Annotated in this window: 57 protein-coding genes, 1 tRNA gene, 2 pseudogenes and 1 other annotated feature (1 of these 61 running past the window's edge); of the genes and pseudogenes, 53 read left to right on the forward strand and 7 right to left on the reverse strand. The window is 39.7% G+C overall.

The genetic code is table 11. The features are described from left to right. Nucleotides 1-147 precede the first annotated feature (147 nt). Nucleotides 148-699: a hypothetical protein gene (locus tag BK139_RS05035; RefSeq protein ID WP_139325596.1), complete on the forward strand. Its 552-nt coding sequence runs from the start codon at nucleotides 148-150 to the stop codon at nucleotides 697-699. Between the two features lie 134 nt (nucleotides 700-833). Here the strand turns inward: BK139_RS05035 and BK139_RS05040 are convergent, their stop codons facing one another. Continuing rightward, nucleotides 834-1016: a hypothetical protein gene (locus tag BK139_RS05040; protein ID WP_048009494.1), complete on the reverse strand. Its 183-nt coding sequence runs from the start codon at nucleotides 1014-1016 to the stop codon at nucleotides 834-836. A gap of 398 nt (nucleotides 1017-1414) precedes the next feature. Between BK139_RS05040 and BK139_RS05045 the strand changes: the two genes are divergently transcribed. From BK139_RS05045 to BK139_RS05055, 3 genes are all read left to right on the forward strand, one after another. After that, nucleotides 1415-2617 (forward strand): IS110 family RNA-guided transposase, encoded by a 1203-nt coding sequence (locus BK139_RS05045; RefSeq protein WP_076257457.1) that lies wholly within the window; start codon nucleotides 1415-1417, stop codon nucleotides 2615-2617. Nucleotides 2618-3087: 470 nt separating this feature from the next. Beyond that, nucleotides 3088-4002, forward strand: coding sequence for a DUF3231 family protein (locus tag BK139_RS05050; RefSeq protein ID WP_286147948.1), 915 nt, complete (start codon nucleotides 3088-3090; stop codon nucleotides 4000-4002). 43 nt (nucleotides 4003-4045) lie between these two features. Beyond that, nucleotides 4046-4504, forward strand: a complete 459-nt coding sequence (locus BK139_RS05055; RefSeq protein ID WP_076257290.1) for a hypothetical protein — start codon at nucleotides 4046-4048, stop codon at nucleotides 4502-4504. Between the two features lie 100 nt (nucleotides 4505-4604). On the opposite strand, the gene BK139_RS05060 is transcribed toward BK139_RS05055, so the two are convergent. Beyond that, entirely contained in the window at nucleotides 4605-5444 is an 840-nt protein-coding gene (locus BK139_RS05060) for a tyrosine-type recombinase/integrase (RefSeq protein WP_076257291.1), read from the reverse strand. A gap of 189 nt (nucleotides 5445-5633) precedes the next feature. On the opposite strand from BK139_RS05060, the gene BK139_RS05065 reads away from it, so the two are divergent. The 12 genes from BK139_RS05065 to BK139_RS05125 all read left to right on the forward strand — a co-directional run bounded on the left by BK139_RS05065 (nucleotide 5634) and on the right by BK139_RS05125 (nucleotide 14719). Beyond that, on the forward strand, nucleotides 5634-6038 hold the full coding sequence (locus tag BK139_RS05065; RefSeq protein ID WP_076257458.1) for a hypothetical protein: 405 nt from the start codon (nucleotides 5634-5636) through the stop codon (nucleotides 6036-6038). 98 nt (nucleotides 6039-6136) lie between these two features. Further along, complete coding sequence (locus BK139_RS05070) at nucleotides 6137-6619, forward strand: hypothetical protein (RefSeq protein ID WP_076257292.1); 483 nt, start codon at nucleotides 6137-6139, stop codon at nucleotides 6617-6619. 194 nt (nucleotides 6620-6813) lie between these two features. After that, nucleotides 6814-7191 carry a DUF3221 domain-containing protein gene (locus BK139_RS05075; RefSeq protein ID WP_076257293.1) on the forward strand — a complete coding sequence of 126 codons (378 nt, stop codon included), beginning with the start codon at nucleotides 6814-6816 and terminating at the stop codon, nucleotides 7189-7191. A 270-nt stretch (nucleotides 7192-7461) separates the two neighbouring features. After that, entirely contained in the window at nucleotides 7462-8301 is an 840-nt protein-coding gene (locus tag BK139_RS05080; RefSeq protein WP_076257294.1) for a tyrosine-type recombinase/integrase, read from the forward strand. A gap of 126 nt (nucleotides 8302-8427) precedes the next feature. Continuing rightward, the gene (locus BK139_RS05085; RefSeq protein WP_286147952.1) at nucleotides 8428-8793 is read left to right on the forward strand and encodes a glyoxalase superfamily protein; all 366 of its coding nucleotides are present in this window, start codon (nucleotides 8428-8430) and stop codon (nucleotides 8791-8793) included. 329 nt (nucleotides 8794-9122) lie between these two features. Then, on the forward strand, nucleotides 9123-9812 hold the full coding sequence (locus tag BK139_RS05090; RefSeq protein ID WP_076257295.1) for a hypothetical protein: 690 nt from the start codon (nucleotides 9123-9125) through the stop codon (nucleotides 9810-9812). Nucleotides 9813-9982: 170 nt separating this feature from the next. Continuing rightward, the gene (locus tag BK139_RS05095) at nucleotides 9983-10303 is read left to right on the forward strand and encodes a hypothetical protein (protein WP_076257296.1); all 321 of its coding nucleotides are present in this window, start codon (nucleotides 9983-9985) and stop codon (nucleotides 10301-10303) included. Nucleotides 10304-10326: 23 nt separating this feature from the next. Continuing rightward, on the forward strand, nucleotides 10327-11406 hold the full coding sequence (locus BK139_RS05100; RefSeq protein WP_076257297.1) for a tyrosine-type recombinase/integrase: 1080 nt from the start codon (nucleotides 10327-10329) through the stop codon (nucleotides 11404-11406). A gap of 11 nt (nucleotides 11407-11417) precedes the next feature. Continuing rightward, nucleotides 11418-11624: a hypothetical protein gene (locus BK139_RS05105; RefSeq protein WP_076257298.1), complete on the forward strand. Its 207-nt coding sequence runs from the start codon at nucleotides 11418-11420 to the stop codon at nucleotides 11622-11624. A gap of 63 nt (nucleotides 11625-11687) precedes the next feature. Continuing rightward, entirely contained in the window at nucleotides 11688-12548 is an 861-nt protein-coding gene (locus BK139_RS05110) for a tyrosine-type recombinase/integrase (protein ID WP_076257299.1), read from the forward strand. A gap of 14 nt (nucleotides 12549-12562) precedes the next feature. After that, on the forward strand, nucleotides 12563-13519 hold the full coding sequence (locus BK139_RS05115; protein WP_076257300.1) for a tyrosine-type recombinase/integrase: 957 nt from the start codon (nucleotides 12563-12565) through the stop codon (nucleotides 13517-13519). 849 nt (nucleotides 13520-14368) lie between these two features. Next, the gene (locus tag BK139_RS05125) at nucleotides 14369-14719 is read left to right on the forward strand and encodes a hypothetical protein (protein WP_076257302.1); all 351 of its coding nucleotides are present in this window, start codon (nucleotides 14369-14371) and stop codon (nucleotides 14717-14719) included. Between the two features lie 176 nt (nucleotides 14720-14895). Here the strand turns inward: BK139_RS05125 and BK139_RS05130 are convergent, their stop codons facing one another. The 3 genes and pseudogenes from BK139_RS05130 to BK139_RS24295 form a co-directional block, all read right to left on the reverse strand. After that, nucleotides 14896-15222 (reverse strand): hypothetical protein, encoded by a 327-nt coding sequence (locus tag BK139_RS05130; protein ID WP_139325597.1) that lies wholly within the window; start codon nucleotides 15220-15222, stop codon nucleotides 14896-14898. Between the two features lie 197 nt (nucleotides 15223-15419). Then, nucleotides 15420-15656 carry a hypothetical protein gene (locus tag BK139_RS05135; protein WP_076257304.1) on the reverse strand — a complete coding sequence of 79 codons (237 nt, stop codon included), beginning with the start codon at nucleotides 15654-15656 and terminating at the stop codon, nucleotides 15420-15422. A 245-nt stretch (nucleotides 15657-15901) separates the two neighbouring features. Then, nucleotides 15902-16022, reverse strand: a pseudogene (locus BK139_RS24295) (YHYH domain-containing protein); the annotation flags it as partial. 246 nt (nucleotides 16023-16268) lie between these two features. Here BK139_RS24295 and BK139_RS05140 point away from each other — a divergent pair. From BK139_RS05140 to BK139_RS05280, 29 genes and pseudogenes are all read left to right on the forward strand, one after another. Beyond that, nucleotides 16269-17216 carry a hypothetical protein gene (locus BK139_RS05140; protein WP_076257305.1) on the forward strand — a complete coding sequence of 316 codons (948 nt, stop codon included), beginning with the start codon at nucleotides 16269-16271 and terminating at the stop codon, nucleotides 17214-17216. Nucleotides 17217-17274: 58 nt separating this feature from the next. Beyond that, on the forward strand, nucleotides 17275-17505 hold the full coding sequence (locus BK139_RS05145; RefSeq protein WP_076257306.1) for a hypothetical protein: 231 nt from the start codon (nucleotides 17275-17277) through the stop codon (nucleotides 17503-17505). A gap of 57 nt (nucleotides 17506-17562) precedes the next feature. Then, the gene (locus BK139_RS05150; RefSeq protein ID WP_076257307.1) at nucleotides 17563-17757 is read left to right on the forward strand and encodes a hypothetical protein; all 195 of its coding nucleotides are present in this window, start codon (nucleotides 17563-17565) and stop codon (nucleotides 17755-17757) included. A 301-nt stretch (nucleotides 17758-18058) separates the two neighbouring features. Next, nucleotides 18059-19633 carry a recombinase family protein gene (locus BK139_RS05155; protein ID WP_076257308.1) on the forward strand — a complete coding sequence of 525 codons (1575 nt, stop codon included), beginning with the start codon at nucleotides 18059-18061 and terminating at the stop codon, nucleotides 19631-19633. A 5-nt stretch (nucleotides 19634-19638) separates the two neighbouring features. Continuing rightward, nucleotides 19639-19737: pseudogene (locus tag BK139_RS05160) on the forward strand (hypothetical protein); the annotation flags it as partial. A 160-nt stretch (nucleotides 19738-19897) separates the two neighbouring features. Continuing rightward, nucleotides 19898-20356: a MarR family winged helix-turn-helix transcriptional regulator gene (locus BK139_RS05165; protein WP_076257309.1), complete on the forward strand. Its 459-nt coding sequence runs from the start codon at nucleotides 19898-19900 to the stop codon at nucleotides 20354-20356. A 10-nt stretch (nucleotides 20357-20366) separates the two neighbouring features. Further along, a complete protein-coding gene (racE, locus tag BK139_RS05170) occupies nucleotides 20367-21161 on the forward strand; it encodes a glutamate racemase (RefSeq protein WP_076257310.1) in 795 nt (264 codons plus the stop codon). Between the two features lie 94 nt (nucleotides 21162-21255). Further along, nucleotides 21256-23442, forward strand: a complete 2187-nt coding sequence (gene recQ / locus BK139_RS05175; protein WP_286147959.1) for a DNA helicase RecQ — start codon at nucleotides 21256-21258, stop codon at nucleotides 23440-23442. A gap of 161 nt (nucleotides 23443-23603) precedes the next feature. Further along, a complete protein-coding gene (locus BK139_RS05180) occupies nucleotides 23604-24671 on the forward strand; it encodes a GerMN domain-containing protein (protein ID WP_076257311.1) in 1068 nt (355 codons plus the stop codon). Between the two features lie 147 nt (nucleotides 24672-24818). Next, nucleotides 24819-25589, forward strand: coding sequence for a ribonuclease PH (gene rph / locus BK139_RS05185; RefSeq protein ID WP_076257312.1), 771 nt, complete (start codon nucleotides 24819-24821; stop codon nucleotides 25587-25589). 2 nt (nucleotides 25590-25591) lie between these two features. Continuing rightward, complete coding sequence (locus BK139_RS05190) at nucleotides 25592-26203, forward strand: XTP/dITP diphosphatase (RefSeq protein WP_076257313.1); 612 nt, start codon at nucleotides 25592-25594, stop codon at nucleotides 26201-26203. Continuing rightward, nucleotides 26200-26718: a metallophosphoesterase family protein gene (locus tag BK139_RS05195; RefSeq protein ID WP_076257314.1), complete on the forward strand. Its 519-nt coding sequence runs from the start codon at nucleotides 26200-26202 to the stop codon at nucleotides 26716-26718. The genes BK139_RS05190 and BK139_RS05195 overlap by 4 nt, the downstream gene beginning before the upstream one ends. Nucleotides 26719-26862: 144 nt before the next feature. After that, a tRNA-Arg gene (locus BK139_RS05200) sits at nucleotides 26863-26939 on the forward strand. Between the two features lie 436 nt (nucleotides 26940-27375). After that, nucleotides 27376-27631: a binding site (T-box leader), on the forward strand. A gap of 78 nt (nucleotides 27632-27709) precedes the next feature. Further along, nucleotides 27710-29431, forward strand: coding sequence for an acetolactate synthase large subunit (ilvB, locus tag BK139_RS05205; protein ID WP_076257315.1), 1722 nt, complete (start codon nucleotides 27710-27712; stop codon nucleotides 29429-29431). After that, entirely contained in the window at nucleotides 29428-29946 is a 519-nt protein-coding gene (ilvN, locus tag BK139_RS05210; RefSeq protein ID WP_035330237.1) for an acetolactate synthase small subunit, read from the forward strand. The genes ilvB and ilvN overlap by 4 nt, the downstream gene beginning before the upstream one ends. Nucleotides 29947-29995: 49 nt before the next feature. Continuing rightward, the gene (ilvC, locus tag BK139_RS05215) at nucleotides 29996-31018 is read left to right on the forward strand and encodes a ketol-acid reductoisomerase (protein WP_076257316.1); all 1023 of its coding nucleotides are present in this window, start codon (nucleotides 29996-29998) and stop codon (nucleotides 31016-31018) included. Then, nucleotides 31005-32543 carry a 2-isopropylmalate synthase gene (locus BK139_RS05220; RefSeq protein WP_076257317.1) on the forward strand — a complete coding sequence of 513 codons (1539 nt, stop codon included), beginning with the start codon at nucleotides 31005-31007 and terminating at the stop codon, nucleotides 32541-32543. The genes ilvC and BK139_RS05220 overlap by 14 nt, the downstream gene beginning before the upstream one ends. Before the next feature lie 128 nt (nucleotides 32544-32671). Continuing rightward, nucleotides 32672-33784, forward strand: coding sequence for a 3-isopropylmalate dehydrogenase (gene leuB / locus BK139_RS05225; RefSeq protein WP_076257318.1), 1113 nt, complete (start codon nucleotides 32672-32674; stop codon nucleotides 33782-33784). A 97-nt stretch (nucleotides 33785-33881) separates the two neighbouring features. Then, a complete protein-coding gene (gene leuC, locus BK139_RS05230; protein ID WP_076257319.1) occupies nucleotides 33882-35297 on the forward strand; it encodes a 3-isopropylmalate dehydratase large subunit in 1416 nt (471 codons plus the stop codon). 16 nt (nucleotides 35298-35313) lie between these two features. Continuing rightward, on the forward strand, nucleotides 35314-35907 hold the full coding sequence (gene leuD, locus BK139_RS05235; RefSeq protein ID WP_076257320.1) for a 3-isopropylmalate dehydratase small subunit: 594 nt from the start codon (nucleotides 35314-35316) through the stop codon (nucleotides 35905-35907). A gap of 100 nt (nucleotides 35908-36007) precedes the next feature. Beyond that, nucleotides 36008-37036, forward strand: a complete 1029-nt coding sequence (locus BK139_RS05240; protein WP_076257321.1) for a tetratricopeptide repeat protein — start codon at nucleotides 36008-36010, stop codon at nucleotides 37034-37036. A gap of 162 nt (nucleotides 37037-37198) precedes the next feature. Then, on the forward strand, nucleotides 37199-38485 hold the full coding sequence (gene tig, locus BK139_RS05245) for a trigger factor (protein ID WP_076257322.1): 1287 nt from the start codon (nucleotides 37199-37201) through the stop codon (nucleotides 38483-38485). A gap of 519 nt (nucleotides 38486-39004) precedes the next feature. Continuing rightward, complete coding sequence (gene clpX, locus BK139_RS05250) at nucleotides 39005-40270, forward strand: ATP-dependent protease ATP-binding subunit ClpX (RefSeq protein ID WP_076257323.1); 1266 nt, start codon at nucleotides 39005-39007, stop codon at nucleotides 40268-40270. Nucleotides 40271-40427: 157 nt separating this feature from the next. Continuing rightward, a complete protein-coding gene (lonB, locus tag BK139_RS05255; protein WP_076257324.1) occupies nucleotides 40428-42095 on the forward strand; it encodes an ATP-dependent protease LonB in 1668 nt (555 codons plus the stop codon). Nucleotides 42096-42363: 268 nt separating this feature from the next. Continuing rightward, on the forward strand, nucleotides 42364-44691 hold the full coding sequence (gene lon, locus BK139_RS05260; protein ID WP_076257325.1) for an endopeptidase La: 2328 nt from the start codon (nucleotides 42364-42366) through the stop codon (nucleotides 44689-44691). Beyond that, the gene (gene yihA, locus BK139_RS05265; RefSeq protein ID WP_076257326.1) at nucleotides 44688-45269 is read left to right on the forward strand and encodes a ribosome biogenesis GTP-binding protein YihA/YsxC; all 582 of its coding nucleotides are present in this window, start codon (nucleotides 44688-44690) and stop codon (nucleotides 45267-45269) included. Before lon ends, yihA begins: the two co-directional genes overlap by 4 nt. A gap of 327 nt (nucleotides 45270-45596) precedes the next feature. After that, the gene (locus BK139_RS05270; protein ID WP_076257327.1) at nucleotides 45597-46379 is read left to right on the forward strand and encodes a transporter substrate-binding domain-containing protein; all 783 of its coding nucleotides are present in this window, start codon (nucleotides 45597-45599) and stop codon (nucleotides 46377-46379) included. Between the two features lie 81 nt (nucleotides 46380-46460). Next, nucleotides 46461-47108, forward strand: a complete 648-nt coding sequence (locus BK139_RS05275) for an amino acid ABC transporter permease (RefSeq protein WP_076257328.1) — start codon at nucleotides 46461-46463, stop codon at nucleotides 47106-47108. 13 nt (nucleotides 47109-47121) lie between these two features. Continuing rightward, nucleotides 47122-47859, forward strand: a complete 738-nt coding sequence (locus BK139_RS05280) for an amino acid ABC transporter ATP-binding protein (protein ID WP_076257329.1) — start codon at nucleotides 47122-47124, stop codon at nucleotides 47857-47859. Between the two features lie 47 nt (nucleotides 47860-47906). On the opposite strand, the gene BK139_RS05285 is transcribed toward BK139_RS05280, so the two are convergent. After that, nucleotides 47907-48392, reverse strand: a complete 486-nt coding sequence (locus tag BK139_RS05285) for a LiaI-LiaF-like domain-containing protein (protein WP_076257330.1) — start codon at nucleotides 48390-48392, stop codon at nucleotides 47907-47909. A gap of 227 nt (nucleotides 48393-48619) precedes the next feature. Between BK139_RS05285 and hemA the strand changes: the two genes are divergently transcribed. The 8 genes from hemA (at nucleotide 48620) to ysxE (ending at nucleotide 57576) form a co-directional block, all read left to right on the forward strand. Then, a complete protein-coding gene (hemA, locus tag BK139_RS05290; RefSeq protein WP_076257331.1) occupies nucleotides 48620-49969 on the forward strand; it encodes a glutamyl-tRNA reductase in 1350 nt (449 codons plus the stop codon). A 14-nt stretch (nucleotides 49970-49983) separates the two neighbouring features. Beyond that, complete coding sequence (locus BK139_RS05295) at nucleotides 49984-50817, forward strand: cytochrome c biogenesis protein (RefSeq protein WP_076257332.1); 834 nt, start codon at nucleotides 49984-49986, stop codon at nucleotides 50815-50817. A gap of 169 nt (nucleotides 50818-50986) precedes the next feature. Next, on the forward strand, nucleotides 50987-51922 hold the full coding sequence (hemC, locus tag BK139_RS05300) for a hydroxymethylbilane synthase (protein WP_076257333.1): 936 nt from the start codon (nucleotides 50987-50989) through the stop codon (nucleotides 51920-51922). Next, nucleotides 51919-52698, forward strand: coding sequence for a uroporphyrinogen-III synthase (locus BK139_RS05305; protein ID WP_076257334.1), 780 nt, complete (start codon nucleotides 51919-51921; stop codon nucleotides 52696-52698). The genes hemC and BK139_RS05305 overlap by 4 nt, the downstream gene beginning before the upstream one ends. Further along, complete coding sequence (gene hemB / locus BK139_RS05310; protein ID WP_076257335.1) at nucleotides 52698-53678, forward strand: porphobilinogen synthase; 981 nt, start codon at nucleotides 52698-52700, stop codon at nucleotides 53676-53678. The genes BK139_RS05305 and hemB overlap by 1 nt, the downstream gene beginning before the upstream one ends. Before the next feature lie 54 nt (nucleotides 53679-53732). After that, a complete protein-coding gene (gene hemL, locus BK139_RS05315) occupies nucleotides 53733-55019 on the forward strand; it encodes a glutamate-1-semialdehyde 2,1-aminomutase (protein WP_076257336.1) in 1287 nt (428 codons plus the stop codon). Between the two features lie 145 nt (nucleotides 55020-55164). After that, nucleotides 55165-56424, forward strand: a complete 1260-nt coding sequence (gene spoVID, locus BK139_RS05320; protein ID WP_076257337.1) for a stage VI sporulation protein D — start codon at nucleotides 55165-55167, stop codon at nucleotides 56422-56424. Between the two features lie 93 nt (nucleotides 56425-56517). Further along, nucleotides 56518-57576, forward strand: a complete 1059-nt coding sequence (gene ysxE, locus BK139_RS05325; protein ID WP_076257338.1) for a spore coat protein YsxE — start codon at nucleotides 56518-56520, stop codon at nucleotides 57574-57576. 14 nt (nucleotides 57577-57590) lie between these two features. On the opposite strand, the gene BK139_RS05330 is transcribed toward ysxE, so the two are convergent. Continuing rightward, nucleotides 57591-57671, reverse strand: the 3' portion of a protein-coding gene (locus BK139_RS05330; protein ID WP_019380294.1) for a hypothetical protein. It continues 111 nt past the right edge of the window; 81 of the gene's 192 nt are visible here — the last part of the coding sequence; its start codon lies beyond the right edge, outside the window; its stop codon occupies nucleotides 57591-57593.

Here is a 57671-nt window from a genome sequence, read left to right on the forward strand (position 1 = left end):
CTAAAGTTTTAGGCTGATAGAGCAAAAGTGTAAAATCTAATCAAGCGAAAACTGTCAACTTTATTCTAGCGTTTACACATATTACCTAATTATCATATCTATGATAATATTACTAAGGAAATTATTACATATTCGGGGGAGATAGGATTGAAAAAGTTTTTTAAGTTTGGATGTTTAGGATTTATTGGTTTAATCGTTTTAATCATCGTTATTGCTATGTTCAGTGGAGATGGTGACGAACCTGTTTCTACAGGTACTGATTCTGGTTCAACAGAGAAAGCTAAATCTGATGATAAGCCAATAGATGATGGAAGTAAGAAAGTAGACGCAAGTGATCAATCTACTGATGCAGCAGGTCTAATAGTTGCACTTGGTGAGGTTAAAATTTCTAGTGATAAGATTCAAGTAGGGATTAACGTAGAAAATACTACTGAAAATAAATTATCTTTCTATCCTGATCAAGGTTCTGCAGTTATTGGTGACATACAACTTGATGCAAATATGTTCTTAACTGATGGGGATGTTTCTGGAGAAATTCAAGGTGGAGTTAAAAAAGAAGCTGTTTTAGAGTTCTTAACTCCTGATGGAAAAGAAATTGATGTAAATAGTATAAAAGAGGTTAAACTTATGTTAGGCGATGTATTCAATGATACAACATTTGAGTCTAAACCTGTTAATTTTACTATTCCTATTAAGTAAGGTTTTTTATTAAATTTAAAGCCCCTCTCGAATGAGAAGGGCTTTTGATTTCTTATTAAACTAAAGGGCAGTTTAGCTCAAATTGCTGTTTTATGTATAATAAAAGACGGTGAAAAAACACCGCCTATAATAAGCTATTTATTTTGTGTTATTTCTTTGTAATAAAGGTAATCGACTTTATGTTTGGTAGCCATTAACTGCGAAGCTAAAACAGCAGTATAAAGAGTGGTTAGTACAATTGCTCCAACACCAAGACCTGAAAGGTTTAGTTTATTAGAAGTGCTCATTCCATTATTACTTGTGGTTGCTCCTTCCATTTCATAACCCCCTAATTTGTTATAGGGATATTATCTGTAACCGCATTTAAATTTATACCAACGAATAAAGGACGGACGTATAGAAAGGAAACAGGCAGGTGTCTAATAAGGTCTTAAGTTTGTGAATAAATACACTTAAACTAACGGGTGCTTCGTATTATAGAGTTAACCAGTTTTTACTGGTTGGCTCTTTTTTTTATAGGACCTATTATTTCAGTAGCCAGGGTAGAACGTACGGGTGCGTGGGAATAGATCCCGAGGATTAAACTGTTCACCCCCTACTTGTAGAAAGATGTTTGAGGCTGGTTGGGACAATGTGATCTCGTATAACAAGCGAAGCTATGAAACTACAGGAAGGTATAGGGGTTACTGGTGAGTACAACGAGGGAGAGATGAAATTGAATCCAGTAGTTGGCCTGGATGTGGCCAAGGGAGAAAGTGAGGCCCAAGCCTTCTTAGATAAGGATAGGCCATATGGAAAAAGCTTCAGTGTAAAGCATATCAAGGAGGATTTGGATTCATTTGCTTCCTTTTTAAAAGGAATAGAGAGGAAAACTGGGGTTAGACCAGCGGTGATTCTTGAATCTACAGGACATTACCACACACCAATTATTCAATGTCTAGAGGAAAATCAATATCTATATATCTTGGTAAATCCGATTATTTCTCATCAAGCCAAGAAAACAAGCCTTAGAAAAGTAAAGACGGATGCCGTTGATGCATATCATCTTTGTGTTCTTTATTACAAGGAAGATTTTGAGCCTTATAAAAAAAGAGGATTAAGACTTCTAAATCTAAGAACGTTATCAAGGCAATACGAAACCGTTACGAACCTTTACGTTCAGGCAAAACTTCAATTTCATACTATTCTTGATCAGGTATTTCCGGAATACAGGGGAGTGTTTGGAGATTTGTTTTCAAAAGTCTCTCTTCAGGTATTGAAGGATTTTCCCACATCTCAAGATGTTTTGAGTGCAGGTGAAGGAAAGATAATGGAGCGAATTGAGGAAATGCGTGTAAAACGTTCTGCGAATTGGGCCAGGGAGAGAGTAGCTAAATTAATGGCTTCAGCCAAGCGAAATCCGTTCCAACAATGTATATATCAAAGCCACTTGTACAGTTTAGATATGTATATCTCTATGCTTCTTCAGTACCAGGAGCACCTATCCAACTTGGAGAGGCAGATAGATGTCCTGGCAGAAGAGATTGAAGAATATAAGATAATCCAATCAATTCCCGGCATAGGAGGAAAAATCGCTGCAACGATTATTTCCGAAATCGGGGAAGTTGACCGGTTTAACCACCCTAAAAAACTTGTAGCTTATGCAGGAATAGATCCTAGTGTCCATTCATCAGGAAAGTTCACAGCTACGATAAATCACATTACTAAACGAGGTTCAAGCCGTTTACGGCACGCTTTGTATATGGCCGTATTATGCGGTATAAGAAGCTCCAGGAATAAAAAGCTAAAAGAGTACTATGATAGGAAACGAAATGAAGGAAAGCCTTCAAAAGTAGCAATGATAGCGTGTGTAAATAAGCTTCTACACTGGATTTATGCAATTCTAAAAAGGAATGAGCCCTTCCTAGATATGGCTTAAACAACAAGAAAAAGCAACTAATGAAAAACCTTCCAAACAGTATTTGGAGGGTTATTTGGCGTGCCTTTAAAAGTATAACACGAGAGAATAAATATTTTTATAAGAAATTCTTGACTCCTATTAGCTGGTTTACTTTAACATCCAGCTGCCAATGGCGGCTTTTTTCTTACTAACGGGGCAGGATAGTGAGAGAAGAAATGTATAGTGTATAGTTTTTTTCAATATGATATAAAATCAGAGAAAGAAGCAGTGAGTTAGTTCATCAATAATATTACGAATTTGAGGCTTAAAAAAACGCACTTAATAAATAAGCCCTTTCCATAGATACTTTTTCTATTTTAGGGGATACTATCCTCAATTGATTATATAGGGGGGTTTTTGGATATGGAAAATAATCATGTACCTATTAAATTAACTACTGCTGAAATCGCAACTCTGTGGAGATCATATATTCAAAACACAGCTGTAAGATGTTTTTACAAATATTTTGTTCAATACCTGAGATAAAGCCAATTATTAAAGAAGCTGAGGTTTTGGTTGAAACAATTATTGGGAAAATCGAAACAATTTTTGAAAAAGAAAACTTCCCAATACCAAAGGGATTTTCGGATAAAGATATTGACTTATCAGCCCCTGCCCTTTATACAGACTTATTTGCATTAAGTTTTCTATATCGTGGAGGACAAGTAATTATTCCTCAGTACGCTAATACTCTTTCTAGAGTGACTCGAATCGATATTTATAATTTTTTTAAGGAGTGTCTAAACAGTGAGACGGAATTACATAAGAAAGCATTAAACCTTATGCTTTCAAAAGGATTAAATGATCGACCTCCAAAGATGGAGTATCCAAAAAATGTTGAGTTTATTAAAGATCAACCCTCATTAATAAATACCTGGTTAGGTGAGAAAAGACCTCTAAATACTTTAGAAATAACAGAACTTTTTATGGAAATCGAAAGAAATGCAATTGGTCTAATCCTTTTGATGGGATTAATACAGGTAACAAAAGACAAGGAAATAAAGAACTATTTATTAAAGGGAAAAAAACTGGCTGAAAAGCAAGTGGATATATTTGATAAGTTATTAAAAGAAAATGATCATTTTATCGGATTCCCAATGACTATGGAGGTAAAAAATTCAACAATTTCTCCATTTTCTGAAAGATTAATACTGTTTATTATAGCTACTTCAAACCAAATAGCTATTTCTGCACTTGCAGATGCATTGTCTGTCTCAATGAGAAGAGATTTAGCGTCCCATTATTTCCTTGTTATAGGAGAGGTAATGAAGTACGGTGACGAAGGGCTTAAACTTTTGATTGAACGAGGCTGGATGGAGCAACCGCCACAACCCATTGATAGAAACAAATTTTATAAAAAATAACATTTCTATGAAAAGATCCAAATCATAAGGGGGTTGGGATCATGTGAAAAATGCAATTGAGAAATTATTGTGGAGCATTGCCCTTCCTGGGTTTGGTCAGTTTCTAAACGGAAAAGTAATTAAAGGGATTGTTTTGATAATATTAGAGTTACTTATAAATGTTCAAGCGAATTTCAACGTTGTGATTATTGCAAGTTTTCAAGGAGATATTCAAAATGCGATTGGACAGGCAGATTATCAGTGGTTAATGTTTTATCCATGTTTATATTTTTATGCAATGTGGGATGCCTATAAGGATGCTGGAGGAGCGAAAGAAAGGTACTCTTTTCTTCCCTTTGTGTTTTCTGCCTACTTTGTTACAGTGGGATGTATTTATTCCTCAAATTTTTTATTATTTGGGGTTTTACTCGGACCTATTTGGCTCCCAATGTTGTGTGTAATTCCTGGATTAGTTGTAGGAATCATAATAAAGAAAGGTCTAAACAAGAAATGTGTATTTTAAAATTCACAATAATTGGAACCTTTTAAATAAACTTGTTAAGCTAATGGGTGGCAAGAGTAAAAAGGCAGCGGAATTGTCCGATGCCTTTTGCCATTTATCACTAAAAATATTTTCTATAAAATTCACTTCTAAGGCTGCCACTTAACTGAGCATAAATCCTAGTGGTTTCGCTTTTTTCGTGCCCTAGTAAACTTTGAATAACATCGATAGGAGCTCCGTTGTTCAATAGGTGGGTGGCATAGCTGTGGCGTAGTTGGTGTGGATGTATTTCTTTGTTGATCCCTGCACGGCTTGATATTCGCTTTATGATGTACCTCATCTGACCAATGCTCATCCGGTGCGGATGTCGTTCCGTAACAAAAATAGCTGGGTCATTATCTTGGCGAAGATCTAAATATCGCTTAAGCCAGATTTCACACCGTATATTAAAGTAAACCTCCCTTTCCTTATCACCCTTTCCAAGTACAATTGCAGAGCGATTTGACCAATTAATACTATTTTTATTAAGAGAAACAATTTCTCCTATTCTACAACCTGTTGAAAACATAAATTCAAATAATGCTTTTTCCATTGGAGAAAAACACGCTTCCCTCAAATGTTCAATTTCTCTCTCCGTTAAAAATTTCGGAATCCGTTTTCCTTGTTTAGGTTCTTTAATTTTTGCAGCTGGATTTTTTTGAATATGCCCTTCCTCGTGTGACCAACGAAATAGTGATTTAATAAATCGAATCCGATGAGCTAAACTTGATGGTTTTAAGTGTACACTGGATTTTGCTAGGTATCCTTTCAACTGATCGGTTGTTACTGATCCAATACTTACATCATTAAAGTGATGGATGAGTAACTTAGATTGGAGTCTATATGCTTTTAATGTCTGTGGAGAGAATCCTTCAATCCTCTTATCCGATTCATAAAGTTCCCAGGCTTTTGTTAATTGCAAAATCAATTCCTCCTTAAGGATTGTGTTAGAGGAATTATTGCCTTGAATATAGAAATAAACACGTTGATATTGAAGTAACGGGGCAGGTTAGCTTAAGAGGAATATAAACAAACTCTCTTTTGTTGGGTGGAATCCTAATTGATATTTAGAAAGTTTTTTAAAAAAGATAAACAAGAAGAAATTGATAAAATGTACCTTAGTGTTCCAGAAAGTGAGATGAACGAGAAGTTAAAAAGAAAAATAGCTGAATTAGAAAGCCTAGGGGAACAATTGGGGAAAGTGCTTCAAAGAAAATATGCAAGTGTATTTGAAAGCCAAGGAAAACAAAACCTAGGAATTTGGGTGTGCAGGGACATTGATGGAGATGAAAATGAAATTTCAACTACTGAACAGTGTTTCGAAAAGGAGTATAGGTCACAAATAGTTATTGATTTTGATGGACCTAAATTTGAAGGTGATGATTTTTATGCTTATTACATTGAGTTGTGGTATTACTTCGGTGGGTATATTAGAGGTTCAGGAACATTATATGATTTATCCAATAATGACTTAGAAACGGAAATTGAGGAAGGTTTAAAAATACTCTTAAAATAACTAATACAATCAGCTTACGACTAACGGGCAGGTTAGTTGAAGGAAGGATATTTAAAGCTGACTGAGAATATATTCATAAAAAGAGTGGAGTGGTGTTTATGTATAGAAAAAGTTTTGTTGCAATTATTTCGATTATTGTTATCTTAACTACTGTTGGGTGTACAAATAAGAATAAGGAAACCATAAATACAAATGTGGAAAATAAAAATTCAGCACAAAAATGGAATCAAAGTCCTTTATTCAAATCTGGTAATTACACTATGATTGGTGAAAAAGGGCGTTTAGGTTTCATTTATGATGATAGTGAGGTTGTTAGATTTTATCCAAATAAAACTCAAAAGTATATGTGGCATTTTTGGGGAGAAGACCATGAGTTTAATGGAAAACTTAAAGTAATTGCTATACACGAGAATGATGAAGAGCAAATAACTGTGGTAGAAGGCGGACTAGGTGGTGATAATAACGGAGCAGACCGACACGCCCCATCAAATATGTCATTACCAAAGAGTGGGATGTGGAAATTAGATGCTTATATTGGAGATAAACTATTTGGAAGTGTGTATGTTAAGGTCCATAAGTAAATAAACTATTAGCTTAAAACAGTGTCGTTGTTCTCTTAACAAAGTAAGAGTTTATCTTCAACTAATGGGTGCACTGCTTAAAGAACGGCTGCCTTTACAAATGTCCTTTTTATTCTACAAAAGGGGCAGGTTTGTCTAAGAAGGATGATACACAACTCATAATTTTCTCGTCAGTTTAAATGGAGTGGATTTTTATGTTAAGTAAAAGAACAGTCTCATTAGTGGTAGTTAGCCTTTTAGTAATCATTGTGGGTTGCTTGAACAATGATAACAATAATATTAAAAAGAACGATGATGAAAAGGTAGCCAACAGTGAAGAAATTACTGGTCCTGGTGTTGAGGGATACGTTAAAAAACAAACATCTAACAGGGGCTTTTTACTTGAAGTGACACAGGAACACCAAATATTTAGTACAGATACATTAATACACGTAGGAGTAGATGAGGAAACAATGTTAGACGAATTAGAGGTAGGTCAGAATGTAACAGTTTGGTATGGTGGAACTATTCTTGAATCATATCCACCAAAAATCAAAGGGTTAAAGATTGAAATCAAAGATAGCAAGAATTAAAGTAGAAAGCCCTTGCAAGCAAACGGGTGTTAAACCAGGAAGGATTAACTATCTTTTTGTTAATTTATTATTGATCTAACCCAACTGGAATATTAAGAATTTGCCTTTTTAACTAATGAGACAGCATTCCTGTATTAAAAAAGGGCAGTTTGTGAAGAAATGTCTTAAACAAACGGGTGCAATTACTTAATAGAATTCTATAAAACTAGTATATTTTTTAGTTTTCAGGCGGATAATGTTAATAATAGAACGGTCAGGGAGTTGTTCATTATGCTTGTATCTGAAGCCTGGAATCTTTATAAAGCAGATAAACAAATTCAGGGATATTCTTCTCAAACCTTAAAGGTATATAAAGTGCAAATGTCTTTATTAATCAAGTACTTTGGAGATATTAAAATCACTGATATTACAACAGAATCCATTAAATTATATCTTGGAGAAGTTGCTGCGGAGTTAAAAGCATCTAGTCTCTGTCATCGGATACGTTTTATAAAATCATTGTTTAAATGGGCTCAAGAAGAGAAATACGTTTCGATTAACCCGGTATCTACTATTAAAGAACCTAAGCCAGAGAGTAGAATTCCTAAGTTTCTTACGGAAGAGGAAATTGAATTACTTCGTGAGGCAGGTAAAACAACTTTTGAGAAAGCTTTATTTGAATTTATGTATTCAACAGGCTGTAGGATAGGAGAAGTTGTAAACTTAGATAAGCACTCAATCAATATGGCAGAACAATCCGTTATCGTTTTTGGAAAAGGAAAAAAAGAAAGAGAAGTGTATTTTAATACTCGATGTAGTATTTGGTTAAAAAGATATCTAGAAGAAAGAGCTGATGATCAACAGGCTCTGTTCGTTACGATTCGAGCACCACATCGAATGAGTATTGCACAAATGAGATATGTCATAAAACAGATTTCCAAAAGAGCAGGAATAAATAAGTGCATTCATCCACATCAACTTAGACATAGCTATGCAACTACACTTATTAATAATGGGGCACCATTAGAGGTTATACAAAATTTAATGGGACACGAAAAAAGCGAAACCACTAGAGTCTATGCATACCTGAGTGGACATTTGAGACGTGAGTTATATAAGAAATTTTTTTAGGTGCTGCTGGTGCAGCATTTTTTATTGAACTAAAGGGGAAGTTTGATGGAAGAAGGATTATTTTAAGAATGAGGTCAATTCACAATAGAAGTTGATGATTAAGTCATATAAACTAATGAAAAAGGAGTGTTATTTTACATGATTACACCTATCTTTCGAATTTTCGATATTGAAAAGGCTCACTCATTTTACATAAATTACTTAGGTTTTAAAACGGATTGGAAACATCAGTATTCGGAAAATATGCCTGTTTATTTTCAAGTTTCTTTAAATAATGCAGTTTTACATCTATCCGAGCATCATGGTGATTCAACACCAGGTAGTGCAATTCGGATTAAAACAAATGATTTAGAAAGTTTTCATACCTCATTATCAAAAAAGGAATATCGATACTCTAAACCAACTATTGAAAAAACCCCTTGGAATACCATTGAATTAACAGTTATCGATCCTTTCTCAAACAGAATTACATTTTTCGAAGAAATTGAGTAATAAAAATGATTTAGGAATCAATCATTTATCAAGTTTGTGAAATTATGTACTTAAATTAACGGGTGCTTATCTTCAATAAGGTTTTAAAAACAAGGACCCAATTAGTGGGGTCCTTATTTTATTGTATTTATCATTGTTCGGGAAGATCCTAGAAGAGTAATAGTCCATGTACCAGGACAAACTGTACAAGTTTTTCATATATAGGAAATCCAGAAGAGAAACAAGTAGGAGGAGGGGCCGCCTTCCTTAAACTTATACCTTAATGTAGTTTTAAGTATGAAAATATTTATTACTGATAAAAATGGAAGTAAAAAAGAGAATGGTGATTTATGGAAGACCTGTCTAATAAAAAGGAAAGATTTATACAATTGAGATGTTCTGATTTCTCTAATGAGCAATCAATTTATTTAAATGTCACAAAAAATATATACGATGAGATAGAAAAAAGTATAATGAATAAACAAGATATTGAAATTAATGTCCATACATTTAAACTTAACAAAAGAAAGCATGATGAAAATATCCGCGATTTAATCCAAGTAAAAAACATCGCATCAGTTTACGAAAAAGATAACTTTCCGTTCGAATTTAAAGAAAACAAAACAAGCAGGGGATATAAAGAAACAATTTTAAATAATTTAAGTAAGGCCTTAGAAAAGCGTGGATTTAAAGAAATGTTACAAAGGCTTCAAGAAAAATTTGGCTATAAGAATCCCAATGGCATATATAAGGTGTTAGGCGGGAAAAGTGGAAACATTAAGGCTCAAGATATACTTATGCTTGAGGAGTTGGGAATACATAGGGATGAAATTTTAGGAGATCCAATTGCACCATTCGATTCACTAAAAAATAGAAGGTCCATTCGGCGGCTGGCAAAAATTTATAATACTAATGAAGATGCAAGAAATGAGATTAACAGTGCTTTAAAGGCATTAGTGGACCTGCTAGAGAAGGACTCCTTAGATGAAACAATAATAGCTGCGAATAGAATTAAAGAAACATTAAATAACATTAGTTAGTGGACGAATTGTCCAATGAATATTTTTCCAAAACAAAAACAGTTCCCTATGTTAGGGGACTGTTTTTGTTTTGGAAAGAGCATCGACAGTGTCGTTTTTCCTTTACTATTGTTTTCGAATTATCATTGAAGAAGAGTTAAGAACGATAAATAAGGGGGACAAAAAATCCTATGAAAAATAAAAATGGAAAAGAGAACCAAAACCTTTCGCAGAATGCTAATTCTCCGAAAGAAATTTCGAAAGAAGAATTTCTATACGAAATATTCGGAATTAAATCCCAAGTGACTGGACAACATAAAGGAAACCTTATAAAGGAAGTGATAGAATTGTCCAGCAGTAATTTAGGAATTAAGTTCGAGTTTCCTAATAGGGTTGAACAAATGACCCTAGTGGAGAAGTTAATTGAGTTGAAAGGGAATCACTTTCCACCATTTGTGAAGAAGTTTTTGGTCGGATATAAACATCTCGACTCTGATATTTTTTCAAAATAATAACGGCGTTAGAGTCAGTGTTAATGAATTGCTGCAAAAAACTTAATAAGCCCATGGGTGATTTAAAAAAAGAAGACCTTCATAATATTGAGTTTTATTTTAATGTAACGAAAAACACAGCGGTTATGTTTTACCTGAATAAGTTCTATTCAAAGATTACCCCTTTTTGTAAAAAGAAAAATTTATTGAATCGTAATGGTAAAAAGGAGAGCTTTAGTCATGAAACAGTAAATGAATGCGAAAAATTCCTAGTTAAAAACGGTTGGATGGAAAGCAGTATTAAGAGCTTTAGGAGCATAATAAAAGTGTTTTTTTCCTGGGTTTGTTCAGTGTATAAGGATTTTGATCAATATACCATAAATACCATTCCTGTTTGGAAAATCACAATTGACTGTTTAAAGGATTATCGTTCTTATTTAATAGGGTTAATAAACAAAGGAGAACTGTCTAGGCTTACTGCAAATAAAAAAATAATAGACCTTAGACATTTTTTTTCAGTCTCTGTTCACTTAGGTTATAGCTTACTAAACATGAAAAAAATTAGTAATATTCAGGCGGATAGCTATGTCTACAGAGATATTCCAAGTTCAAATGAATTACAGAAATTCTTCAATACAGTTATTGAATTTTCCGATAACCAAAGAAAGGATATTCTTATGTATCAATTCATGTTGTACCTTGGTTTAAGAATTGATGAGGTATTGCGGTTAAAATGGGATGATATTAATGAAGAAACCAAAACTCTTGTTTTCAAAGGTAAAGGGGAAGAGTATCATAGATTGCCTTTGCCATCATTAATTCTTTCAACAATTAATGAGCTCCCAATTAAAATAAAAAAAGGTCTTGTTTTTGAGAAACCTTATTTTACTAACCAAAAAGTTTCTGGACGTCATAGAGTTTTTTGTTTACTTGCGGGAACTATGCATTTTAATGGACTTCACATTTTTAGGCATACTTTTATAACAAAATTGTCGGAAATGCAAAAATGTAATCCCAATACGTTAAGGCTTTTAGCGAGACATAAATCGTTAAACACAACATCAAAGTATCTACACCGCAGTGACGAATCGTTAATAAACAGTGTCAATAAAATAAAATATTAAGGAGAAAAATTGTGCCAATACGAAGAGAAGACAGAAGTTCAGATCAGGTTTCAAAGCTATTGGAGGATATATTAAAAGTGCATAAAATAAATGACTTAGAAAAGGCGTTAGCTAATTTTCCTGGGCTTAGCACCTTCAAAGAGTCTAAGCAAGATTCTCCAATTAATATAGAACCAACTATCTCAGATGCTTTAGATAAGTTTTTAACGGTAAGCTAAACCGATTATAAAACTTTTTCAAACAGCACCAGAAAAACCTATAAAACGGAGGCTAAATTATTTTTGTCATACTGCAAAGCGAAACAAGAAAGAGGTGAAAATCAATTAGTAAGTGAAGTTACTACACCAGGATTTCTGGCTGATTATTTGGAGCGTGCTAAAAACGTTAATACAAGAAACAAAAAGGCGGCTTTCCTTAGGAGTTTTATCAAGGACACATGTTTGGAATTTCTTGATAAGAAGAGAATTAATCAAATTTTTGACAAGCGGGGCGTTTTACAAATAAGGTCAACGGAAAATGACCTACCTAAGGCCTTTACTAGGAATCAAATTCTTCATTTGTTGAATGAATGCCGTCAATCCCAAAACGCTATTAGAAATTTCACCATTATAATTACCTTCTTAAGTAGTGGCATACGTCTTGACGAGTTGGTTAATTTGAAAGTTGGAGATGTATTCTTTGATCAAAAAAGATTGAGGGTCAGACCTAAGGGAGACAAAAATGCTTATCACATGAGGTTTATTATGGAGGTAGGACTTATAAGGCTAAAGGATTATATTGATTTTACCTATGGTCATATGTTAAAGAAACTTTCAGTGGGTGAGTATAAAGCTCTTTATTTATTTTCTAATAATGGTGGTCAAAAACCATTGACTGGGAGAGCAATTGAAATAATGGTTGATCAACTAGTTAAAAAATTAAAAGGCCAAGGCGTAATAGAAAAGGATAAGAAGCTAGGTATTCACAGCTTTAGACATTCTTTTGCTATTTATGCTCTTGAGTCTGGTGTTGATATTTATACTATTTCCAAATTGCTGGGACATAAAACTATTACGTCGACGGAAGTATACCTTAATATGTTTGATTACCAAATACAGTCGGCAATTGAAAAACACCCATTGGCTAAACTTAGTTTATTTTAAGGAGGTTTTTAAAGGTGGATAATAATGGGATATTGATTGATTCAGTATATTACAGAAGGTGGCATAACCATTCAAATTTAGCGGATTCCACAAAAAAAGGCTATGAATATCATCTGAAAAGATTTGAAAGGTTTTTATTGATGAGTGGAATGGAAGCACCTCTTGATTTTAATAAATTTTACTTTAATCCTGTTGACAACACTTTTCAGCCAATTGACGAGGTAATTATTGATGAGTACATCCTGGCATTGAAGGAATCTGGATGCTCAAAGGGGGTTTTATATCAAACTATTGAAGTTTTAAGGAGTTTCTTTTCCTTTCTTGCGAACTACGACATGATTGAGTCAAACGTCATGAGTTCTTATCCGAATCCTTATTATGAACGGAAATTATTAAACAGGGCATTAAGTTATAATCAGTGTTTGAATTTATTGAACGGGGCAAAAAAAAAGGATCCGTTTAGCAAACATTATTATCTCTTATTAATGGTTCTATTAACCTGCGGATTAAGAGCTAATGAAATTATTCATCTTCGAAAGGAACATATAAATTTGGAATCGAAAGTAATTTATGTGGAGAAAGGACAAAAAACAAAGGCTGCATCTGTACACTTTCCTGAATCGGTTAGAAATATATTTATTCATTTTTTTAATCACCCGAAATGGCTAATATGGGAGAAATTGGGAAATCATGAGGTCTTTTTTGAAGATAACCAAAAATTAAACCATGGGTCACTTCAGAAAATAATAGATTCCATTGCTTTAAAGTCGAAGATTAAGAAAAAGATTACTGCTCATCAATTTCGACATACGATGGCAACCCTTATGTTTGAATCAGGCATTGAATTATCTTTGATAAGTCGACAATTAAGGCATAGAAAATTGTATACAACTTTGCTGTATGTATGTCCTAATCTGCAATTAGGAGACGATATTGAAAGATTCACTAGTCAGAATAAATATTTTCCATAGAAGGAGAGTGGATATAGTGTTTGCAGGTATCCCAGGTTATGCGAAGTTGTTCAAAGAACAACAAACACTGTTTGAAAACACGTACAAAAAACATATGAAATGCTTTCGCACTGATAAGCTAAAATATTATACTAGCGACCGAATTAAGAGCATTAGATGGTCCGAAGAAGAAAAGGCTGTTAAGGTTTATTTTGAAAACGGAGATTGATGGCATTATACTAATGACTTGAATTGGTACTAGCCTTGATTAGCTCTAAACTCTTCGTACACACTAGAGTATTCGATCGTGAATAGTTTAAGAAATCGAAGTACGTGAATAAAATACTTTTTCTTTCATTTATCTGCCCCGTATCCTTTAAATAGAAAAGCACGAGTAAATCGCGGCTTACTTTGCTTTATTTAACGGCAAATGTTAATATGCTTCACTAATAACATAAATCCATTAAACTTTTATTGTTGGCTTTACCATGGTGTCAAGAAGTTAATATTGTGCAACAGGCGATACCACGGCAGCCTCAATTATATTTCGCCCTTTGCCTACCATAAGCGATTTAAAGAAGTAGGGCTTGAAGAGTCCGTGGTTGTTAATTTGTTAAAAGCAGGGAGCCAGTATTATTATGGCTCTCTTAGTATGTTTGCGGTTAAGTGTAGTTTTGGATTTAATTAACTATACTTATTCAATCGTTGATTATTTTCAGGGGATCAATTTAAAATTCGTCTCGAAAATTTAGATGAATATAAAAAAGTTGAAACTTTTCATACAAGCAGAACGTAAATTCCCTTACAAGAAATAATTTTATGATGTCTAGTCAAAATTCCAAATAATAAAGGGGAAAGGTGAGCTGGAAAATGATTTATAACAAATCAGAGTTTGAAATTGGCGGAAATGCACTCGTTGGGGTTATAGTTTCAGCAGTGACAGCAGCAGGAGCGGCTTTGACATGGAAATACATGGACGATAGGAAAACTTTAGAATTAGTTAAAGCAGATAAGCCAGTAAAAATCAAAAGGGAAGCCGCATTTGAAATAGATCCAAAAACGTGGAAAACTAAATTTAGCAATAAAAATGAGTTTGAGGTTCCAGCAACAAAAATTAAAGAGGTACCTGTAGTGCAAGGTTTTAAGAAAACTAAAAAGGTACGAGTTACGTTGGACAAAAACGGCAATGAGATACCAGGAACAGAAGAGGAAATAGTATGATAAATACCTGAATGAATGACTTTTTGATGAAGTAAGGGTGTTTAATAACTGAAAAAACTCTAAGGCAGTGATGTATCATCCGCTGCTTTAGAGTTTTTATAATCAAGCTAGAAATGCTGAAACACTATTTCGATAAAGTCTTTTATGTTTAGTGAGTCACCCTAAGGATTCCAATCTCAAGCCAATCCGTTGTTATCTCGGTCTAAATAATGAGGACTTTCATATGGTCCTCCATTAGCCTCGTAGGATAATTGAGCGTCTTCTTGAGTGTCAAAGTCCCCACAAACATGATCAATTGAAGTGGCTTCATATGGATTATCATATTCTTCTGAATCAACCGCATCGGAGCCGCCTGTGTGACTTAATAAAAAGGTGCTAACTAAAAAAGTTATAACAACTCCGCTAATAATCCAACGTGCCTTTTTTTCATTCGGTGAACTCACTTTAACTGCTGGATCTTCGGCTGTCTGCTTAGGGTTTTTAAGGGAGTAGTACATGCTCATACTAAACATTATAAATAATAATAAAAAAATAATTATTTGAAAAGGGTATTTTTGAGTTAGATAGTATAGAGACTTTGACCTAAAGAACCTCCTCCGCCTTCAATATATCCCGAAAAGTATCCCTCTTTATATACTATTAATTCATTTTTACTCAAATTGCTATCGTAGTCATCATATGTATAGTCTTCCGTTGCTGCTTAGTAACCATCATCATATCCATCATCATAGATAGATTCCTTATCAATGGAACTCATTTCACTTTTAGAATCATGATCAATGTAATCTGAGGAAGATTCATTTGTTGAAGTGTAAGTAATAGCTTCATCACTTTCCACTTCTTTTGTATTAACTTCACTCTTTGACTTCTGCCCAACCTTCAGCAGAGCCTTTTCCATAGGAACTTTCATCGTAAATGTTAGTTGGGTATTCATCATACACATAATCATCTATGTAATCTGAGTAACCTTGCTTAGTACCTGCTGAATAGCTATCTTCAAAGCAAGCCAACAACCCTTCTTGATGTCCAGCGGCGATTTCTTGCTCATACCCGTCTCCAAATGTTTGCCCTCCTTCCCACCACCATTCATATTCTTTCTCGCATTGAGAAGTGTAACTATAAGCTAGCTCATCCCTTATCATATCCTTCCTCATAGTCAATTACAGATGTGTCAGGTATAGAATCATGATAATGATACTCTCCGTAGTTTAACCCCCCAGTGCTCGCAATTCGTCCGACAGGTATGTCCTCCACTTGAGTCTGTATTTCCAGGATGTGCTGAAACAGGATAAACCGACTCCATCCATAATGTTACTAAAATACTAAGACCCTTTTAAAACATTATTGTCACCCTTATATTTTGGATATAATCGGTTCTCCATTGAGAGCACTCGATTATAAGGGGAAAATTTCTAACTTATAATCCTTTTTTCACACCATTATCAATGGGGATTTTTCCTATAAAAAATATCACTATTCTGTATTTTATATTGTGTATAACTTAACTTTTGTTTAAAATTGGAAGAGTAAAAGGAGGAAAGCCATTGCCATGATACCAAATTATCCATCATTTTTTTGGGGAATATTTGCTGCTCTTTTTCTGTGTATTATTCTCCGTCTCTCAGGACTCTTACATATAGGGTTTAAACAAAAATTTAATAAAGAGACTGTTAAGTATATCCCGCCTACAGTTGTTATGCTTGTCGCGATGGCTATAGTATTTAGCAACTATAAATCATTGCTTGAACCTCCACCCATTGATAAAAAACCTCTTATGAATTATTTGTTAACAAACCCTGCTCATTTACAACTTTTATTGTTTATTTCATTAGTAGGGATTATTGTCTTGGTTTGGCTAGTTATGACCCTACCATTTAATTCTCAGGGACTCTCTAAATTCTCAGGATTTGGTATATCAGCTGAATTTCGAGAAAAAGTAAATGCAGTGGTTGAGAAAAACGCAATCACAAACGAATTAACATCTATTAGGGAAAATATTCTTAGAATTCTTACTTCTGATAAATATTTCGATGAAACATTAAAGTCCTGTGTAGAGGAATATGAAGAGAATGGAACTAAGGGTTTTGAAATCAACCCCAATAAGATGGTTTCTAGTGTATTTGAACTTGTAGAAACATCTTATCAGGCAAGCGAAAGTAATTTTCGCATTCAACACCATATTGAAACAATTAAGGTAGGTGAGAAATCGATCAGCAAAAAAAACGTAGAAGAACTTCCAAAAGAAATGAGAGACGCTTGTCTTCAAGTCATCAATAAAAAGAAACCGTTTGTTTGGAAGGGTGTATTAGCGATGGAAATTAATCCTTTTGCACAAACAGATTCTTATTATGTAATTTGTCTTTATTCTGATGACTTGATTTTCACTGAAACTGACTCTGATTACCTTGGAACGCTTATAAAAGTGGCTGAAAAAATTATAACATTATATTGGTACCAATCAGAGGACGATAATATCGTATTTGAAGAAGCGAATTAATGGACAAGTTGTTTTACAAATATACTGTGTGGTAAAATATAGGTAGGAGGTGTTTCGTATGACTGAAACTTTAACTGTTAGACGTACAAGGAGAGCAAAAGGTGTACCAATGGCCCCTAAAGTGGCAGCTAAAAGAAATATCCTTGATGAAACTTACCCAGAGACAAAAGCTGTAATTCAACAATTGGTTAAAGAAGAAATGAAGAAACACGGCTACTCTAGGCAAAAGGATCCTTTTGTCAAAAAAATGAACAATGTTTTGACCCAATATACTAAAACCAACTTCTAAAACTCATAAGGATTTAATATACATTTGGACAAGATAACCGTTATAGGAGGGATTGTCTTGTCCATTGTTATTTTTCGGAAACGTAACAAACGTGCATTAACTCAAAAGCAGAAAATTCGCTTTGTTGATTCAGGTGAGAGAGCTTTTATCGACCGCGAGTATGTGTTTGATGTGTTCGAAAAGTATGGGTACAAAAGATCTGAAGATCAACTAATAAAAGAACTAAATGAATTATTCGAAAATCGCCGTTGATATATATTATCAATGGCTTTTTCTTTTTACTGGAGTTTCACATCATAGGACAAGTCTTCTCCCGCATAGGTTTACTGTGTAGGAGAGTGATTAGTGTGGGTAATCATAAGACGCAGTTCACCTTCATTTATAAGAAGCCAGTAAACCCGCAAAGAACCCAAGAAGAGGTAGTCCACGAACTCATTCAAACTACGATTCGGAAAGTCGTGGCAAAGTAAGTCTCTATTCGTTATAATGATTGTAGCAACCAAGCCCATAGCGTGATAGCTAGGGCTTTTTTATTACCACAGGAGGAAGCGTAATGAAGAACCAAATAACGGCGAGTTATGTGCGGGTATCATCAACAAAGGTCTCCCAGAAAGAGTCGCCCGAACACCAGCGGATGCTGTGTCAAGAAAAAGCACTAAAAGAAGGCTTTGAAATTGTATATACGTATGAAGACCGTTCATCTGGGACGAGTATAAACGGACGAGAAGATATCAAGAAGATGCTGGAAGATGCGAAGAAGGGAATGTTCAATACCTTACTGTTCGCTTCAATCTCTCGTTTTAGCCGTGATCAGTTGGATGCTATCACATTAAAGAGAACGTTCGTGGACGCCCTGGGAATTCGCTTAATATCCATTGAAGAAAATTATGATTCTGCTGTTGATAAAGATGAATTGAAGTTTACACTTTTTGCGATTATGGCTCAGCAGCAAGCCGAACAAATCAGTTTGGCTTCCAGGAGAGGTAAACGTCAATCTGCTAGAAAAGGAAATTACACAGGCTCCATTGCACCGTTTGGATACAATAAAGTAGTTTTGGAAAATAAGAAAACACTTGTGCCAAATGAATTTGCCGAGGTTGTGAAAAGGATATTTCACTTATATGTTCACGAAAACATGGGTGAACAAAACATCAGACAATATTTAAACGAAGAAGGAGTTCCCTCACCTAGAAATGGATTATGGGGAGTTAGCTCCGTTCAAAGAATATTACAAAACGAAGCCTATACAGGGCGAAATGTATACAACAAATATGAAGTGAAAAAGGTATATGACGACATAAATGATATGAACGACCGCAAAAAGAGACAGGTGCAACGAGAGAAAGAAGAATGGAATCGAAACGAAGAAAAGAATTGGGAAGCCATAATTGAAGATGACATTTTTGAGGAAGCACAGCGGTTACGATTAATAAGAGGAGGCGGGAAGCGAGGAGGAGCTAGACAGAGAGTCAATGTATTTGCTGGTTTTGTATTCTGCGGCCATTGTGGAAGCAGCATGGTGAGCATGAAGTCGAAGAACGGAAAGAACATGAGTGATGGAAGAGAGTATCGGCATTTGGTTTGCTCCAGAAGAAGGAGATTGGGTGAAAAGGGCTGTGAAAACAAGAAATATGTTCCGTATTATGGGTTTAGAGATGCAGTGATAAAAGAAGTCTCACAACGATTGAAGAACAGTATTGATATTGAGAAAGAAATAGAAGGATATCTGACTAGAGAGCAACCAAAGAAGAATGAATTTAACATAAATAAAGAGAAGTTGCATCACGAAAAAAACATTGAAATTAACCGTAAATTATTATTCGAACTTCGTAAACAAAAAATGTTAGACGAGAATATTGATGAAGAGCAATATCAATTCGAAAAAGAGCAGTATGAGAAAGAAATTCAAAAGAGCCAAAAGCGTTTGAAAGAACTGGAAACAAGGATTGAAAAACAGGAAAACAAAGAGGAGTACCACCAGGAAATTCGGGAAGCTCTTGAAGAACTAAGCAACCTTAGGTTTGAAAACTTTGAAGAGCTGCACTTAACATTAAAAAAATTAATTGATAAGCTGATTATTTTTTCTGATAATAAAGTGGAAATTCACACTGTATTGGATGCTGAATAATTTGTATTTCAAAACACATCTCGAATGCCATGCAAAAGCTTGGTGTAAAGGGGCGATCACAAGCTGTTGTAGAGCTCCTTCGAATGGGAGAGCTAGAACTTTAATTTAGACCGGCTATCCCTTCTGGGAGGCCGGTTATCACATTTATATTAGGAATATTTCATTATTGGATTTATTTCTGTCTTGAAATTTGTACGGAAAAAGGTGAAAATAAATGCACAAGGGCAGAAAACATCGTAAAAGCTTAAATGGGAGTGTTTATGAATGAAGCTGGAAGATCCTAAAACAAATGAAATAAATGATGTTGTAGCTGATATTGAAAAAGACTTAAGATACATATCCGGCATTATCAAGCAAAAAGGAAGGGAAATTCTAAGTGATTTTACCATTACCCCTCCTCAGTTTGTGGCTTTGCAATGGCTGTTTGAAGAAGGGGATATGACCATCGGCGAGCTGTCTAATAAAATGTATCTTGCATGCAGCACGACAACCGATCTTGTTGACCGAATGGAGAAAAACAGCCTTGTGAAAAGAGTGAAAGACCCAAATGACCGAAGAGTAGTCCGGATTCATCTGCTTGATGAAGGAGAGCGGATTATTGAAGAAGTTATTAAAAAACGCCAGGAGTACCTAAAAGAGGTCCTTAAAAATTCTTCACATAATGAGGTCTTGTTCTTAAAAGATAACTTAATGAAATTACACCATGATATGCGAGGAGAATGAGGCGGTACTTTTGAAACAACCTATAGGAATAATTGACTCCGGAGTGGGGGGCTTAACGGTTGCAAAAGAAATCATGCGGCAGCTGCCAAATGAAGATATTGTATACCTCGGAGATACAGCACGATGCCCGTACGGCCCGCGGCCTGGTGAAGAGGTGAAATCCTTTACCTGGCAAATGACGGAGTTCCTGCTTAAAGAAAACATTAAAATGCTTGTTATAGCCTGTAATACAGCTACTGCTGTCACTCTGGAGGAAATACGAAGGGAACTGCCGATACCGGTTATCGGTGTCATTTTCCCAGGCGCAAGAACAGCTATTAAAGTGACGAAAAATCATATAATTGGTGTCATTGGCACAGAGGGCACCGTCAAAAGCAAGGCATATGAAAATGCGCTGATTCAGATATACAGCAGGTCTGCCGTGCATAGTCTGGCATGCCCAAAATTCGTTCCTCTTGTAGAGAGCGGGGAGTACGAAGGTTCAGTTGCCAAAAAAATAGTGGCTGAGACGCTTCAGCCCTTAAAAGGAAAAGGAATGGATACACTCATTCTTGGATGTACTCATTATCCTTTATTAGAACCAATTATTAAGAATGTAATGGGTAAAGAGGTAAAGGTCATCAGCTCAGGTGAGGAAACAGCAAGGGAAGCCAGTACCATACTGCATCACCATGGCCTGCTTAAAGCTGTGGATGAAAATCCGGAATATAAATTCTGTACAACTGGCTCCACGGCCATTTTTTCTAAAATTGCTTCCAAGTGGCTTGGGTTTACTGTCGATGCTGTAGAAAAAATTTCCCTTTAATAAATGCAGACACCTTCTGAACTTTTTCAGAAGGTGTTTTTTAAAGAAATTTGCAAGTTATTTTTAGATTACTTTTTAAAAAAGCTCTGGTATCATGAAATTGAAAGAAAAACTATACTTAATTGAGTTGGTGATCAATTTGCTGGCACAAGCCGAAAACTATTTAAAAAAATATTTTGGATATACTTCTTTCCGCCCCGGCCAACAGGAGATTATTCAGAATATCCTCTCACAAACCAATACTCTTGGAATTCTTCCAACTGGAGGCGGAAAGTCAATCTGCTTTCAAATACCCGCTCTTGTACTCCCCGGAACGGCCATTGTGATTTCTCCTTTAATTTCCCTGATGAAAGATCAAGTAGATGCCCTTAGCACTGCAGGCATCCCGGCTGCTTATATAAACAGCACGTTGTCTTCTGCTGAGTATCAGCACATTGTGGCTGGAATACGCAATGAAGAATATAAGCTCGTGTACGTGGCGCCGGAACGATTTGGGTCCATGGCCTTTTTGCAATTGTTAAACGATATTTCAATCAATTCAATCGTCTTTGATGAAGCACATTGTATTTCTCAATGGGGGCATGATTTCCGCCCAAGTTATCGTTCTGTTGTCTCAGAGCTTAGCAATCTGCACCAGAAACCTGTAATCGCTGCTTTGACTGCAACAGCAACACGGGATGTCGCGGAGGACATCCGCAGGCTTCTGAACATCGGCGAGGAAAATACGTTTATTACTGGTTTTGCAAGGGATAACCTCTCCTTTCACGTATTGAAAGGTGTTAACAAAAGAGATTTTCTATTGCAGACCATAAATAAAAATAAAAACGAAGCGGGAATTATTTATACTTCAAGCCGCAGGGAGACAGATCAGCTGTACCAATTCTTAAAAGGCAAGAACTGCTCAGTTGCCAAATATCATGCAGGCTTAAAGGAAGAAGAACGAAAAAAAGCACAGGATGATTTTGTATACGATGAATCAAATATTATGGTCGCAACAAATGCTTTTGGAATGGGGATTGATAAATCCAATGTCAGATATGTCATCCACTATAATCTTCCGCGGAACATTGAAGCTTATTATCAGGAAGCGGGAAGGGCAGGAAGAGATGGAGAGGATAGCATATGTTATTTGCTGTTTGCTCCTCAGGATATCCAGCTGCAGAAATTTTTGATTGAGGAGAGCAGTCTGGATCCACGGAAAATGGAGCAGGAATACAGCAAGCTAAAGGATATGGTTAATTACTGCCACACAGAGAAATGCCTTCAAACCTATATCATTGATTATTTTGATGAGAATGCCGAACCGATCCTCTGCGGCAAATGCAGCAGCTGTCTGGATGAACGGACAAGCATCGATATTACTCAGGAAGCTTTAATGATTTTTTCGTGCATTAAGCGGATGGAAGAAAGATTTGGCGTTACTTTGACTGCACAGGTTTTGAAGGGCTCAAGTAATAAAAGAATCCGTGAGCTTAATTTTAATAAACTTTCCACATTTGGACTGATGAAAAACCGCAAAGAAAAAGAGATTGCCGAGATGATCAACTATCTGCTGGCAGAGGATTATCTGATTTTAACAGATGGAAAATATCCGACTGTTAGGCTGTCAGCAAATGCAATTCCTGTCTTGAAAGGACAGAAGAAACTATCCATGAAAATTAATGTGCCTGTACCTGTTCAGGAAGCAGATGAAAATATTGAACTTTTTGAGATCCTGAGGATGCTCAGGAAAAAGATTGCAGATGAAGAAAATGTTCCTCCTTTTGTTGTGTTTGCTGATACCGCATTAAAAGAAATGTGCCGCTATTTTCCAATAAGCAAAGACATGATGTTAAATATTAAAGGTGTAGGGCAAATGAAGTTTGATAAGTATGGGGAATACTTTATTGAGGCAATCAAAGAATTTGCCGAAGAACATAATATTTCCCCTATGCCTGCAGCAGATACGCCTTCAATGTCAGAGGAAGTACAAGATGACCGTCCTAGCTACCAGATTTCCTTTGATTATTATAAGAATGGAAATTCCATAAGGGAAATAGCCAAAAAGCGAAACTTTTCCCCTATAACGATTCAGGAGCACATCTTCCGCTCGATTAAAGAAGGCAATGCGATTGACTGGTCAGATATTTTCGATGAAACGGAAGAAAAGCTTGTTTTACAGGCAGCTGAAAAAGCTGGAAGAGATAAGCTTAAGCCAATTAAAGAAGAACTTCCGGATGAAATAGATTATTTTAAAATCAAAGCTGTCCTGGTAAAAGACGAACTGCAGAAGCAAAATTGAAGCTCCTTATTGGGGCTTCTTTTTATATGTTTGTATGGCAGCCATACTTCAGATTGTCCAAATTTGTCAAAAATCTATTAACACTTTTATCCCAAAAGACGGTCTAAATTACAAATAGGCTCGTATACATGTAGTACAAACTGTCTCAGGGGGGATTATGTATGTCTATAAATAAAAAAACGTCGATAGTGTCAGCTGTGCTGGTTTCATCTGTATTATTATCAGGCTGCGGATTGTTCGGAAGCCAGGGGAAAGAAAAGGTCGATCCGCCAAAAGCAGTATCTTACACTGATGAAGGCGAAAGTGTTGCTGAAGAAACAACAGGAAAAGAAACAGCTGAAAATGAAGAGGGTGTTACGGCAAATCTTAAAACAGAGCTTTACTTGATTGATAAAAATGGGTATGTTGTTCCCCAGACAATCGATCTTCCAAAAACAAATTCAGTTGCTACCCAGGCGTTAGAGTACCTGGTGGAGAACGGTCCTGTTACAGAACTTCTTCCTAATGATTTCAGAGCAGTCCTTCCTGCTGATACAAAAGTTTCTGTAAATATTAAAGATAAAGTGGCAACTGTCGATTTTTCAAAAGAATTTCAGGAATATGCTAAAGAAGATGAAAAGAGAATTCTCCAATCCGTTACCTGGACACTCACGCAATTTGATTCCATTGATAAAGTCAAGCTGACATTAAACGGACATGAACTAAAAGAGATGCCTGTGAATGGCACACCGGTCAGTTCGGCGTTAACGAGAGCCAATGGAATAAACATGGATACAACGGAAGTAGTAGATATCACGAATACGAAGCCGGTGACCGTTTATTATCTGGGCGGGGATGAAGAAAACTATTATTACGTGCCTGTTACCAAGCGTGTAAGCAATGATATGGACAATAAAGTTGAAGCGGTTGTATCCGAACTGATAAAAGGGCCGAACTATGCATCCAATCTGGTGACAGATTTCCTTCCGGATGTAGAGCTGCTTGAATCTCCAAAAATTGAAGAAGGAAAAGTCACATTAAACTTCAATGAAAATGTTTTCAGCAGCTTTGAAGAGAAAATGATCTCCAAGCATTTGCTGAACGCACTTGTCCTTTCCCTAACTGAACAAAAGGGTATCGAAAGCGTGGCTGTTACTGTTGATGGCAAAGCAGAGATTGTTAATGAAGATGGGGAAAAACTATCAGAGCCTGTAACACGCCCTGAAAATGTGAATACAGGAAGTTTTTAATATAGCAGATTTTGTTATACTATATAGTAACAGGAAAAAGAGGTTGGCATATAATGCCGCCTCTTCTTTGTTGGTAAAATAGGCATGCCAATATTACTGGGCAAATGCCCAGGTTCAATATAAGCAAATGAAGGGGGAAATCAGCTTATGCGCGCAGATGGACGTGAACCAAAGCAGCTTAGGCCAATACATATTGAAACTGATTATTTAAAGCATCCTGAGGGCTCTGTACTCATTACGGTGGGAGACACAAAGGTAATTTGTACAGCAAGCATTGACGAAAGGGTCCCGCCTTTTATGAGAGGACAGGGGAAAGGCTGGATAACAGCTGAATATTCCATGCTTCCGAGGGCTACAGAACAGAGAAATATCAGGGAATCAGCAAAAGGAAAAATTTCTGGGAGAACAATGGAAATTCAGCGCCTGATCGGCCGTGCACTCCGCGCAGTAGTGGATCTTGATGCACTTGGCGAAAGAACGGTATGGCTTGATTGCGACGTGATACAGGCTGATGGAGGGACACGGACAGCTTCCATTACAGGAGCCTTTATTGCAATGGCACAGGCAATGGATAAGCTATACAGCAGCAAGAAGCTTTCAAGTTATCCGATTAATGATTTCCTTGCGGCCACAAGCGTGGGGATTCTTACTGATAAGCAGGCTGTTGTGGATTTGAACTATATTGAAGATTCCTCTGCTGAAGTGGATATGAATGTCGTCATGACCGGCAGCGGGGAATTTGTAGAGCTTCAGGGAACTGGAGAAGAAGCGACTTTTTCTTATGCGCAGCTGCAGGAAATGCTCAGTGCTGCACAGGGAGGGATATCAGAGCTGCTTGAACTTCAGAAGTCAGCACTAGGAGAGAATATCTCAGGAAGCATTCAAAGCAAACGAGAAAAGCTTGAGGGGAGGGTATAATAATGCAGGAAGTCATAATTGCAACTAAAAATGCAGGCAAAGCGAGAGAGTTTGAGAGGATGTTCAAGCCTCTTGGCTATGAAGTCAAAACCCTGCTGGATTATCCCGAATTTCAGGATGTTGAGGAGACTGGCAGCACATTTGAAGAGAATGCCATTCTTAAAGCGGAAGCCGTGTCTAAAGCTTTTGGAAGAATGGTCATTGCAGATGATTCAGGCTTGATCATTGATGCGCTTGGAGGGAAGCCGGGCATCTATTCCGCCCGCTATGCAGGCGAGGAAAAAAACGATCAGAAAAATATGGACAAAGTTCTCGTTGAGCTCGAAGGCGTTCCGGATCATAAACGGCAGGCACGCTTCTTTTGCGCTCTTGCCATCGCTGCTCCCGGTAAAACGACTGCAACCGCTGCAGGAACTTGTGAAGGGCATATTTTAAGAGAAAAAAGAGGGACTTATGGATTTGGCTATGATCCTATTTTCTTTGCAGAAGAAAAAAACAAAGCAATGGCTGAATTAATGCCTGAGGAAAAAAGCCAGATCAGTCACAGAGCGAATGCTCTCCAAAAGCTTGAGGAGCTGCTTCCTTCTTTCGTGGCAGGAGCTGAAAACTCATGAAAGTTCTGATTGTCAGCGATAGCCATGGATTAACCTCTGAACTCAGCCAAATTCGTGAAATACATCCTGATATGGATATAATGATTCACTGCGGGGATTCGGAGCTTAAGGCTGATTATGAATCATTAAAAGGCTACGCTGCTGTAAGAGGCAATTGCGATTTTGACGCAGCATTTCCGGAGGATAGGATAGAAGAGGCTGGAGGATTCCGCTTTTTTGTCACACATGGCCATAAATATTCCGTTAAGTCCACTTTAATGAATTTGTCGTACAGGGCACGTGAATTGAAGGCAGATATCGTATGTTTTGGCCATTCACATAGTCTGGGAGCTGAAATGTCTGAGGGGATATTATTTATAAATCCTGGAAGCATAAAGCTTCCAAGAGGAAGAAATGAAAAGACATATGTCATACTGGAAAAACGGGGAAAAGATGTTACACTGGATGTGTATGATGTTTCCAATGGAAAAATTCCTGATCTGACACAAGAATTTTCTCTGGTAAAAAGCGATTAATTTGAATATAATAACTGAGGGAAGCCAGTCTTCCCTCAATAATAAAAAAATATTTTACAAAGTGTTGACTTCTTAACATTTGTTTAATATAATAAATCTTGTCGTTGAGTTAATAAATCTCAATCAGGTAAATAATTTTAAAATGTCCCAGTAGCTCAGCCGGATAGAGCAACGGCCTTCTAAGCCGTCGGTCGGGAGTTCGAATCTCTCCTGGGACGCCATTTACACATCTGGAAACACTACATATCTTACCGAACTTTACTCACCTTTTAGGTGGGTTTTTTTGTTTTATAAATAAAGTTTTAATGGCAGGAACCTGCCAGCTGTTTTTAAATTGCCTCTTACACCTCTTCAGCAGTGTTATCTCCCACATCAAAAAAATATAAAATTTTTTTTGTCCTATGAAATGTGAATATATCAACAATGTAAGCGGATACACAAAAACAGATTAATCTAAATTATCAAATAATTCATAAAAAGGGTGTTGACGGCTGATAAAAATGGGCGTAAGATAGTCCTCAATATAAGAAATTTACACCAACAACTATAAACTTCATCCAAGTGAAATCTATCTCGTTATATGAAAATTTGGGTTTTTTTTAATCTATCAATTCAATGATTTAAAGCGTTATTGTATTGAGGTTAAATCTCAGAATAGGAAAAGCGTAGAAGAGGATAAGTAGTTTTATGACAGGCATTCACAGAGAGCCGGATCTGCTGAAACCCGGTAATGCCCTCTTAAAATGAACTCACCTCTGAGCGCAGTCCTGAAAGTGGATCGACTAGGGGCTGCCGGGTGTTCTTCACCCGTTATCAAAACGAACAGCACATCGCTGTTCATGAGTGCACGCATCATAAGCGTGAATCAGGGTGGTACCGTGGAACAGGTGATCAAAGCCTTTTCATCCCTTATACCTACAATCGTTAGGTTTCTTTAGGGGTGGAAGGGCTTTTTATATTGGAGTTTAAAACATGAGGAGGTTATCAACAAATGCTGCAGGAAGCTGCCTTAACAGAAACAAAAACGGAGACATATCCTGTCACCGGCGCTGATCTGTTATTAAAAGCCTTGGAGAAAGAAAATGTTGAAGTGATTTTTGGTTATCCTGGAGGAGCTGTTCTTCCACTTTACGACAAGCTGTATCATTCAAAGATTCTTCATGTGCTGCCGCGTCATGAACAGGGAGGAATTCATGCTGCTGAAGGGTATGCCCGGATATCTGGAAAGCCTGGTGTCGTAATTGCCACTTCAGGACCAGGAGCCACTAATATTGTTACCGGTCTTGCAGACGCAATGATGGATTCACTTCCGCTGATTGTATTTACAGGCCAGGTAGCAACGGGAGTCATTGGGTCAGACGCCTTTCAGGAGGCAGATATCCTGGGGATAACCACTCCAATTACAAAATACAATTATCAGGTCCGCAGCATTGAAGATATTCCGAGAATCGTTAAAGAAGCTTTTTATATAGCTTCAACCGGCAGGCCAGGACCAGTGCTGATTGATATCCCTAAAGACATCGCTGCAGGAGTTTCAGATCAGCCTGAGAAAGAAACGGAAGTGAATCTGCCGGGGTATCAGCCGACATTAAAACCAAATTACCTTCAAATAAGAAAATTAACTGAAGCAGTCAGCAGATCGAAAAAGCCTGTCATCCTGGCTGGTGCCGGCGTGCTCCATGGAAGAGCATCCAAAGAGTTAAAAGATTACGCAGAACAGCAGCAAATACCTGTTATCCACACACTTCTGGGCCTCGGCGGATTCCCGGCAAATCATCCATTATTCATCGGCATGGCCGGTATGCACGGCTGTTATGCAGCCAATATGGGACTTACAGAATGTGATTTGCTGATAAATATTGGAGCCCGTTTTGATGACAGATTAACAGGGAATTTACAGCATTTTGCACCACATGCAACAGTCGCCCATATTGATATTGACCCTGCTGAAATCGGCAAAAATGTTCCAACGTCCATTCCAATTGTGGCAGATGCAAAAGAAGCTCTTCGGCAGCTGATTCTGCAGGATGGAAAGCCGCCGGCCCATAAAGAATGGATGGAAACCATCTTGAGGTGGCAGGAGGAATATCCATATTACTATGATAAAGAATCCGTACAGCTGAAACCCCAGAAAGTCATGGAAATGCTTCATTCGAAGACGGAAGGGAATGCCATCGTCGTAACAGATGTAGGACAGCATCAAATGTGGGCAGCCCAATACTATCGCTTTAATAAAGCAGACAGATGGGTGACATCAGGAGGACTTGGAACAATGGGATTTGGTTTCCCGGCAAGCATCGGAGCTCAGCTGGCTGACCCGGAAGCATGCGTACTCGCCATTTGCGGAGATGGAGGATTCCAAATGTCAACACAGGAGCTTGCTATCATTCAGGAACTGAATCTGCCGGTGAAAATTATTATTTTTAATAATATGGCCCTTGGCATGGTCCGGCAGTGGCAGGAGATCTTTTATGAATCCCGTTTTTCTCACAGCAAAATCCCGGTACAGCCTTCTTTCGTAAAATTGGCAGAAGCTTACGGGATAAAAGGATATGTCATTCAATCTGAAGCAGAGGCTGAAGAAGTATTGGATGAAGTGCTTCATAACCGAGAACCAGTGCTTATCGATTTCAGGGTGGATCCGGATGAAAACGTGTATCCGATGATCGCACCAGGAAAAGGACTTCATGAAATGGCAGGTGTAAAACCATGAAACGTATCATATGCCTGACTGTTATGAATCGGCCGGGTGTTCTAAACAGAATTACTAATCTATTTTCCAAAAGAAACTTTAATATTGAAAGCATTTCAGTCGGCCTGTCCGAACATGAAGGGATGTCGCGAATCACTTGTGTGGTCCATGTTGAGGACTCCGGTGCCAGCGAACAAATTACGAAACAGCTGAATAAACAAATCGATGTGATAAAAGTAACGGATATCACGGATCAGTCGATTGTCGCCAGAGAGCTTGCCCTTATTAAAGTTCAGGCAGTCCCGTATACAAGAAATGAGATTTACTCTTTAATTGAACCTTTCAGAGCTTCTGTTATAGATGTCAGCAAGGATAGCATGACCGTTCAGATTACAGGTGAATCTGATAAGGTTGAAGCTTTCATTGAACTCATTAAACCATATGGAATCAAAGAACTTGCCAGGACGGGAACAACGGCATTCCCTAGAGGGACACAGCGTACGTCCCAGCAGTCCAAGTCATACTCTATTGTTTAAAAAAAAACATTATAAATATTAAAAACTTATTCGGAGAGGGAGATAAAACATGGCGAAAATGTATTATAACGGAGATGCAAATGCAGCGTATTTAAACGGAAAGAAGGTAGCGGTCATCGGATATGGATCCCAGGGACATGCACATGCCTTAAATATGAGGGACAGCGGGGTTGAGGTTGTCATCGGCCTTCGGAAAGGGAAGTCATGGGAAAAAGCAGAAGAAGACGGTTTCCAGGTATATCCGGTCGGTGAGGCAGCAGCGCAGTCTGATGTAGTGATGATCCTCTTGCCGGATGAACTGCAGCCAAAAGTATACAAGGAAGAAATCGAACCCAATTTATCAAACCAGGCATTAATGTTTGCCCATGGATTTAATATTCATTTTAATCAGATCGTGCCTCCAAAAGAGTGTGATGTACTTCTTGTAGCACCGAAAGGACCAGGACATTTAGTCAGAAGAACATATGAACAGGATGCAGGTGTTCCAGCCCTGTTTGCAGTCCATCAGGACGTTACAGGGGAAGCAAAGGAACTGGCTCTTGCTTACGCTAAAGCCATTGGATCTCTTCGTGCAGGTGCCCTGGAAACGACTTTTAAAGAAGAAACCGAGACAGATTTGTTTGGCGAACAGGCAGTGCTGTGCGGAGGGCTGACTTCCTTGGTGAAAGCAGGATTTGAGACTCTGACAGAAGCAGGCTATCAGCCGGAACTGGCATACTTTGAATGTTTACATGAACTAAAACTCATTGTTGACCTTATGTATGAGGGCGGTCTTGAAGGAATGCGCTATTCCATCTCAGATACAGCTCAATGGGGAGATTTTGTCAGCGGTCCGCGGGTAGTTGACGCAAGAGTGAAAGAAGAAATGAAGGCAGTGCTAAAAGATATCCAGGAAGGGAATTTTGCAAAAGGGTGGATTTTGGAGAACCAGGCAAATAGACCGGTATTCAATGCTGTAAATCAGAGAGAGAATGAGCATCCGATCGAGCAGGTGGGAAGAGAACTCCGCAAAATGATGCCGTTTGTAAATAGCAGCAAGAAGAAAGAAGTGGTCGTAAGTGGCAACAATTAAAATATTTGATACTACATTAAGAGATGGCGAACAATCTGCCGGTGTAAACCTTAATTTTTCGGAAAAATTAGAAATCGCCAGGCAGCTGGAGCGTTTGAACGTTGATATTATTGAGGCAGGCTTCCCTGCAGCGTCTAAAGGGGATTTTGCATCCGTACAGAATATTGCCCAGACGATTAAAAATTGCTCGGTCACAGGATTGGCAAGAGCAGTTATCTCTGATATAGATGCTGCATGGGGAGCTTTAAAGGATGGAGCTGAGCCAAGGATACATACATTTCTGGCAACCTCTCCAATCCACAGGCAGTATAAGTTAAGGAAGACGAAAGAAGAAGTGGTTGAAACAGCAGTTGAAACTGTTAAGTATGCTGCTTCCAAATTCCCGATCGTCCAATGGTCTGCAGAGGATGCTACGAGGACAGAACTGCCTTTTCTTGCAGAGATCATTGAAAAGGTCATCCAGGCCGGCGCGGGAATCATCAACATACCGGATACAGTTGGATACACAACACCACAGGAGTACGGCGAAATTTTTCAATATTTAAGAAATCATGTTCCTTCCATTGATAAAGTATCCTTGTCAGCTCATTGCCATGATGACTTGGGCATGGCAATAGCAAATTCGCTGTCAGCTATAGAAAATGGAGCAACACAGATTGAGGGCACGATAAATGGAATTGGTGAAAGAGCCGGGAATGCGGCACTTGAGGAGCTGGCAGTAGCCCTATATATCCGGAATGATCATTATCAGGCTTCAACCCGTCTGAATCTTCAGGAAATCAGCAGAACGAGCAGTTTGATCAGCAAGCTGACAGGTATGGTGGTGCCAGCCAACAAAGCAATTGTTGGCAGGAATGCTTTTGCACATGAATCAGGTATACACCAGGATGGGGTATTGAAGGAAAAAACAACGTATGAAATTATTTCCCCTGACCTGGTCGGATTCCAATCCAATTCCATGGTGCTTGGAAAACATTCCGGACGCCATGCATTTAAAAACCGGCTTATGGAACTGGGGCTTGAAGTAGCAGATGAAGAAGCGAACCGGCTGTTCACAGTTTTTAAAGATTTGGCCGACCGCAAGAAAGAGATGACAGACGATGACCTTGCAGCCATCGTACTTGAAGAAAAGCTCTCCAAGGAGCAGCGGTTCTATGATTTGATCGGAATCCAAATCCAGTATGGAACCAACTCTGTTCCGACGGCAACTGTTACCCTGTCAGGATCAAACAACGAAGTAATCCAGGAAGCCGGTACTGGAGCAGGAAGCATTGAGGCGCTGTATAACACATTGGAAAAGTGCCTGAATGGAACAGCTAACCTTCTGGATTACCGTATCCAATCCGTAGGGGCCGGAAGAGACGCTTTAGCTCAGGTTTATGTAAAGCTGAACTATGAAGGAATGGAAACCAGCGGCCGCGGTTTAGCCCAGGATGTGCTTGAGGCTTCCTCAAAAGCTTACTTGAATGCTGTTAATAGAGTCATATATATGAGGGAAAAAGCGCAGGCGGTAGAGGCAAATTGATCGGGGAAGCGGGAGATTCCGCAGGTGAAGGCGGAAGGTCTCCTGTTCCTTCCCCCGAAAAGCAAATGCGCGGCAGAAATAAAATAAGAAATAATCTATAAAACAATAAATCAGACGGAGGGATAAAAATGAAAAAACGTATCGCAGTACTTCCAGGAGATGGGATCGGCAAAGAAGTGGTGAAGGGTGCAATTGAAGTCCTGCAGGCTGTTGGTGAACGGTTTGGACATCAATTCCAATTTTCATATGGCAAAATCGGCGGTTCTGCTATAGATGCAGCCGGAACACCGCTGCCTAATGAAACGCTTGAGCTTTGCAAAGAAAGCGATGCGGTCATGCTGGGAGCGGTTGGCGGGCCTAAATGGGACCGGCAGCCTCCCCACCTTCGTCCGGAAAAGGGTCTCTTAAGAATCCGCAAGGAATTAAATCTATATGCCAATTTGCGGCCAACTCAATATTATTCAAGCCTTTCCGATACGTCTCCATTAAAAAATGAAGTAATTGAAGGCGTGGATATGCTGATGGTCAGAGAATTAACCGGCGGACTTTATTTTGGAAAGCCAAGCGAAAGGACACAGCAAAACGGAAAAGATGCTGTCGTGGACACTTTGTTTTATCAAAAAGAAGAAATGCGCCGTGTCATTAAGCTGGCGTTCGAACTTGCAGGAAAGCGGCGTGGCAAGGTGACTTCTGTTGACAAGGCCAATGTCCTGGAATCCAGCCGAATGTGGAGAGAAGTTGCAGAGGACATTGCAAAGCAATATCCGAATGTGGTTCTTGAACATATGCTTGTTGATAATGCCGCTATGCAAATGATTAAAAACCCGAAAAGATTTGATGTTGTCGTAACAGAGAATATGTTCGGTGATATTCTGAGCGATGAAGCCTCTGTATTGACCGGTTCTCTAGGGATGCTTCCTTCGGCCAGCATTTCGGAAAACGGACCTTACTTATACGAACCAATTCATGGTTCAGCACCGGATATCCAAGGGAAGAATGCAGCTAATCCAATTGCCATGATTTTATCGGCAGCCATGATGCTCCGTTTATCCTTCGGAATGGAAGAGGAAGCTGAAGCGGTTGAAAATGCAGTTAATCAAGTGCTTGAAGCCGGCTATCGTACGAGAGATATTGTTTCATTTGGAAAAAAGGTTGTCACTACTTCTGAAATGATTGAAGAAGTGAAGGCTACCCTTTTGGATAACGAGGCTATTCTTAATATCATGGGGGCTTATGCATAAGAGCTGAGAGATGGCTGCTGGACACTGGTTCAGCTGATTTTAAACTTGAGACACGGCCATCATCGGCCGTGTTTCTTTTAAAAAGGAGTGGAGCAGAATGGGAAAATCAATAATAGATAAGATTTGGGAAAAGCATGTAGTCCACAGGGAAGAAGGAAAGCCGGATTTGATGTACATAGACCTCCACTTAGTGCATGAAGTTACATCCCCTCAGGCATTTTCCGGTCTAAGAATGAAAAGCAGGAAAGTGAGAAGGCCTGATAAAACGTTTGCTACAGTTGACCACAATGTTCCTACTGATAACCGAAAAGTCATCAAAGATTCTGTTGCATTAAACCAGATGACCACTTTGGAAAAAAACTGTCTGGAATTCGGCATCCCTCTTGCAGGGCTGGACAGTCCTGAACAGGGTATAGTTCATGTGATCGGGCCGGAGCTGGGGCTTACTCAGCCAGGCATGACGATTGTTTGCGGGGACAGCCATACATCCACCCATGGAGCTTTTGGATCAATAGCCTTTGGCATCGGCACAAGTGAAGTTGAGCATGTCCTGGCTACCCAGACTTTATGGCAGAGCAAGCCTAAAACATTAAAACTGGAGATAAACGGCGAGCTTAAAAAAGGTGTCACTGCTAAAGATGTCATCCTTTATATTATTGCCAAAAATGGAATTGGTTTTGGTACAGGCCATATTATTGAATATTGCGGGGAGACGATTGCAAAGATGTCAATGGAAGAAAGAATGACAATTTGCAATATGTCCATTGAAGGAGGGGCAAAAGCGGGGCTTGTTAGTCCTGATGAAACAACGTTTGCGTATCTTCAAGGACGAAAGTATGCGCCAAAAGGAGCAGGATTTCAGGATGCAGTCGAGAATTGGAATGAGCTTGTATCTGATTCTAATGCACAATACGATAAAACCATTCAAATTGATGCCGCAGATATTGCACCCATGGTCAGCTGGGGCACAAATCCATCAATGACTTCCAAGGTGAATGAACAAATTCCAAAACTTGAGGAATGCAAAAACGAGCTTGAACAAAAATCACTATCAAGAGCACTAGAATATATGGGACTGCAGGAAGGCCAAAAAATTGAAGACATTCAAATTCAGCATGTTTTTATCGGGTCCTGCACGAATTCCCGGCTGGAAGACCTGAAACTGGCAGCTGAAATCATTAGAGGGAAGAAGGTTCATCCCCATGTCCGTGCACTTGTTGTACCAGGTTCACAGCAGGTCAAGAAGCAGGCAGAAGCAGATGGACTGGACCTTATCTTTAAGCAGGCAGGATTTGAATGGAGGGAATCAGGCTGCAGCATGTGTTTGAGCATGAATAATGATATTGTGCCAAACGGCGAGCATTGTGCGTCGACATCAAACCGTAATTTTGAAGGACGCCAGGGATCAGGGGCCAGAACACACCTTGTCAGCCCTTTAATGGCGGCCGCGGCAGCTATATACGGACATTTTGTGGACGTAAGTGCTTTGCTAAGTGCAGAGACTGTCCATTAAGAAGGAGGAGAACTAAATGAGCGGATTCAAAACACTTCAGGGAAAAGCAGCTGCAATGGATAGGGCCAATGTGGATACTGATCAGATTATCCCCAAGCAATTTCTAAAAAGAATTGAGAAAACAGGATTTGGACAATATCTTTTTTATGACTGGAGATTTACGAAAGAAGGGCTGCCTAACCCGGAGTTTGAGCTGAATAAGACGGAAAATCAGGGTGCTTCCATCCTCATTGCAAATGAAAATTTCGGCTGCGGATCTTCCCGTGAGCATGCGCCATGGGCTTTGGGAGATTATGGATTCAAAGTAATTATTGCACCTTCGTTTGCGGATATCTTCCATCAAAATTGCTTGAAAAATGGACTTCTGCCAATCACTCTGCCGGCAGAAACAGTCGAATATTTGCTCGAACGAGCTCAAAGCCAGCCGTATGATTTGAAGGTTGATTTGCAGAATGGAATTGTTGAAGATGAATATAATTTTTCAGCATCATTCACAATTAATGAATACTGGAAAAAAATGCTGATAAACGGCTGGGATGAAATAGAGATTACTCTTCAATTGGAAAGCAGCATTTCAAGTTTCGAAGAAAAACGGTTTGCGGTACAGTAGGCATTTATGAAAGATTCATGGCATGAAACCATGAATCTTTTTGTTTTTGCGCTATTTCATGCTACACTAACTTCAAAAATATAGTTGAGGCGGTTTTAGCATGGGAAAGCGGGAACAGAAAAAACAAAAAAATAAAATCATTCTATTTCCCGGCCTTGAGAAACGACTGCTGGAAAAGGGGCTTGAGTCCTTTCAGCAGAAAAGGTATAAAGAATCAATCCGGTTCTTTGAAGAAGCGTTGGATATGGAGCCTGAGAATACGGATGTTCATATTGGGCTCGTTTTGGCATATTATGAAGCCGGAGCTTTGGAAAAGGCAAAAGAACTGGCTAATAAAATGCTCCAGACAGGCATAGGGGATTACATACAAGTAATGGATCTTTATTTAATGATCCTGGTGCAGCTGCATCAATACAGTGAGATTAATGCAACGATCGAGGTTTTGCTTGAAGAAAGGGAGATCCCGAAGGAGAAATTTGAGCATTTTAGCAGAATGCTTGAGTTCAGCAGAAAGATGGCTGCTTCCCCTTCTGAAACTGAGATTGAAGCACCCGATCTGGAGGAATTTAACAGCAGGAAACTCAATCTGTTTTCCTTTAAGGATCAGCATGAACAAATGCAGATTGCTGCACAGCTGGCAGAACATAACATCAGGCCTTATCTGGAAGATATTAAAGTCTATTTGGAAGCGAAGGATGGAAATCCTTTTTTTAAAACGATGCTGTTGAATGTACTTTCTGAGCATGGGTATGAAAAATATGTAACGATTCGGAAGTTTGATAAAAGCCTTCGGGTAAATCCTGCTGAACTGCCACCTGTTCATCAGCAGCCGATGCTATTAAAAATAGTCAATAAACTGGAGAATCAGCTCGAGCAGGAAGACCCGGTACTATTTGAAAATACAAAGAGCATTGCAGAAAGGCACTTCTTCCTGCTTTATCCGCATGAAGCTCCGCCGGAGAATGCTGCGTCCTGGGCTGCGGCATACCATATGCTCTCAAATGAGTATCATGGATTAAACAGTTCGTTAAGCAAGCTTGGTGATATTTATGATGCTCCTGAAGAGGAAATAGAAGAGGCTCTTGCCTTTAGCAGAAAGATAGAAGAAATTTCTTATCCCAATATTTAGCCTTCATTGTTGAAAGACAGGGAGTGTGTGTTATAATATAATGGTTGTATTATGTGTATATATACATTTTAATTAAATGGATATGCCTTGAAAAAACAAGAGATATTCATAACATTCTGTCATGAATGAAATGATAATAGATTTTTGGAGGGAAATGATTGTATGTCTGCTAAATTTGAAAAGTTAGAAGGGAACCGCGGGGTTCTTACAATTGAAGTAGATGCAGAGAAAGTAACCGAAGGTTTGGACGCTGCATTCAAAAAAGTAGTTAAGCAGGTAAATGTACCTGGATTCCGTAAAGGTAAAATGCCTCGCGGAATGTTTGAAAAGCGTTTCGGAGTTGAATCTTTATACCAGGATGCAGTGGATTATCTTCTTCCGGAAGCATATGCTAATGCAATTGATGAAACTGGAATTGAGCCTGTTGATCGCCCTGAAATCGATGTTGAGCAAATCGAAAAAGGAAAAAGCCTTATCTTCAAAGCTACAGTAACTGTTAAGCCTGAAGTAAAGCTTGGCGAATACAAAGGTCTTGAAGTGAAGCAGCTTGACACAAACGTTACAGAAGAAGATGTTAACAATGAGTTAACTTCCCTTCAGGAAAGACAAGCTGAGCTGGCTGTTAAAGAAGAAGGCAAAGCAGAGAACGGCGATACAGTTGTTATGGACTTTGAAGGATTCGTTGATGGTGAAGCTTTCGAAGGCGGAAAAGCTGAGAACTACTCTTTAGAACTTGGTTCAGGACAATTCATCCCTGGATTTGAAGAGCAGCTGATTGGTACTGCTGCCGGAGAATCTAAGGATGTTGAAGTTTCTTTCCCAGAGGAATACCATGCAGCTGAGCTAGCTGGCAAGCCTGCAACTTTTAAAGTAACTGTACATGAAATCAAAACAAAACAGCTTCCTGAGCTGAATGATGAGTTTGCTAAAGATGCAGACGAAGAAGTGGAAACTTTGGATGCATTAAAAGAAAAAATTAAAACTCGCTTAGAAGAAAGCAAAAAGCATGAAGCTGAGCACCATGTCCGCGACACTGTTGTTGAAGCAGCAGCTGCTAATGCAGAAATGGAAATCCCGGCTGCAATGGTTGATACTGAAGTTAACCGCATGATGCAGGAGTTCGAACAGCGTCTTCAAATGCAAGGCATGAACCTTGAACTATACTTCCAGTTCTCCGGACAGGATGAAGCAGCACTGCGCGAGCAAATGAAAGAGGAAGCTGAAAAGCGCGTCCGCGTTAACCTGACTCTTGAAGCAATTGCAAAAGCTGAAAACATCGAAGTAAGCGATGAAGAAGTTTCAGAAGAACTTAACAAAATGACAGAAATGTACAACATGTCTGCTGACCAGATCACACAAGCTCTTGGAAGCCTTGAAGGCCTAAAAGCAGATCTTCAAATTAAAAAAGCAGTAGATTTCCTTGTGGAAAATAGCAAGACTGTTGCATAATAGAAGTAGTAGTAAACAAGGCGCGAGTTTATCGTGCCTTGTTTTATACCATCAAGACCATACATAATGAAAATCTCCCTTGTACCTTTTGCCTGGTGAAAAGTTTTACGGCATATTGCACATGGACAGGAATACAAATACATATAAATAGATAATTTAATTATCGGTCCAGAGGGCCGACTTAATTTAGCCATTTTTGGTTAAGCTTATGAAAGTACATATAAAATTCAGCCTGGATTATCTTTGCGAAGTCCCATCACATGCATGCATACATAATTGAAATGTTTTAAGAGTTATCATTTCCTGTCCACTGTAAAAATGTGTTACAATGCAATACATAACTGCCGAAGGTTTTGATTTTTACGAAAGTGTGAATGGATTAAATAGGCCTGTCTGCAAGTGCAATGACACAGCGTCCGCTTTAATTTCCAACCTTTCTATGGCTGAATAAAGAACTAATTGCATGTGATTTCGCAAGCTTTATATATTGTTTAGAAGTTTTTTCAAGGGGTGAAGGATTTGTTTAAATTTAATGACGAAAAAGGGCAATTGAAGTGTTCTTTCTGTGGCAAGACACAGGATCAGGTCCGCAAACTTGTTGCTGGGCCTGGAGTTTATATATGTGATGAATGCATTGAGCTTTGCACTGAAATTGTGGAAGAAGAACTGGGAACAGAAGAAGAAGTGGAGTTCAAAGATGTGCCAAAGCCGGCTGAAATCCGCGATATTCTGGATGAATATGTAATTGGCCAGGAGCAGGCGAAGAAATCGCTGTCTGTTGCAGTTTATAATCACTATAAGCGCATCAATTCCAACAGCAAGATCGATGAAGTTGAACTATCTAAAAGTAATATTGCCATGATTGGTCCGACTGGAAGCGGTAAAACCTTGCTGGCTCAGACATTGGCTCGTATTCTTAATGTTCCATTTGCCATTGCAGATGCGACATCATTAACTGAAGCCGGATATGTCGGGGAAGATGTTGAAAATATCCTCCTAAAGCTTATTCAGGCAGCAGATTATGATGTGGAAAAGGCAGAAAAAGGAATCATTTATATTGATGAGATTGATAAAGTTGCACGTAAGTCGGAAAATCCGTCCATTACTCGTGATGTATCAGGTGAAGGTGTGCAGCAGGCGCTGTTGAAAATTCTTGAAGGAACCGTTGCAAGTGTACCGCCACAAGGCGGCCGCAAGCATCCCCATCAGGAATTTATCCAGATTGACACGACCAATATCCTGTTTATTTGCGGCGGTGCCTTCGATGGCATTGAGCAAATTATTAAACGCCGTTTAGGCCAAAAGGTAATTGGCTTTGGTTCCGACCAGAATCAAAAAGAAATCGAGCCAAAGGATCTTCTTGCAAAAGTGCTTCCTGAAGACCTGCTGAAATTCGGATTAATTCCTGAATTTATTGGACGTCTTCCAGTTATTGCAAGCCTTTCCCAGCTTGATGAAGCGGCCTTAATTGAGATTTTAACTAAACCTAAAAATGCACTTGTCAAACAATACCAGAAAATGCTTGAACTTGATGATGTTGAGCTTGAGTTCGAAGAAGGCGCACTTGAGGAAATTGCTAAAAAAGCAATTGAAAGAAAAACAGGTGCCCGCGGACTGCGCTCCATTATTGAAGGCATTATGCTGGATGTAATGTTTGATCTTCCTTCACGCGAAGATATTAAAAAATGCATTATTACGAAAGAAACGGTTATCGATAACGGTTCTCCTAAGCTTGTTTTGGAGGACGGTACAGTCGTAGAAGAAGAGCGCAAGACTTCAGCGTAATTGAAAAATGGCCAGTCCCTGCGGGGCATGGCCATTTTTTTGCGCCTTTCTGAGCCTTTTTCTTACGTTACTTTTAAATTAATTCCTTGTTTATTCCAACTCAGTCAGGGAGATACTAGCATTATTAACGAGAACAAATAATGCAGGAGGGAACACAATGAGTTGGACGGGGATCGCTTTATTTATCCAATTGTTTTTTGGAATTGTCATTGGGCTTTATTTTTGGAATTTGCTTAGGAGCCAGCGGACACAGAAAGTTTCTATCGACCGTGAATCAAGGAAGGAAATGGATGTATTAAAAAAGATGCGTTCCATTTCATTAACTGAACCGTTATCAGAAAAAGTTCGTCCATCCAGTTTTGCTGACATTGTGGGGCAGGAGGATGGAATTAAATCTCTGAAAGCAGCATTGTGCGGACCCAATCCTCAGCATGTTATTATTTATGGTCCTCCGGGCGTGGGAAAAACGGCTGCGGCCAGATTGGTTCTGGAAGAAGCCAAGAAAAATGCAAAATCACCCTTTAAGGCAGCTTCTGTTTTTATCGAATTGGATGCCACTACGGCGAGATTTGATGAGAGGGGTATTGCGGATCCTCTAATAGGTTCTGTTCATGATCCTATCTATCAGGGGGCAGGGGCAATGGGACAGGCGGGAATTCCGCAGCCAAAACAGGGTGCTGTTACAAATGCACATGGAGGCGTGCTTTTTATTGATGAAATCGGTGAGCTTCACCCCATTCAGATGAACAAGCTTCTGAAAGTACTTGAAGACCGGAAAGTATTTCTGGAAAGCGCTTATTATAATGAAGAAAACACTCAAATACCAACCCATATTCATGATATTTTTAAAAATGGCCTGCCTGCGGACTTCCGCCTGATCGGTGCTACTACCAGAACACCAAATGAAATTCCGCCTGCCATTCGTTCCAGATGCATGGAGGTATTTTTCAGGGAGTTAGCTGAAGAAGAGATAATAGCTGTAGCTGGAAAGGCTGCGGAAAAGGTCAATCTCGCTGTTAGTGAAAAGGGGCTTGGCATTCTTGCTAATTATGCGAGAAATGGACGCGAAGCTGTAAATATGATTCAAATCTCTGCGGGTTTAGCAATTACTGAGGACCGTGATTACATAAAAGATGAAGATATTGAGTGGGTTGTCCAATCGAGTCAGCTTTCACCGAGAATGGAGAGGAAAATCAATTCCCATTCTGCTGTTGGCCTTGTTAACGGGCTGGCGGTATATGGACCAAACACGGGTGCTCTGCTTGATATTGAAGTAACTGTGATTCCTGCAAAGGAGAAGGGCAGCATTAATATTACAGGCATAGTGGAAGAAGAAAGCATTGGCGGCCAAGGAAAGTCAATCCGCAGAAAAAGTATGGCCAGGGGTTCAATTGAAAATGTTATTACAGTTCTGAGGTCAATGGGCGTCCCGGCTGACGAATATGATATTCATGTCAACTTCCCTGGCGGAATTCCAATTGACGGTCCTTCTGCCGGCATTGCCATGGCGACAGGGATTTATTCTGCCATTTATAAACGGCCAGTTGACAATACTGTTGCTATGACCGGGGAAATCAGCATTCATGGGTATGTCAAGCCAATTGGAGGCGTATATCCAAAAGTGAAGGCAGCCAAAAAAGCAGGAGCACAGACAGTAATCATCCCAAAAGAAAATATGCAATCCATCTTAAAGGAGATAACAGGGATTAAGATCATCCCGGTATCTCATTTGAATGAGGTATTTGAGGCAGCACTGCAAAAAGAGTATCTCAAAGAGCAGGCTGTAACTGCTTCAATCGAATTAAAGAAAAAAGAAAGCATATGATGTGCGGCCCGGTTTGCAATTGCTGAAAGCCCGCTGTATAAACGCCTCCGCTAATCGCGGTCAGAAACTTCGGTTTGCAGTTTAGGCTACAAACCGAAGTTTTATTTGCGTAAAGAAGGATAAAGTGTAATTATAAATGAATATCATTGAAATACGGCTTTCCGCTATTTCTCTTTAATAGACACTGCTATTTAAATGCGATAGAATTGTACAAAGAAATTATTAGCAATAATGGGGTTAAAAAGATGCATTTTGGAGGTGCAATGGAATGGCGAAAAAGAAAGAAATCATCGTCCCCCTCCTGCCGCTTCGGGGCTTGCTTGTTTATCCGACCATGGTTCTGCATTTGGATGTAGGCCGTGAGAAATCGGTTCAGGCTCTGGAAAAAGCAATGGTAGATGACCATTTAATTTTCTTAACAACACAAAAGGATATATCTATAGATGAACCATCAGAAGATGATCTATATGGAATGGGCACTCTCACACGTGTCAAGCAGATGCTCAAGCTTCCAAACGGTACAATCCGAGTTCTTGTTGAAGGGCTTAAGAGAGCGGAAATCATTGATTTTCAGGACGAAACTGAACATTATTCCGTTAGTGTGAAGGTTTTTGAGGATCCTGAGACAAAGGACGTAGAAGATCAGGCATTGATGAGAACTATGCTTGAATATTTTGAGCAATACATAAAGGTATCGAAGAAAATATCAGCGGAAACGTACTCTTCAGTAGCAGATATTGAAGAGCCGGGGCGTATGGCAGATATCATTTCTTCCCACTTGCCTTTAAAGCTGAAGGAAAAACAGGAAATACTTGAAACCATTGATGTTAAAGAGCGCATGAATCAGGTTATTGAAATCATCCATAATGAAAAAGAAGTTCTGAACCTTGAGAAAAAGATTGGCCAGCGTGTGAAAAAATCAATGGAACGCACGCAGAAGGAATACTATCTGCGTGAACAGATGAAAGCAATCCAAAAAGAACTTGGGGATAAGGAAGGCAAGACAGGAGAAATCGCTGAGCTGACTGAAAAAATTGAAAACGCCGGCATGCCTGAGCATGTCCAGCTTACCGCTTTAAAAGAACTGGATCGCTACGAAAAGGTTCCATCCAGTTCAGCCGAAAGCGCGGTTATCCGCAATTATATTGAGTGGCTTGTCACATTGCCATGGTCGAAGTCAACAGAAGATGATCTGGATATTCAGAGGGCTGAGAGAATTCTGAATGAAGACCATTACGGCCTTGAAAAAGTAAAGGAGCGGGTTTTGGAATACCTCGCAGTGCAAAAGCTGACGAACTCTCTTAAAGGCCCAATCCTATGCCTTGCAGGGCCTCCGGGTGTCGGTAAAACAAGTCTGGCACGTTCTATTGCAACATCGCTAAACCGTAATTTCGTCCGAGTATCCCTCGGCGGAGTCCGGGATGAGTCTGAGATTCGCGGACATAGACGAACTTATGTTGGTGCCATGCCTGGCCGCATCATTCAGGGTATGAAAAAGGCAGGGACGATTAACCCTGTATTCCTGCTTGATGAAATCGACAAAATGTCCTCTGATTTCCGCGGTGACCCTTCATCAGCGATGCTGGAGGTTTTAGACCCTGAGCAGAACCACAATTTTAGTGATCATTACATTGAAGAAACTTATGATCTTTCAAAGGTCATGTTCATAGCCACAGCCAATAATCTTGGCACGATCCCTGGCCCGCTGCTGGACAGAATGGAAGTTATCACGATTGCAGGCTATACAGAGCAGGAGAAGATTCACATAGCTAAAGACCACCTGCTGCCTAAGCAAATTAAAGAGCATGGTCTATCAAAATCCCAGCTTCAGATTCGTGAGGATGGACTTCAGAAGGTAGTCCGCTATTATACCCGTGAGGCAGGAGTCCGCGGTTTGGAGCGCCAGCTGGCTACTATCTGCAGAAAAACGGCTAAAATTATCGTATCCGGGGAAAAGAAGAAAGTGATTGTCAACACAAAAAATGCTGAAGAGTTTCTTGGAAAGCCAAAATACCGCTATGGTCAGGCTGAGCTTGAAGACCAGGTTGGCGTTGCGACAGGTCTTGCCTATACAACAGTTGGCGGCGATACCCTTCAAATTGAAGTGTCCCTTTCTCCCGGAAAAGGAAAGCTCGTTCTTACAGGCAAACTGGGGGATGTAATGAAAGAGTCTGCTCAAGCGGCATTCAGTTATGTTCGTTCAAAAGCAAAAGAACTGGGCATTGATGAGAATTTTCATGAAAAGCATGACATTCACATCCATGTTCCAGAAGGTGCTGTCCCGAAAGACGGCCCATCTGCAGGAATAACAATTACAACCGCCCTGGTTTCTGCTCTTTCAGGAAAACCAATCCGTAAAGAAGTGGGAATGACAGGGGAAATTACTTTAAGAGGCCGTGTGCTTCCTATTGGCGGCTTGAAAGAAAAATCTTTGAGCGCCCATCGTGCAGGATTGACGAAGATCATCCTCCCTAAAGATAATGAAAAAGACATTGAAGATATCCCTGAAAGCATCAGGGAAGAACTTGATTTCGTTTTGGTATCACATGTGGACGAAGTCTTGAAACATGCCCTGAATGGCGGTGCACAAGTATGAAAGTAACCAGCTCAGAAATAGTCATCAGTGCTGTTAAGCCTGATCAATATCCTGAAAGTCATTTGCCGGAATTTGCCCTGGCCGGCCGTTCGAACGTCGGCAAATCTTCTTTCATTAATAAAATGCTTAATCGAAGAGGACTTGCCAGAATATCCTCTAAGCCGGGGAAGACACAAACCCTGAATTTTTATCTTATTAACGAAATTCTTCACTTTGTCGATGTTCCGGGCTATGGGTATGCAAAGGTATCCAAAAAGGAACGTGAAGCTTGGGGAAAGATGATAGAAACATACTTAACAAACAGAGAGCAGTTAAAAGCAGTTGTGCTGATTGTTGATTTGCGCCATCCTCCTACAAGTGACGATGTCATGATGTACAACTTTTTAAAGCATTATGATATTCCCTGTGTTGTAATTGCTACAAAAGCGGATAAAATACCGAAATCCAAGTGGCAAAAACATATGAAAATCACGAAAGAAACATTGGATATCGATCCGAATGATCAGATCATTATGTTTTCCTCTGAAACAGGTTATGGGAAAGACCAGGCCTGGTCGGCATTAAAAAGCTATATGTAAATAAAAATCCCGCAGCATTTGCAGCGGGATTTTTTTGTTTTCTCCATTCAGGTCTTTCGTCCTGGAAATGGGTATTTGAGATATCCTGTATTTCACTGCACATTTGGTATTAACTGTATATTAATTTTGTCGAAAGGTAAGGAATCTCAAGGATACGGGAGAATATGGAGTTATGTTGGAGTCTGCATATGATCAGTTAATGAGAACAGCTTATATACTTTTATTTCATAAATTATCACAAAATATGAATTTTGAGAATATTCATAAATAATGATAGAGTTAAAGAGCACATAAAAAAGAGAGATACTGAAGGGGGAATTTAGACTAGTGAGACATTGGTTAAAAGGAATCATGGCAGCTGCTTTTGTATTGGTCCTGGCTGCATGCGGATCAGAGGAAGCGTCTAAAAGCGGAATGGATCTAGTAGACGAAGACAAATTTACATATGCGGCTTCGGGAGAGTTCAAACCTTTTAGTTACACAAATGATGATGGAAGCATGAGCGGCTTTGATATTGATGTAGCAGAAGCTGTAGCAAAAGAACTCGGGCTTGAGCCGGTTCAGAATAAATTTAAGTTCGGCGGTATAGTGGAGGGAGTTAAGTCAGGCCGTTTTGATGCAGCCGTAGCCAGCCACACCATTACCGAAGAACGTTTGAAAGCAGTCAATTTTTCAACTCCATATTACTATTCAGGCCCGCAAATATATGTTCGTCCGGATAGCGCGATTGAGACTCTGTCTGATCTCGAAGGCAAGGAGATTGCAGTATCAAAAGGATCTACATACACTTCAAATGCAGAGGAAGTGACAGATAACATTCAGTTTTATGACAGTGATGTGGTCGCTCTGGAAGCATTAAGCAAGGGAAAACATGATGCTGTTATCACTGATTTTGTTACAGGCAAAGAAGCAATTGGCGCCGGAATGAAAATTGAAGGCAAAGAACTGCTTGGCCGCAGTGAGCAGGCAATTGCAGTTGCAAAGGATAATAAAGAGCTGCTCGAAAAAGTGAATGAAGCTCTTGAAACACTTCGCGAGAATGGAACACTCACAGAAATCAGCAAAAAATATATCGGTGAAGATATAACAGTTGATCCTGAGAAGGAATAACATTGCGGGCGGATGTGTATTAGACATTCGCCTGTTTTGTTTTTTTACACAAAATGAAATTGCCATCTGAGGGGGATTTTTGTGGATTTATTTACAAAGTTTATCGATACATATCCCGTATTTTTAAAGGGAATGCTCTTAACCTTTCAATTAACCATTGTATCGGTGTTTATTGCTATTTTTATCGGGTTGTTTTTTGCATTTTTAAAGATATCAAGAGTAAAAGTTCTGGAATGGATTGCAGACATCTATATTTTTCTTGTGAGGGGAACCCCTCTTGTTGTCCAGATATTCATTTTCTATTTCGGATTGACAGCGCTGGATATTTCACAGTTTTGGTCGGTTGTGCTTGGACTTGCATTTCACAATGGTGCTTATATAGCCGAAATTTTCAGGGGTTCCATTCAATCCATTGATAAAGGACAAATGGAAGCAGGACGTTCACTGGGTATGACTGCCGGCCTTGCGATGAGAAGGATCATCCTTCCTCAGGCATTCCGCCGTGCTATGCCGCCTCTTGGGAATCAGTTTATCATTGCATTGAAGGATTCCTCACTTGCTTCCTTCATCGGCATGTACGAGCTCTTTAACGTGGCTACAACATATGGTTCCAATGAATATGACTACATGAGCTATTTGCTGATCGTAGCTGTTTACTATTTAGTACTTGTACTTATTTTCTCCATCCTTGTAAATGTGATTGAGAAAAGAATGGCAAGCAGTGATTGAGGAGGAATGAGGAATGAGTGAATCGTACATGATCAAGGTAGAAAAATTAAACAAATCATTCGGGGATCTCCATGTCCTGAAAGACATTGACATAACAGTGAAGGAAAGCGATGTTGTTTGCCTGATTGGTGCCAGCGGGTCCGGAAAAAGCACACTGCTCCGCTGCTTGAACTTTCTTGAATTAAAGGACAGCGGCAATATCATTTTTGAGGGTGAAAAGGTTGAGAAAGAAACACATGACCTAAATAAAGTAAGAGAAAAAGTAGGAATGGTCTTTCAGCATTTTCATTTATTTCCTCATATGACTGTTCTCGAAAATGTGATGGAAGCACCTTTGCATGTGAAGAAGCTACCTAAGGACCAAGTGAGAAAAGATGCCCAGGAACTATTAAAAAAAGTTGGGCTTTCTGACAAGGAGAATGTATACCCATCAAAACTTTCAGGCGGACAAAAGCAGCGTGTCGCCATTGCAAGGGCACTGGCTATGAAACCCGATATCATGCTTTTTGATGAGCCGACATCGGCACTGGATCCGGAGCTGGTGGGAGAAGTGCTTTCCACAATGAAGGAACTGGCCCTCGAAGGCATGACAATGGTTGTCGTTACGCATGAAATGGGCTTTGCAAGAGAAGTGGCAGACTGGGCTGTTTATATGCATGACGGAAGAATTGTAGAAGTGGGACACCCGGAGGACTTGTTTAATAATCCAAAAGAACAGAGAACCAAAAATTTCTTGGATTCGGTTCTCTAAACAGTTTGAATGGTAAAAGACAGGGAAAAGCTAAATATCCCTGTCTTTTATTTTTTCTTTGATAATAAAAAGTATAATCCAATTAACATTAATAGGATTGGCCAAAACTGCCAAACATCCGAGACGCCATTTTCAAGAAGTCCCATCCACTCAGCTACTTTGTCATAAAACAGGAGCAATGCGGCAAGAATTAAGAATAAGATGCCCTGGAATAATCCTGCACCTGTTTTCTGATGCCGAAGGAGGAAGCCGAGAGCAATTATAAGAATGAATGTACCAATGTGGTCCGGCCAAATTTCGAGGCGGTTCACCACATGAAAATGCAGGCCAAATCCGGTTAAAATGACCCCTGGCAATATGGAGTCATAATCTCTTGCGCCATATCCCTGAACTAAAAAGGCTGCTCCGACGATAATGAGAAGAGTCGGCCAGGAATAAAAAGACTGTAAGGCAGTAAATCCGCTCTGCTGGAGAAAAAAGTAGGCTCCAAATCCGAGTAAAATAATTCCGGGGAAAATACGCTGATTTTTCATGAAAAACACCACTTCCAATAAGGTTCACTTGAATCCGGCAAGTTTTTTTGTTACTGTACATAAGGGAGTATTTGTCTATTTTAAGAGTGCCTTATACAAGGCTCCTGTTTAAAATATAGTATCATATGTGTTCATTATCTGTTCACATTTAAGCATTAATTGAAAAAACAGAAATGATATAATTAATATTAATGAACTAGGCAATAATGCTGGGGGTGTCAATTTCAATGCATATCTTAGTCGTCGGTCTTAACTATAAAACTGCCCCTGTTGAAATCCGTGAACGTTTAACCTTTAATCCTTCACAATTGGGCGAGGCAATGAAGACTTTAAATGACAAAAAAAGCATTTTAGAGAATGTCATTCTGTCTACTTGCAATCGGACCGAAATTTATGCAGTTGTGGACCAGCTTCATACTGGCCGCTATTATATAAAGGAATTTTTGGCAGAACATTTCAATATGGATCAGAATGAATTTTCTCCATTCCTATTCATTTATGAAGGGGATGGGGCCATAGAGCATCTATTCAAAGTAGCTTGCGGCCTAAACTCCATGATCCTTGGGGAGACACAGATTTTAGGACAGGTAAGGTCTAGTTTTCTGGGAGCTCAATCGGAAAATTCAACCGGTACCGTCTTTAACCACTTGTTTAAGCAGGCAGTAACGCTTGCTAAGCGTGCACACTCCGAAACGGAAATAGGGGCAAATGCAGTCTCGGTCAGCTATGCAGCTGTGGAACTGGCTAAGAAGATTTTTGGATCACTTGAAAATAAACATGTTCTAATATTAGGAGCCGGGAAAATGGGTGAGCTGGCAATCCAAAATCTTCATGCCAACGGAGCCAGCGAAGTAACGGTTATTAACCGTACATTTGAAAAAGCGCAGAACCTTGCCAGCCGTTATGCGGGCCAGGCAAAAACGCTGCATGAGCTTCAATGTGCTCTTGTTGAAGCTGATATTTTAATCAGTTCTACAGGGGCCAAAGAATTTGTTGTCACAAAGGATATGATGGCTTACGCAGAAAGAATGCGCAAAGGCAAGCCTCTATTTATGGTTGACATTGCTGTTCCAAGAGACCTGGATCCGAAACTGGCAGACCTGGACAGTGTTTTCCTATATGATATTGATGATCTTGAAGGTATTGTTGAAGCGAACCTTCAGGAGCGTAAAAAGGCAGCCGAAAAGATTCAGCTGATGATTGAAGGAGAGATTGTTGAATTCAAACAATGGCTGAACCTGCTTGGTGTTGTTCCGGTCATTTCCGCCTTGCGTGAGAAAGCACTGGCTATACAGAGTGAAACCATGACAAGCATTGAAAGAAAGCTGCCGCATTTGAGTGATCGTGATAAAAAAGTGCTGAACAAGCATACAAAGAGCATTATCAATCAGCTATTAAAAGATCCTATTTTACAAGCTAAAGAAATGGCTGGACAGAAAGATTCCGAACAGGCATTAGATTTATTTGTAAAAATCTTTAATATAGAAGAACTTGTTTCAGATCAGCAGAACGTGCACGCAGCAGCCAAACCAAAGCACGCATTCGCTCAATCACAGCAGGCTTCCTTTCAATCATAAAAGGGGTTCTGTCCATGTTTGACATCTATATGACACGGCTGCATGAATTCACGGTGGTTCTGTATGCCTTATGTGTCTTATTATATTTTATTGATTTTCTTCATCATAACCGGAAGGCGAATAGAGTTGCCTTCTGGTTACTTGCATTTGTATGGGTGCTTCAAACGGTGTTCCTAATACTTTATATGATTAATACAGGAAGATTTCCCGTATTGACCATTTTTGAAGGCCTGTATTTTTATGCCTGGGTGCTTATCACTCTTTCCTTGGGAATTAACAGGCTGCTCAGAGTTGATTTTATCGTTTTTTTTACAAATGTTCTTGGCTTTATCATAATGGCGATCCATACATTCGCACCTGTGCAAATTGATTCGGCTGTCAAAGCGCAGCAGCTAATATCGGAACTGCTGCTGATTCATATAACAGTTGCGATACTTTCATATGGAGCGTTCTCGCTCTCCTTCGTTTTTTCATTGCTGTATCTTATTCAATATGATTTGCTGAAAAGGAAAAAGTGGGGAACGAGGCTGCTCCGGATAACGGATTTGTCAAAGCTTGAACATATGTCCTATGTATTAAATGTAATCGGTGTACCTATGCTGATGATAAGTTTAATTTTAGGCATCCAGTGGGCATACATTAAGCTGCCGCATATGGTCTGGTATGACTCCAAGGTAATCGGTTCATTCATTGTCCTGGCTTTATATAGTATTTATCTCTATATGAAAGTCGGAAAGGGCTTATATGGAAAATCTTTAGCACTCTGGAATTTAGCATCATTTTTAATTGTATTAATTAACTTCTTTTTATTCGGCAAACTTTCATCTTTCCATTTTTGGTATTCATAGAAAAGCGGAGGCGACTGCCCGGCCCCGACAAGCATAAGATGGGATGCGGCCGCGGCGCAGTTTGCCGCAGAGCAGAACAGCTTATGACCTCGAGGGGCCAGGAGCCGAAGCTGGACAAAGAAAAGCGGAGGCGGCTGTTCGCTGCCAGACATAATTGCAGGAGGCTGTCATGAGAAAAATAATTGTAGGTTCAAGACGAAGCAAGCTGGCATTAACTCAGACCAACTGGGTGATCAGCCAATTGAAAAACATTGATCCATCCTTTGAGTTTGAAGTGAAGGAAATTGTCACAAAAGGTGATAAAATTCTTGATGTTACCCTTTCAAAGGTCGGAGGAAAAGGTTTATTCGTAAAGGAAATCGAACAGGCCATGCTTGATGAGGAAATTGATATGGCTGTACATAGCATGAAGGATATGCCTGCTGTTCTTCCGGAAGGTCTGACAATTGGAAGCATTCCGGAAAGAGAAGACCATCGGGATGCACTCATTTCAAAAGGGCACATCAAACTGAATGACTTAAAGCCGGGATCTACAATTGGAACAAGCAGCCTGCGTAGAGGGGCACAGCTTCTGGCGCAGCGTTCGGATCTCGAGATTAAGTGGATCAGAGGAAACATAGATACCCGATTATCCAAACTGGAAACGGAAGAATATGATGCGATCATTCTTGCGGCAGCAGGTCTATCCAGGATGGGCTGGGCATCGGATGTTGTTACGGAATTCCTGGAGCCGGAGATCTGTGTGCCGGCTGTTGGCCAGGGAGCACTTTCCATAGAGTGCCGTGAAAGTGATAAGGAGCTTCGGGCATTGCTGGATAAATTCACATGCCCTGAGACGAACCAGACTGTGCGTGCAGAGCGTGCGTTCCTGCATAAGATGGAAGGCGGCTGCCAGGTTCCGATTGCAGGGTTTGCAGCAATTAATGAAACAGGGGAATTGGAGTTAACAGGACTTGTAGGCTCTCCTGATGGTAAAGTGATTTATAAGGAGACGCTAACAGGTTCAAACCCGGAAGAGCTTGGTGTTAAGGTGGCTGTTAAGTTAACCGAACAGGGAGCTAAAGAGCTTATCGACAGGGTAAAAGAGGAGCTTGACGGGCAATGAAAGGGACTTCCCCTTTAGAAGGCATGAATGTTCTGGTGCCAAGAGGGAAAAAACAGGCTCAGGCCTTTTCAGCTCTTATCCGAAGCTATGGGGGGATGCCGGTAGAGATCCCCCTGATTGCATTCGAGCCTTTGCGGGATAAAGCTTTATTTCAGGCCCATAAGCAAATTCATACTTATGACTGGGTGATATTCACCAGCAAAACTGCTGTAGATGCTTTTTTTGAAAATTTTAGTCTAAGCAGCCCCTTCCCTAAAATAGCGGTTATCGGTGAGAAAACTAAAAAAGTGCTTGCCGACAAGGGATTAAAGGTGCAGTTTGTGCCCGGAGAATATGTTGCTGAAGGATTTGTTGAGGATTTTTTGCCATTAGTAGAAAAAGGGATGAAGGTATTGATCCCTAAAGGAAATCTGGCACGTGACTATATCGCAGCATCTCTCTCAGAAAAGGGTGCAAATGTTGATGAAATTATTGTTTATAAAACTGTTTTTCCACGTGAAAGCATCAGTCTGTTAAGAGATCAGCTTTCAGGAAAAGGGTTAGACATTCTTCCTTTTACCAGTCCTTCCACAGTGGATCATTTTATGGAGGCTGTTAAGGAGCTTGGATTTCTGACTGCTGTAAAAGACAGTGTGGTGGGCTGCATCGGCCCTGTGACTAAAGAACGCGCAGAGGCGTATGGCCTGCAGGTACATGCAGTTCCGGAAGAATATACAGTACATAGCATGCTTAAGAGCATTATTAGATACTTAGCAGAAACCAGGAGGGAAAATTAATGGATCTTCAATTTAACAGGCATAGACGTCTTCGTAAAAGTCCGAATATGAGAGCGCTTATCCGTGAAAACTTCTTGCGTACAGAGGATTTAATTTATCCGATTTTTGTGGCAGAAGGAGAAGGCATTAAAAGAGAAATACCTTCAATGCCGGGCATCTTCAACTTATCGCTGGATCATCTCGAGGAGGAAATGAACGAAGTCGTTTCTCTTGGAATAAAATCCGTTCTCTTATTTGGAATTCCTAAAGAGAAAGACGCATGCGGGCAGCAGGCTTATCATGATCATGGAATCGTACAGGAAGCTACCAGATTTATTAAAGCTAAATTTCCGGAAGTCATCATTATTGCTGATACTTGCCTTTGCGAGTATACCGACCATGGCCACTGCGGTTTAATTGAAAATGGGGAAGTGCTGAATGATGCATCTCTGGAACTGCTTGTGCAGACGGCTGTAAGCCAGGCTAAAGCAGGAGCAGACATTATTGCCCCATCAAATATGATGGATGGGTTTACAGCAGCCATCCGGGCAGGTCTTGATGAAGCCGGATTTGAAGATATCCCTGTTATGTCTTATGCAGTTAAATATGCATCTGCATTCTATGGTCCTTTCCGGGATGCAGCTGACAGCACACCGCAATTTGGCGACCGGAAAGCGTATCAGATGGATCCTGCTAACCGCATGGAAGCCATGCGCGAAGCAGAATCTGATTTAATGGAAGGGGCAGACTTCCTGATTGTTAAGCCGGGAATGCCTTATTTGGACATTGTACGGGACGTTAAGAATAACATCAATCTGCCAATTGTGATTTATAATGTGAGCGGTGAATATTCAATGGTTAAAGCTGCGGCACAAAACGGCTGGATTGATGAACAGAAAATAGTTATGGAAATGCTTACAGGCATGAAGCGTGCAGGAAGTGATTTAATCATTACTTACCATGCAAAAGATGCGGCAAGGTGGATTAAGGAACAAGGATAAAACTGCAGATCATTAGTTAATGAAACTCCTTATTAAATAGAAAAGAGGGATGACATGCGCTCTTATGAAAAATCTAACAAGGCTTTTAAAGAGGCAAGCGAATTGATGCCTGGAGGTGTAAACTCTCCTGTACGTGCCTTTAAATCGGTTAATATGGATCCCATTTTTATGGAACGCGGACGCGGCTCTAAAATCTACGATATCGATGGCAATGAATATATCGATTATGTTTTGTCCTGGGGCCCCTTAATTCTGGGTCATACGAACGAACGTGTGGTCGAGGGTATTAAGAAAGTAGCTGAAATGGGGACAAGCTTCGGAGCTCCAACTGAAATTGAAAATGAGCTTGCTAAGCTTGTTATTGAGCGCGTCCCTTCCATCGAAGTGGTTCGGATGGTTTCTTCCGGAACAGAAGCTACCATGAGTGCTTTAAGACTTGCCCGAGGATACACCGGCCGAAATAAAATCATGAAATTTGAAGGCTGCTATCATGGCCACGGCGATTCCCTTTTAATTAAAGCCGGCTCTGGTGTAGCAACACTGGGGCTGCCTGACAGTCCGGGAGTTCCTGAAGGTGTTGCTAAAAACACGATTACAGTTCCTTATAATGATCTTGAAAGTGTAAGATATGCCTTCGAGCAATTCGGAGATGATATTGCAGGTGTGATTGTGGAGCCGGTAGCTGGAAATATGGGAGTCGTTCCTCCACAGCCGGGCTTCCTTGAAGGCTTAAGAGAAATTACAGAGCAAAACGGATCCCTGCTTATTTTTGATGAAGTAATGACCGGATTCCGCGTCGGCTACAATTGTGCGCAGGGCTATTTTGGCGTGACACCGGACATTACATGTCTTGGAAAAGTTATTGGCGGCGGTCTCCCAGTCGGTGCATATGGCGGAAAAGCTGAAATAATGAAGCAGATTGCACCAAGCGGCCCAATTTACCAGGCAGGAACATTATCAGGAAATCCTCTTGCCATGACAGCCGGTTTCGAGACTTTAAGCCAGCTGACACCGGATTCCTACAAAGAATTTGAAAGAAAAGCAGACAGACTGGAAGAAGGGCTTAAGGCAGCTGCTGAAAAATATGATATCCCGCACACCATCAACCGTGCCGGATCCATGATTGGCATCTTCTTCACAAATGAAGACGTTATTAACTATGAAAAAGCCAAAACATCCAACCTTGAATTCTTTGCGGAATATTATAGGGAAATGGCAAATCAGGGAGTCTTCCTGCCGCCATCCCAATTCGAAGGACTCTTCCTCTCTACTGCACATACAGATGAGGATATCGAAAAAACAATCTTAGCTGCTGAACAGGCATTCTCCAAATTAAAATAAGCAAAACCTGACACTCATCATTTTTGATGAGTGTTTTTCATATTCCCTTAAAGCGCTATTTTTCTAATCATAAAGTATCCTCATCCCTCATAGGATTGTTAATGACATAGTGATTAAACGCAAAGATTCGAAGGGAGGAGTCGCTTTGTCTCAGGGGAATCCATCGTGCTTACGATTTTCTTTAGAAGAATCAGTATGGTTTCAAAAAGGACAGGAAGTATCAGACCTGATTTCCATCTCGTTAGACCCCAATATAACAATTCAGGAAAGCGATCAATATGTTACAATCCAGGGAGCACTGGAACTGGCGGGTGAGTATAGACGCAGCGATGAAGAAGCATCCGAAGAAGAACAAGAGGATTTTGCAGTTACCAAGTTCGTTCAGACAATCGAAGAACGGGGAGAAGGAATTTGTGAATTCAAACACTATTTTCCTGTCGATATCACCATTCCGAATAATAGAATCCAAAGCATTTACGATATTGACGTTGCGGTAGAGTCCTTCGATTATGTTCTGCCGGAAAGAAGCTGTATGAAGCTGACAGCTAATTTAACTATTACAGGATTATATGGTGATCAGCAGCATGTGCCTGTTCAAGTATGGGAGGAAGAAACTGAACCTGAAACTGAAGAATTAGAGCCCCTGTACAGATCTCCTGAAGCGGTGGAGGAGACAGAGGAGGAAGAGCCGATTCTGCAGGAATGGCCGTCTTATCAGCAGGAAGAACAGGAGCAGGAGGAAGAAAGGGAGGAACAGGCATCCGCTGAACAGGTATTCGCTGGCGCCGAGGAAGATATACGGGAAGAGGGGCAGTCGGAAGAGCATCTAGAGACAGCTGAGGTATATATCCCATTTGAGGCAGAAGCAAGAAAGCAGCCTGAAACGGAAGAGCAGGAAGTCATCAAACCTGCAGTGCCGGCAGCGCTTGAAGTAACTCAAGAACAGCCACAAGAAGAACAGAAGCAGAAAACTGCCCCGGAAGTATCTTTCTCTTCCCAGCGCAGCGAAGAGGAAAAACCGCCAACTGCACAGGAAATTTATCAAATGACGGAAACATCCGAATCGGATAGCCCCTCTTTTGAAAAGAAACCTGTCCAGGCAGCTGCACCGGAAACTGGTGAGGAAACAGAGGAATCATCATCCTCTTCAGAACAGGAAGCTAAGAAAAAGAAACTCTCCAAAAAGAAAAGCATGTCGTTAACTGAGTTTTTTGCCCGCAAGGAAGAGTCAGAAGAACATGTTAAACTCAAGGTTTGCATTGTGCAGAACGGCGATACAATTGATGCCATTGCTGAAAGGTATGATATACCGTCCCAGCAGCTTTTAAGGGTGAATCATCTGGAAATTAATCAGGATATTTATGAAGGGCAAGTGCTGTACATTCCTGTTGCGGTAGCCCATTAAAAGGTTAAAAGGCTGAGCAGGTATTGATAACCCGCTCAGCTATTTTCGTTTCACCAATATATATTTTTTTATTCTGGAAAGTGAGTGGTTAAGGTGGAAGAAAAAAATCGGCTGCAGAAAGTCTCTCCCATTTTAAAACATTATTCATTAGAGCCGCATTTTGTAGAGGATTTTGGGAGAGTTCAGAAGATTTACAGCAGCAAAGGCGTGTTTGCTTTGAAGAAAATAAAGCCTCAGCGTGGAGCAGATTTTATAAGGCATGTACAAACACTCTTTCAAAAAGGCTATAACAGAATAGTGCCTATTTACCCAACGGTGGACGGAAGATATGCGGTGCTCCATCAAAATGAATTATTTTATTTAATGCCCTGGATGTCCAATGAAGAAAAGGAGGACAGATTTGAGCGGCATCAGCAGATGATTAGGGAATTGGCAAGACTCCACACATTGTCCTCACGGGAAGTTCCTATAAAAAAAGAAGACCGTACCGAACATTATGAAAATACCTTACAGGAATGGGAGAAGGAAAAGGAGTTTTTGGAGGGATTCATCGAGGCCTGCGAAAGAAAAGAGTATATGTCTCCTTTTGAGCTAATGTTTTCCCTATATTACCATGATGTCAGTCAGGCACTAAAATTCTCCACAAACAAATTTAAAGATTGGTATGAAAAAACAAAGGAAAGTGAAAAAGCACGTACGGTCATCATTCATGGAAAAGTTTCAACGGAACATTTTTTATACGATGATAGGGGATATGGCTACTTCACAAATTTCGAAAATGCAAGACAGGGGTCGCCGCTCCATGATTTATTGCCGTTTTTATCAAGAACACTGAAAACATATCCAAAAAGATCGGAAGAATGTGTAGAATGGATTTACACTTATATGAAGTACTTTCCCTTCAGGGACGACGAGATGCTGCTGTTTCAAAGCTACTTTGCTCATCCGGGTCCGATTATCAAAGCTTGCGAACAATATTATAAAGGGGAAGGAAAGAGAGGAGAAAGAAAAGCGGTTCAGCATCTTCAAAGGCAGTACTGGCTTTTAAAAAATATTGAATATGCCGTTATGAGAATCGATGAGATTGAGAGGCAAAAGCAGGAAGCAAAAGCGGCAGCAGAAGCTCAGGCACAGGAAGGAGCCCAAAGCTGAAGAATGCGGGCTCCTTAAACCAATTGAAGATGAAAGGCGATAGCGATCAGGATGAACAGCGAGAGCAGCAGTACATCGAAGGTAGTAGGCAATAA

It is taken from the genome of Paenibacillus sp. FSL R5-0490, from assembly GCF_001956215.1.
GTDB lineage: Bacteria > Bacillota > Bacilli > Bacillales > Cytobacillaceae > Cytobacillus.

Bases quoted from the DNA above. Each gene is read 5' to 3' on its own strand.
- BK139_RS05040 (WP_048009494.1), bottom strand. From the start codon at position 1,016: ATGGAAGGAGCAACCACAAGTAATAATGGAATGAGCACTTCTAATAAA.
- BK139_RS05050 (WP_286147948.1), top strand. From the start codon at position 3,088: ATGTTTTTACAAATATTTTGTTCAATACCTGAGATAAAGCCAATTATT.
- BK139_RS05065 (WP_076257458.1), top strand. From the start codon at position 5,634: ATGTACCTTAGTGTTCCAGAAAGTGAGATGAACGAGAAGTTAAAAAGA.
- BK139_RS05070 (WP_076257292.1), top strand. From the start codon at position 6,137: ATGTATAGAAAAAGTTTTGTTGCAATTATTTCGATTATTGTTATCTTA.
- BK139_RS05075 (WP_076257293.1), top strand. From the start codon at position 6,814: ATGTTAAGTAAAAGAACAGTCTCATTAGTGGTAGTTAGCCTTTTAGTA.
- BK139_RS05080 (WP_076257294.1), top strand. From the start codon at position 7,462: ATGCTTGTATCTGAAGCCTGGAATCTTTATAAAGCAGATAAACAAATT.
- BK139_RS05090 (WP_076257295.1), top strand. From the start codon at position 9,123: ATGGAAGACCTGTCTAATAAAAAGGAAAGATTTATACAATTGAGATGT.
- BK139_RS05095 (WP_076257296.1), top strand. From the start codon at position 9,983: ATGAAAAATAAAAATGGAAAAGAGAACCAAAACCTTTCGCAGAATGCT.
- BK139_RS05100 (WP_076257297.1), top strand. From the start codon at position 10,327: ATGAATTGCTGCAAAAAACTTAATAAGCCCATGGGTGATTTAAAAAAA.
- BK139_RS05125 (WP_076257302.1), top strand. From the start codon at position 14,369: ATGATTTATAACAAATCAGAGTTTGAAATTGGCGGAAATGCACTCGTT.
- BK139_RS05130 (WP_139325597.1), bottom strand. From the start codon at position 15,222: ATGAGCATGTACTACTCCCTTAAAAACCCTAAGCAGACAGCCGAAGAT.
- BK139_RS05135 (WP_076257304.1), bottom strand. From the start codon at position 15,656: ATGATGAATACCCAACTAACATTTACGATGAAAGTTCCTATGGAAAAG.
- BK139_RS05140 (WP_076257305.1), top strand. From the start codon at position 16,269: ATGATACCAAATTATCCATCATTTTTTTGGGGAATATTTGCTGCTCTT.
- BK139_RS05145 (WP_076257306.1), top strand. From the start codon at position 17,275: ATGACTGAAACTTTAACTGTTAGACGTACAAGGAGAGCAAAAGGTGTA.
- BK139_RS05155 (WP_076257308.1), top strand. From the start codon at position 18,059: ATGAAGAACCAAATAACGGCGAGTTATGTGCGGGTATCATCAACAAAG.
- BK139_RS05165 (WP_076257309.1), top strand. From the start codon at position 19,898: ATGAAGCTGGAAGATCCTAAAACAAATGAAATAAATGATGTTGTAGCT.
- recQ (WP_286147959.1), top strand. From the start codon at position 21,256: ATGAAATTGAAAGAAAAACTATACTTAATTGAGTTGGTGATCAATTTG.
- BK139_RS05180 (WP_076257311.1), top strand. From the start codon at position 23,604: ATGTCTATAAATAAAAAAACGTCGATAGTGTCAGCTGTGCTGGTTTCA.
- rph (WP_076257312.1), top strand. From the start codon at position 24,819: ATGCGCGCAGATGGACGTGAACCAAAGCAGCTTAGGCCAATACATATT.
- BK139_RS05190 (WP_076257313.1), top strand. From the start codon at position 25,592: ATGCAGGAAGTCATAATTGCAACTAAAAATGCAGGCAAAGCGAGAGAG.
- BK139_RS05195 (WP_076257314.1), top strand. From the start codon at position 26,200: ATGAAAGTTCTGATTGTCAGCGATAGCCATGGATTAACCTCTGAACTC.
- ilvB (WP_076257315.1), top strand. From the start codon at position 27,710: ATGCTGCAGGAAGCTGCCTTAACAGAAACAAAAACGGAGACATATCCT.
- ilvN (WP_035330237.1), top strand. From the start codon at position 29,428: ATGAAACGTATCATATGCCTGACTGTTATGAATCGGCCGGGTGTTCTA.
- ilvC (WP_076257316.1), top strand. From the start codon at position 29,996: ATGGCGAAAATGTATTATAACGGAGATGCAAATGCAGCGTATTTAAAC.
- leuB (WP_076257318.1), top strand. From the start codon at position 32,672: ATGAAAAAACGTATCGCAGTACTTCCAGGAGATGGGATCGGCAAAGAA.
- leuC (WP_076257319.1), top strand. From the start codon at position 33,882: ATGGGAAAATCAATAATAGATAAGATTTGGGAAAAGCATGTAGTCCAC.
- leuD (WP_076257320.1), top strand. From the start codon at position 35,314: ATGAGCGGATTCAAAACACTTCAGGGAAAAGCAGCTGCAATGGATAGG.
- BK139_RS05240 (WP_076257321.1), top strand. From the start codon at position 36,008: ATGGGAAAGCGGGAACAGAAAAAACAAAAAAATAAAATCATTCTATTT.
- tig (WP_076257322.1), top strand. From the start codon at position 37,199: ATGTCTGCTAAATTTGAAAAGTTAGAAGGGAACCGCGGGGTTCTTACA.
- lonB (WP_076257324.1), top strand. From the start codon at position 40,428: ATGAGTTGGACGGGGATCGCTTTATTTATCCAATTGTTTTTTGGAATT.
- lon (WP_076257325.1), top strand. From the start codon at position 42,364: ATGGCGAAAAAGAAAGAAATCATCGTCCCCCTCCTGCCGCTTCGGGGC.
- yihA (WP_076257326.1), top strand. From the start codon at position 44,688: ATGAAAGTAACCAGCTCAGAAATAGTCATCAGTGCTGTTAAGCCTGAT.
- BK139_RS05280 (WP_076257329.1), top strand. From the start codon at position 47,122: ATGAGTGAATCGTACATGATCAAGGTAGAAAAATTAAACAAATCATTC.
- BK139_RS05285 (WP_076257330.1), bottom strand. From the start codon at position 48,392: ATGAAAAATCAGCGTATTTTCCCCGGAATTATTTTACTCGGATTTGGA.
- hemA (WP_076257331.1), top strand. From the start codon at position 48,620: ATGCATATCTTAGTCGTCGGTCTTAACTATAAAACTGCCCCTGTTGAA.
- BK139_RS05295 (WP_076257332.1), top strand. From the start codon at position 49,984: ATGTTTGACATCTATATGACACGGCTGCATGAATTCACGGTGGTTCTG.
- hemC (WP_076257333.1), top strand. From the start codon at position 50,987: ATGAGAAAAATAATTGTAGGTTCAAGACGAAGCAAGCTGGCATTAACT.
- BK139_RS05305 (WP_076257334.1), top strand. From the start codon at position 51,919: ATGAAAGGGACTTCCCCTTTAGAAGGCATGAATGTTCTGGTGCCAAGA.
- hemB (WP_076257335.1), top strand. From the start codon at position 52,698: ATGGATCTTCAATTTAACAGGCATAGACGTCTTCGTAAAAGTCCGAAT.
- hemL (WP_076257336.1), top strand. From the start codon at position 53,733: ATGCGCTCTTATGAAAAATCTAACAAGGCTTTTAAAGAGGCAAGCGAA.